Source organism: Thomasclavelia cocleata (assembly GCF_900102365.1).
In the GTDB taxonomy this organism is placed as follows: Bacteria; Bacillota_I; Bacilli_A; order Erysipelotrichales; family Coprobacillaceae; genus Thomasclavelia; species Thomasclavelia cocleata.
On record NZ_FOIN01000006.1, the window covers coordinates 1 to 57,671 of the forward strand.

General features: G+C 27.8%; 54 protein-coding genes and 1 pseudogene (1 of these 55 running past the window's edge). 39 read left to right on the plus strand and 16 right to left on the minus strand.

Going from position 1 to position 57,671, the window contains the following annotated elements; translation table 11 throughout:
• Positions 1-310 precede the first annotated feature (310 nt).
• The 4 genes from BMW96_RS04045 to BMW96_RS04060 form a co-directional block, all read right to left on the minus strand.
• A complete protein-coding gene (locus BMW96_RS04045; RefSeq protein ID WP_092352766.1) occupies positions 311-2,557 on the minus strand; it encodes a hypothetical protein in 2,247 nt (748 codons plus the stop codon).
• A gap of 1 nt (position 2,558) precedes the next feature.
• Positions 2,559-3,437 carry an ATP-binding cassette domain-containing protein gene (locus BMW96_RS04050; protein ID WP_092352768.1) on the minus strand — a complete coding sequence of 293 codons (879 nt, stop codon included), beginning with the start codon at positions 3,435-3,437 and terminating at the stop codon, positions 2,559-2,561.
• A gap of 402 nt (positions 3,438-3,839) precedes the next feature.
• On the minus strand, positions 3,840-4,118 hold the full coding sequence (gene nrdD / locus BMW96_RS14905) for an anaerobic ribonucleoside-triphosphate reductase (RefSeq protein WP_092352770.1): 279 nt from the start codon (positions 4,116-4,118) through the stop codon (positions 3,840-3,842).
• 427 nt (positions 4,119-4,545) lie between these two features.
• Entirely contained in the window at positions 4,546-5,211 is a 666-nt protein-coding gene (locus BMW96_RS04060; RefSeq protein WP_092352772.1) for a LytR/AlgR family response regulator transcription factor, read from the minus strand.
• Between the two features lie 775 nt (positions 5,212-5,986).
• On the opposite strand from BMW96_RS04060, the gene BMW96_RS04065 reads away from it, so the two are divergent.
• On the plus strand, positions 5,987-6,346 hold the full coding sequence (locus BMW96_RS04065) for a hypothetical protein (RefSeq protein WP_092352774.1): 360 nt from the start codon (positions 5,987-5,989) through the stop codon (positions 6,344-6,346).
• Between the two features lie 126 nt (positions 6,347-6,472).
• Entirely contained in the window at positions 6,473-7,951 is a 1,479-nt protein-coding gene (locus tag BMW96_RS04070; RefSeq protein ID WP_157796086.1) for a DUF3502 domain-containing protein, read from the plus strand.
• A gap of 395 nt (positions 7,952-8,346) precedes the next feature.
• On the opposite strand, the gene BMW96_RS04075 is transcribed toward BMW96_RS04070, so the two are convergent.
• Positions 8,347-8,580, minus strand: coding sequence for a hypothetical protein (locus BMW96_RS04075; protein WP_180320358.1), 234 nt, complete (start codon positions 8,578-8,580; stop codon positions 8,347-8,349).
• Between the two features lie 466 nt (positions 8,581-9,046).
• On the opposite strand from BMW96_RS04075, the gene BMW96_RS04080 reads away from it, so the two are divergent.
• Positions 9,047-10,573: a DUF3502 domain-containing protein gene (locus BMW96_RS04080; protein WP_092352780.1), complete on the plus strand. Its 1,527-nt coding sequence runs from the start codon at positions 9,047-9,049 to the stop codon at positions 10,571-10,573.
• Between the two features lies 1 nt (position 10,574).
• Positions 10,575-11,738, plus strand: coding sequence for a hypothetical protein (locus BMW96_RS04085; protein WP_092352782.1), 1,164 nt, complete (start codon positions 10,575-10,577; stop codon positions 11,736-11,738).
• 343 nt (positions 11,739-12,081) lie between these two features.
• On the opposite strand, the gene BMW96_RS04090 is transcribed toward BMW96_RS04085, so the two are convergent.
• The 4 genes from BMW96_RS04090 to BMW96_RS04105 all read right to left on the minus strand — a co-directional run bounded on the left by BMW96_RS04090 (position 12,082) and on the right by BMW96_RS04105 (position 15,033).
• Positions 12,082-12,321 (minus strand): helix-turn-helix domain-containing protein, encoded by a 240-nt coding sequence (locus BMW96_RS04090; RefSeq protein ID WP_092352784.1) that lies wholly within the window; start codon positions 12,319-12,321, stop codon positions 12,082-12,084.
• Positions 12,322-12,325: 4 nt separating this feature from the next.
• Positions 12,326-12,436 carry a hypothetical protein gene (locus BMW96_RS14910; protein WP_425597669.1) on the minus strand — a complete coding sequence of 37 codons (111 nt, stop codon included), beginning with the start codon at positions 12,434-12,436 and terminating at the stop codon, positions 12,326-12,328.
• A 652-nt stretch (positions 12,437-13,088) separates the two neighbouring features.
• Positions 13,089-13,697, minus strand: a complete 609-nt coding sequence (locus tag BMW96_RS04100; protein WP_092352786.1) for a cytidylate kinase-like family protein — start codon at positions 13,695-13,697, stop codon at positions 13,089-13,091.
• Positions 13,690-15,033: an MATE family efflux transporter gene (locus BMW96_RS04105; RefSeq protein WP_092352788.1), complete on the minus strand. Its 1,344-nt coding sequence runs from the start codon at positions 15,031-15,033 to the stop codon at positions 13,690-13,692. The genes BMW96_RS04100 and BMW96_RS04105 overlap by 8 nt, the downstream gene beginning before the upstream one ends.
• A 155-nt stretch (positions 15,034-15,188) precedes the next feature.
• Here BMW96_RS04105 and BMW96_RS04110 point away from each other — a divergent pair.
• From BMW96_RS04110 to BMW96_RS04220, 24 genes and pseudogenes are all read left to right on the plus strand, one after another.
• Positions 15,189-15,668 (plus strand): annotated as a pseudogene (locus BMW96_RS04110) (site-specific integrase); the annotation flags it as partial.
• A gap of 372 nt (positions 15,669-16,040) precedes the next feature.
• Positions 16,041-16,187, plus strand: a complete 147-nt coding sequence (locus BMW96_RS14050) for a hypothetical protein (protein ID WP_157796087.1) — start codon at positions 16,041-16,043, stop codon at positions 16,185-16,187.
• Between the two features lie 448 nt (positions 16,188-16,635).
• Positions 16,636-17,469, plus strand: coding sequence for a diaminopimelate epimerase (gene dapF / locus BMW96_RS04115; protein WP_092352792.1), 834 nt, complete (start codon positions 16,636-16,638; stop codon positions 17,467-17,469).
• Positions 17,470-17,483: 14 nt separating this feature from the next.
• Complete coding sequence (dapD, locus tag BMW96_RS04120; RefSeq protein ID WP_092352794.1) at positions 17,484-18,188, plus strand: 2,3,4,5-tetrahydropyridine-2,6-dicarboxylate N-acetyltransferase; 705 nt, start codon at positions 17,484-17,486, stop codon at positions 18,186-18,188.
• Between the two features lie 9 nt (positions 18,189-18,197).
• Positions 18,198-19,328: a M20 family metallopeptidase gene (locus BMW96_RS04125; RefSeq protein WP_092352796.1), complete on the plus strand. Its 1,131-nt coding sequence runs from the start codon at positions 18,198-18,200 to the stop codon at positions 19,326-19,328.
• A gap of 2 nt (positions 19,329-19,330) precedes the next feature.
• Positions 19,331-20,518 carry an aspartate aminotransferase family protein gene (locus tag BMW96_RS04130; RefSeq protein ID WP_092352798.1) on the plus strand — a complete coding sequence of 396 codons (1,188 nt, stop codon included), beginning with the start codon at positions 19,331-19,333 and terminating at the stop codon, positions 20,516-20,518.
• Between the two features lie 77 nt (positions 20,519-20,595).
• The gene (locus BMW96_RS04135) at positions 20,596-21,153 is read left to right on the plus strand and encodes a chromate transporter (protein WP_092352800.1); all 558 of its coding nucleotides are present in this window, start codon (positions 20,596-20,598) and stop codon (positions 21,151-21,153) included.
• Positions 21,153-21,716: a chromate transporter gene (locus BMW96_RS04140; RefSeq protein ID WP_092352802.1), complete on the plus strand. Its 564-nt coding sequence runs from the start codon at positions 21,153-21,155 to the stop codon at positions 21,714-21,716. Before BMW96_RS04135 ends, BMW96_RS04140 begins: the two co-directional genes overlap by 1 nt.
• A 1,047-nt stretch (positions 21,717-22,763) precedes the next feature.
• A complete protein-coding gene (locus tag BMW96_RS04145; RefSeq protein WP_244881254.1) occupies positions 22,764-23,960 on the plus strand; it encodes a hypothetical protein in 1,197 nt (398 codons plus the stop codon).
• 392 nt (positions 23,961-24,352) lie between these two features.
• Positions 24,353-24,715, plus strand: coding sequence for a helix-turn-helix domain-containing protein (locus BMW96_RS04150; RefSeq protein ID WP_092352806.1), 363 nt, complete (start codon positions 24,353-24,355; stop codon positions 24,713-24,715).
• Positions 24,716-25,380: 665 nt separating this feature from the next.
• Positions 25,381-27,423, plus strand: a complete 2,043-nt coding sequence (locus BMW96_RS04155; protein ID WP_092352808.1) for a cysteine peptidase family C39 domain-containing protein — start codon at positions 25,381-25,383, stop codon at positions 27,421-27,423.
• 9 nt (positions 27,424-27,432) lie between these two features.
• Positions 27,433-27,891 (plus strand): rRNA maturation RNase YbeY, encoded by a 459-nt coding sequence (ybeY, locus tag BMW96_RS04160; protein WP_092352810.1) that lies wholly within the window; start codon positions 27,433-27,435, stop codon positions 27,889-27,891.
• A 2-nt stretch (positions 27,892-27,893) separates the two neighbouring features.
• Complete coding sequence (cdd, locus tag BMW96_RS04165; protein WP_092352812.1) at positions 27,894-28,289, plus strand: cytidine deaminase; 396 nt, start codon at positions 27,894-27,896, stop codon at positions 28,287-28,289.
• The gene (era, locus tag BMW96_RS04170) at positions 28,289-29,179 is read left to right on the plus strand and encodes a GTPase Era (RefSeq protein WP_092352950.1); all 891 of its coding nucleotides are present in this window, start codon (positions 28,289-28,291) and stop codon (positions 29,177-29,179) included. The genes cdd and era overlap by 1 nt, the downstream gene beginning before the upstream one ends.
• Positions 29,169-29,915 (plus strand): DNA repair protein RecO, encoded by a 747-nt coding sequence (gene recO / locus BMW96_RS04175; RefSeq protein WP_092352814.1) that lies wholly within the window; start codon positions 29,169-29,171, stop codon positions 29,913-29,915. Before era ends, recO begins: the two co-directional genes overlap by 11 nt.
• A gap of 172 nt (positions 29,916-30,087) precedes the next feature.
• On the plus strand, positions 30,088-31,914 hold the full coding sequence (locus BMW96_RS04180) for a YgiQ family radical SAM protein (RefSeq protein WP_092352816.1): 1,827 nt from the start codon (positions 30,088-30,090) through the stop codon (positions 31,912-31,914).
• Positions 31,911-32,804: an alpha/beta fold hydrolase gene (locus BMW96_RS04185; RefSeq protein ID WP_092352818.1), complete on the plus strand. Its 894-nt coding sequence runs from the start codon at positions 31,911-31,913 to the stop codon at positions 32,802-32,804. The genes BMW96_RS04180 and BMW96_RS04185 overlap by 4 nt, the downstream gene beginning before the upstream one ends.
• A gap of 156 nt (positions 32,805-32,960) precedes the next feature.
• Positions 32,961-34,334, plus strand: a complete 1,374-nt coding sequence (locus tag BMW96_RS04190) for a glycine--tRNA ligase (protein WP_092352820.1) — start codon at positions 32,961-32,963, stop codon at positions 34,332-34,334.
• 15 nt (positions 34,335-34,349) lie between these two features.
• Positions 34,350-36,107, plus strand: a complete 1,758-nt coding sequence (dnaG, locus tag BMW96_RS04195) for a DNA primase (protein WP_092352822.1) — start codon at positions 34,350-34,352, stop codon at positions 36,105-36,107.
• A gap of 3 nt (positions 36,108-36,110) precedes the next feature.
• Positions 36,111-37,361, plus strand: coding sequence for an RNA polymerase sigma factor RpoD (rpoD, locus tag BMW96_RS04200; RefSeq protein WP_092352824.1), 1,251 nt, complete (start codon positions 36,111-36,113; stop codon positions 37,359-37,361).
• Positions 37,362-38,054 (plus strand): tRNA (adenine(22)-N(1))-methyltransferase, encoded by a 693-nt coding sequence (locus BMW96_RS04205; RefSeq protein ID WP_092352826.1) that lies wholly within the window; start codon positions 37,362-37,364, stop codon positions 38,052-38,054.
• Positions 38,041-38,790, plus strand: a complete 750-nt coding sequence (locus tag BMW96_RS04210) for a Nif3-like dinuclear metal center hexameric protein (RefSeq protein ID WP_092352828.1) — start codon at positions 38,041-38,043, stop codon at positions 38,788-38,790. Before BMW96_RS04205 ends, BMW96_RS04210 begins: the two co-directional genes overlap by 14 nt.
• Positions 38,791-39,592: 802 nt before the next feature.
• Entirely contained in the window at positions 39,593-40,912 is a 1,320-nt protein-coding gene (locus BMW96_RS04215) for an AAA family ATPase (protein ID WP_092352830.1), read from the plus strand.
• Position 40,913: 1 nt separating this feature from the next.
• The gene (locus BMW96_RS04220) at positions 40,914-41,561 is read left to right on the plus strand and encodes an RloB domain-containing protein (protein WP_092352832.1); all 648 of its coding nucleotides are present in this window, start codon (positions 40,914-40,916) and stop codon (positions 41,559-41,561) included.
• Positions 41,562-41,776: 215 nt separating this feature from the next.
• Here the strand turns inward: BMW96_RS04220 and BMW96_RS04225 are convergent, their stop codons facing one another.
• Complete coding sequence (locus tag BMW96_RS04225) at positions 41,777-42,688, minus strand: 4-hydroxy-3-methylbut-2-enyl diphosphate reductase (protein WP_092352834.1); 912 nt, start codon at positions 42,686-42,688, stop codon at positions 41,777-41,779.
• 15 nt (positions 42,689-42,703) lie between these two features.
• The gene (locus BMW96_RS04230) at positions 42,704-43,054 is read right to left on the minus strand and encodes a hypothetical protein (protein ID WP_092352836.1); all 351 of its coding nucleotides are present in this window, start codon (positions 43,052-43,054) and stop codon (positions 42,704-42,706) included.
• Between the two features lie 191 nt (positions 43,055-43,245).
• On the opposite strand from BMW96_RS04230, the gene BMW96_RS04235 reads away from it, so the two are divergent.
• On the plus strand, positions 43,246-44,616 hold the full coding sequence (locus BMW96_RS04235) for a DEAD/DEAH box helicase (RefSeq protein ID WP_092352838.1): 1,371 nt from the start codon (positions 43,246-43,248) through the stop codon (positions 44,614-44,616).
• Positions 44,616-45,476 carry a deoxyribonuclease IV gene (locus tag BMW96_RS04240; protein WP_092352840.1) on the plus strand — a complete coding sequence of 287 codons (861 nt, stop codon included), beginning with the start codon at positions 44,616-44,618 and terminating at the stop codon, positions 45,474-45,476. The genes BMW96_RS04235 and BMW96_RS04240 overlap by 1 nt, the downstream gene beginning before the upstream one ends.
• Here BMW96_RS04240 and BMW96_RS04245 read toward each other — a convergent pair.
• Positions 45,449-45,718, minus strand: coding sequence for a hypothetical protein (locus tag BMW96_RS04245; RefSeq protein WP_092352842.1), 270 nt, complete (start codon positions 45,716-45,718; stop codon positions 45,449-45,451). The genes BMW96_RS04240 and BMW96_RS04245 overlap by 28 nt on opposite strands.
• 52 nt (positions 45,719-45,770) lie before the next feature.
• Positions 45,771-46,826, minus strand: coding sequence for a flavodoxin-dependent (E)-4-hydroxy-3-methylbut-2-enyl-diphosphate synthase (gene ispG, locus BMW96_RS04250; RefSeq protein WP_092352844.1), 1,056 nt, complete (start codon positions 46,824-46,826; stop codon positions 45,771-45,773).
• A gap of 209 nt (positions 46,827-47,035) precedes the next feature.
• Here ispG and BMW96_RS04255 point away from each other — a divergent pair, with 209 nt between their 5' ends.
• Entirely contained in the window at positions 47,036-48,442 is a 1,407-nt protein-coding gene (locus BMW96_RS04255) for a uracil-xanthine permease family protein (protein ID WP_092352846.1), read from the plus strand.
• A gap of 34 nt (positions 48,443-48,476) precedes the next feature.
• Here the strand turns inward: BMW96_RS04255 and pepF are convergent, their stop codons facing one another.
• The gene (pepF, locus tag BMW96_RS04260) at positions 48,477-50,261 is read right to left on the minus strand and encodes an oligoendopeptidase F (RefSeq protein ID WP_092352848.1); all 1,785 of its coding nucleotides are present in this window, start codon (positions 50,259-50,261) and stop codon (positions 48,477-48,479) included.
• 33 nt (positions 50,262-50,294) lie between these two features.
• Positions 50,295-50,555, minus strand: a complete 261-nt coding sequence (rpsT, locus tag BMW96_RS04265; protein ID WP_092352850.1) for a 30S ribosomal protein S20 — start codon at positions 50,553-50,555, stop codon at positions 50,295-50,297.
• Positions 50,556-50,699: 144 nt separating this feature from the next.
• Between rpsT and gpr the strand changes: the two genes are divergently transcribed.
• The 8 genes from gpr to BMW96_RS04305 all read left to right on the plus strand — a co-directional run bounded on the left by gpr (position 50,700) and on the right by BMW96_RS04305 (position 57,067).
• Positions 50,700-51,659 carry a GPR endopeptidase gene (gpr, locus tag BMW96_RS04270; RefSeq protein ID WP_092352952.1) on the plus strand — a complete coding sequence of 320 codons (960 nt, stop codon included), beginning with the start codon at positions 50,700-50,702 and terminating at the stop codon, positions 51,657-51,659.
• 51 nt (positions 51,660-51,710) lie between these two features.
• Positions 51,711-52,463, plus strand: a complete 753-nt coding sequence (spoIIP, locus tag BMW96_RS04275) for a stage II sporulation protein P (protein ID WP_092352852.1) — start codon at positions 51,711-51,713, stop codon at positions 52,461-52,463.
• Positions 52,460-52,744 carry a hypothetical protein gene (locus BMW96_RS04280; protein ID WP_092352854.1) on the plus strand — a complete coding sequence of 95 codons (285 nt, stop codon included), beginning with the start codon at positions 52,460-52,462 and terminating at the stop codon, positions 52,742-52,744. Before spoIIP ends, BMW96_RS04280 begins: the two co-directional genes overlap by 4 nt.
• A gap of 15 nt (positions 52,745-52,759) precedes the next feature.
• Positions 52,760-53,713, plus strand: a complete 954-nt coding sequence (gene fmt, locus BMW96_RS04285) for a methionyl-tRNA formyltransferase (RefSeq protein WP_092352856.1) — start codon at positions 52,760-52,762, stop codon at positions 53,711-53,713.
• Between the two features lie 90 nt (positions 53,714-53,803).
• The gene (locus tag BMW96_RS04290; RefSeq protein ID WP_092352858.1) at positions 53,804-55,105 is read left to right on the plus strand and encodes a pyrimidine-nucleoside phosphorylase; all 1,302 of its coding nucleotides are present in this window, start codon (positions 53,804-53,806) and stop codon (positions 55,103-55,105) included.
• Positions 55,106-55,125: 20 nt separating this feature from the next.
• Positions 55,126-55,965 carry a Cof-type HAD-IIB family hydrolase gene (locus tag BMW96_RS04295; RefSeq protein WP_092352860.1) on the plus strand — a complete coding sequence of 280 codons (840 nt, stop codon included), beginning with the start codon at positions 55,126-55,128 and terminating at the stop codon, positions 55,963-55,965.
• An 18-nt stretch (positions 55,966-55,983) separates the two neighbouring features.
• Complete coding sequence (locus tag BMW96_RS04300) at positions 55,984-56,358, plus strand: helix-turn-helix domain-containing protein (RefSeq protein WP_092352862.1); 375 nt, start codon at positions 55,984-55,986, stop codon at positions 56,356-56,358.
• Between the two features lie 142 nt (positions 56,359-56,500).
• Entirely contained in the window at positions 56,501-57,067 is a 567-nt protein-coding gene (locus tag BMW96_RS04305) for a sugar O-acetyltransferase (protein WP_092352864.1), read from the plus strand.
• A gap of 81 nt (positions 57,068-57,148) precedes the next feature.
• Here BMW96_RS04305 and BMW96_RS04310 read toward each other — a convergent pair whose 3' ends face one another.
• Positions 57,149-57,671: the end of a D-alanyl-D-alanine carboxypeptidase family protein gene (locus tag BMW96_RS04310; protein WP_180320361.1), read on the minus strand. It continues 620 nt past the right edge of the window; only the last 523 of its 1,143 coding nucleotides appear in the window; the start codon falls outside the window, past its right edge; it ends in the stop codon at positions 57,149-57,151.

A 57,671-nucleotide genomic window follows, 5' to 3' on the forward strand; every position in this document is an offset into this window, starting at 1 on the left:
AAACCAGGGATATAACAGATTACGCCGAAGAGGAGAATCCGGTGTGAAACTGGAAATATATATGATAGCAATAGGACAAAATATCAGGAAATATCACCGCAGGAAAATAGAAAACAGGAAAAAGGCAGAAAAGTTATTGTCAGTATTAAATTAAAGAGCCAATTTTTTTGAAAAAGAGCAGGTTCTTTTTAAGTGCGTCAAAAATCCATAAAAGTTATTCACAATGAAACAACACTTATGGATTTTTTTATATGAAAGGGATTAACAAAAGAAAAAGAGCTGAACGCTCTAAATAATTAATAAAAATTACTTAGTCGTTACAGCCCCTTTTAAGTTTTGATAAAATAATAAATATGATAATAAATATAGAGAGGATAATCACATGTATAACTGAAAATTCATTAATAATAAAGTTGCCTGAAAAGAAACTATTTAAAGATATTTTATTGATAAAGGAGATATCTATGATTCCAATGCCTAAAGGAAAAGCTAGGCTGGCACAAAGTATAAAAAGAGCAGGATATGTATTTTTTACTATTTGCGAAATCATAAAGATAAGAGTTATTGTTATATATATCATAAATAAGCGAATTAAATAGAGTAAGATAATTTGGTAAATTAAAGGTACATGTAAAGCAATATTTGATAATTCCAGAATAGCCTGATTAGATACAGTTATATTAGATAGACCATATTTTTGAATAATGTAAACAAGTTGAGGGGTATATGTAATAAATGTACATAAAGTGGAAATCAAAATACATAATTTCCATTTTTGTTTAAATAACTTTTTACTTCCATTTTTTTGTACACTAATGAGTTTGATCATACCAGAAGAATATTCGCTAGCAATAAAAGGTGTAAATAAAATGATAAGTGTTAAAATTAAAAGCAGCATTAAAGTAAAATCAGTTTTATAATTATCAAAGCCTTTTCCAAATAATTCTAAATATCCAGTTTCATAAATAATGGGATAATCAGGATTTTCAAGGACGTAGTTCACTCGTTCAAGAACTCTTTGAAAAGCTCTTTCACTTAATAATTGGCTAGAGACGTAATTATCAATTGCATTTTTTTCATTTTCACTAATTTTGCCAGATTGTAGATCAAGGGATGCTTGATTGCTTTTTTGATGAAGCTCTTCAAATCTTTTTGTTTCTTTTTCAATAATCTGTTGTTTTTTTGTATCATATGGACCATTTAGAACAGACATATAATTTTTATAATAATATTCATCTTCAAAAATATCATGGTTAATATTCATTGTATACCAGGATGTAGCGATACTAAATATAATTAGGATAATTAGTCCTTTTTGAAGGAACAGTAATTTATAACATTCATGATAGAATATACTGACATTTGTTTTAAAATTATTTTTTCTTTTTGGATGCCAGGATGTTAATGTGTCTGCTGTTTTATCTTTAGAAAATACATAGATATTTAAGAAAGTAAAAAATGGGAGAATTATAGAAATAATGATCCAAAAAATTGTTATGGTATTAATTGGATAGCCAATAATATTGAGATTTAAATAAGTTTGATAGATGGGGTTTACTAGTAAATAGGGAATGATATTGATATATTTTAAAATAGTAAAGGTAGAATTATCTGGTATTGTTAGATATAGAGTAAAAGATATACCAAATAAAAGAATAGTTAAAAAGTATAATTCAATAGTTTTCTTTGACATTAGGGCAATGAATAAAAATATCATTCCTATAAGCGAATAAATACATATTTTTGAAACAAGAAATAAAAGTAAGTATTGACTTGTTGAAATAGCCAAAGTTGAAGTTGTAAAACTAGTGATAGATTGAATACTAACAGATAAAGGGAGAGAGCCATTTTTTATACAACTAACAAAGATATTACTCCCCCAAAATAATAAGACTGTCATAAGTGACATTAAAAGAATTACAGAAGTTTTAGCAGTAATCAAACCCGTTCTTCCCTTTTTGGTAGATTTTAATAAAAAGAAGAGCTGATGTTCTTTTTCATATATAAGAAGAGAACTTATGATAAAGAATATAAAAGCTAGCGCAATAAGGTCAGTAGGAGCAAAATCAATTGAATCTATAAATGCATTAACATTTGTGAATGTGAGTTTTACATTGTCTAATCCTTGATAGTCTTTAATTGTTTTATTAGCATTTCTTTTTTGAAAATCACTTTGATTTTTAAAGATTGCAACTTGTGAGTCTTGACTGCTTTGTTTTATTGAAGCAAGAAAATCGGGATAAGAAGATATTTTATTCCATTGTTTATTTAAGTTGTTGAAAAGCTCTAATTCTCCCATAAAACTATGGGTATATTTGTATTCATTGATATTATTGAATATAAGTGATTGATAATATTCTTCAATAAATGTGCCTTTTTTATCATCATTTAGAGTACTGATTTTATGATAAGCTTTTTGATAATTGGCAGCATTATAATATTCACCAGGGTTTGTAGCTGCTAATAAACCGATATTTATTACAAGGGCGATGATAAGGGCGAGTATACATGATTTATTACGTAAAATTTTATGAAATTCTTGAAAGAAGATATGCATATTATCCTCCTTTCTTTTCGTCACTGAAGTGATATAAATAAACATCTTCAAGATTTGGAATTGATTCTTGATAATGATAGCCAATAGGTGGTTGATCAGTTAAAATACGAACTAATAAGCCATTAGCTTGTTGAGTAATATTACTTATTAGATATATATCTTGTACTTTTTTTAGCTCTTTTTCTTCAATAAATATTTCAAAAACTTTTCCTTGGATAGATTTACAAAATTCTAAGGGAGATTGATGGTTTAAAATACTACCATTTTTTATAAGAATAACTTCTTTAGCAATATGTTCAATGTCAGATACAACATGGGTAGCAAAAAGAACGATTTTATCACCTGCTATTTCAGATATGATATTTCTAATTCGAATCCGTTCTTTAGGATCAAGTCCAGCAGTTGGTTCATCTAAAATAATAATATCAGGCTGGTTCATAATAGCTTGTGCGACGAGAATTCTTTGTTTCATTCCGCCAGAATATTGTCCTAATAAACGATGGGCATCTTTTTGTAGATTGACAATTTTTAAAACACGTTCAATCTCAGCTTTAGTTGTTTTTTTATCCATTCCTTTTAAAGCTGCCATGTAATTTAAAAAGCGATAAGCATTAAATTGTTCATATAAACCCTGTTGTTGAGGCATATAACCTAAAATAGCTCGATAATCTTCATTTAATTCACTGATATTTTTACCATTGTATAAAATACAGCCATTACTAGGTTTTAAATTACCAGTTAAAAGATTAATAAGTGTTGATTTTCCTGCACCATTTGAACCTAAAAGAGCATAAATACCTGGAGTTAATGTTAGATTAATATTATTTAAGGCTAATATATTTCCATATGATTTAGATAGATGTTGTATTTCTATTTTCATAACTTATTTCCTCACAATCTTTATGACTATATTTTTACTATAACATAAAAAAAGAGAAAAAATTATTTTCTCAATTAAATGGTTAAATATCTGATTAAATGGTTATTTTTTTAATAATGTACTTTTTTAGTTATATATTTATTGGAATTGTTTTTTATTTTTTGATTTTATTGATAATTGAGATCAAAAGTCTTTTTACACTAATTAGGAATCAAAATACTTATTGGCTTTGGTGTATTCAATAAAATTAAGCTCTTTATCTAATTGATAGATTATATGTATAAATTCTTAATTTATCTATTATTGCGATATCAATTTCTATTTTTTATTCATTTAAATTTAATAACAGTAAAATAAAAAGATTATTAAAAAGCTATCATCATTAATATATGACGATAGCTTTTATGCATGTTTAATTCGATCTTTTTCTTCAGCTGCTTTAGCATCATTAAAACGATCAAGTGTTCCTACTAAATATCCAGTAATTCTTCTAATTCTTTCAAAGTTTTGGGGCTGGAATACATAATCTAGATCAACATCTTCACCATCAATTGTGATTGAAAGTGATTTTAGGGTTTCATCAGGATGCTTATTTTCTAGATATTTTATATATGCTTGAATTTCTTCTTCATCCATATATCCATTTTTTACTTCTACTTTAACATTATCAAAATCTTTCATTAAAATATCACCTCAAAAACATTATAACAGTTTAATAAGCTTTTAACATCTAAAATGCACTATTATAACCAGTAACAAATAATCATAAAGATAATCATTGAAAGAATAATTGATAGAACCTGGTTGATTTTCTTAAACATATATTTCATACTAACTTTACATTCCTTTCTGTTTGTAGTTATAAGATGTACATAATTATGAATAAAATCTTGTTTTATTGAAGGGGTCTTTAAGTAAGTGTTTTTTTATTTGAATGTACTAGATTTATTTAGATTATCATCAGTATATTATATGTATATACTGATGATATTAGTCATAGCATTAGACTAGATAAAATATATAGTTAATCAGTAATACTAATTTTTATGGTAAAAAGATGAAGTTTTTAATTTCATCTTTTAGTAGCTAAGTATTTAATTAAATGATATTAATGATTTTCTTCATAAAAAGCTTTTAAAACTGAATTTTTATTACGACGACTTACATCAAATAAACAATTGACGCCATTTAAATAAATTCCTTCTTTAGTTAATTTACAAATTTTCTTTTTATTCACAATTACACTGCGATTAACTTGGATGAAATTATTTTTTAAAAGCTGCAACAGTTCTTTTAATGTTTTGTTTTTTATTATTATTTGCTCATCATCAAATATTACAGCAATATTCATATCTCCTAAGTACATACAATATATTATGCTGTTTATTTGGATATCAAGCATTTCACCATCTATTTTTAAATTAACAATATGATGTTTTTTAATCCTGTTAATCATCTTTGAAACGTTTACAACTAAGTCTTTTTTTAAATTATCCTTGCTAATAAAACCATAGATATTAGGTCCAAAGGCTTCTTTACAGCGAGAATAATTGTTAGCTATAAAAAGTATTTTTTTATCCTCATTAATTTTTGCATACTTTATACCATCATAATCAGGCATATCAATATTTAAAATAACAAAATCAAAATCTTTATTAAGCTGATAAATAGAATTATATGTATAAACTCTAATATCATCAAATTTTAGTAACAAGATATCTTTTATTTTATCACAAGATACTTGTTTATCATCTATTATTCCAATTGTAATCATTATTTTTCCCCCCTCAATCTCTCTGTATTATGAAGATATTGCTCCCATTTCTTGTATAATATCATTGAATTAAATAGCAGTAAAATAATAAGATAATAAATATAAATAAATAATTTTTAATATCAGAAAGTTAATGTATTTCTTATATATTTATAATACTATAAATTGATTTTTAATTGTATTATTTTAACTTTATTTTGTCAGTATTAAATTAAAAAATAAAATTATAAGTTTTTTATCTAGTTTAAATTAAAGTGGTGTATAAATATAAAAACTTATAAAAAGTAATATTGAAAAACCATGGATAAATATTGGGTTTTATCAAAAGAAACTATATTAAACATAGAAGTAAAAAATATTTTAATAAATTAAAGTAGCTAAATATAATCACTGGTAACATTAAGAACAATGTACCAGAAATGTTTATTTAGACATGATAAAAAGTTTAAAAATAGTGTATATTATATAAAATAACACCGTTTAATTAGATATTTAACCATTAAATGGGGAAATGAATAATTTCTTATTTTATTGTGTTATAGTAAAGATAAGAAAAGAGATAATAATAGAAGTTATCAATATACTAGGAAAAGTTTTCATTATATAAATAATTTATATTAGTATTAAATAATTTTGGTAGTTAATAAAATATATTTCATTAATTACTCAGATAAAAAAGGAGTGAAGATATTTGTATCAGGATTAATGAAACATAAGTGTTATTTTATTAATTTCTTATAAATATATATATAATTAAATATGAGGAGGAAAATTTATGAAACACAAAAAAATTTTATGTTGTTTTGTCTCAACATTATTATTTGGATTATTTATAGTACCAGTAATGGCAGCGGAAAGTTCTAATCAAACAACTGATGGAAAATATATTGTTTCTGTTACTTGTAATGCAAATGGTTCATCTCACACTATCAACGCTCGAAATGGTGCTACATATCCAATGGGTAAAGCTTATGTTACATATTCTGTAAGTGGTTCTGTGAAAGAAAATGTTTCAGTAAATGGAGCATCATATAGATCATATTGGACTGCTAGTCGCCCTAAAAAGTCAGATAATGAAACTTTTATAAATGCAACTACATCAGGTTATGGTATAAAGGTTTATACTTCAAATTAATAGTTTTTAATAAAATATAGTGCTAGTAATAACTAGCACTATATAAAAATTTATAGAATATTTTTTGTTTGAATGTTAAATGGAAAAAATATTTAATATTATTGATAATTGATGGGGGGAGAAAAATTGAAAAAATTTTTACTTTTAACAATAAGTTTAATATTAGTTTTACAAATAACTGGATGTACAAAAAAGAATGAAATTGATACTGGTACAGTTGTTTGGAGAGTTGCAGCAGGTGGAAATATTGAAGATATGACAAATGAAATGATAGAGGTATGGCAGAAGCCTCTTAATGAGTTATTAAAAGAAAAAAAGGCATCATATCAAGTAAAAATTATACCATTTAGTAATAAGAAGGAAAATAAGCAGATACAAGATTTAAAAGAATTGAAAAAAAATGGAGAGCAAACGGATGTTATTACTATATTGCCAGAGAGTCAGGATTATGAATTAACATCATGGAATAATACTTATAAACATGCAGTTGAAAACAAGTTACTTTTAGATTTAGATAAATGGAAAGAAAAGAATCAGAAGATCTTAGAAGAAGTATTGACTCCATATGATTTTGAACTTTCAAAAATAGATAATAGATTATATGGTATTTCAAGTAATGTACCAATGACTTCAGGAATTATGTATCAAAAAGAACTTTTAGATAAGACTGGAATAGATATCAAAGACATAAAAAGTAACGTATTTGAAAATAGTAATTTATTAACTCAAGTAAAAGATAAAATTAATAGAATTCCTCTTAATAATGTATATTTAGATCCTGGATTATGGATTGTATCTCCTGTTGATAATTTAGTGTGGACAAAAGATAAAGGATTTATTTCTTTAAGTAAATCAAGAGAGTATAAAGATTTACTATATCAATGTGTTACTTTAAGACAACAAGGATTACTTGAACTTGAGTCGGTTGAGGAAAGTGCTGTGTCGTTTGCTGCTTCATTTGGAAGAGGTATAAGTACACGGGCTATATTTAAAAGTTTGTCTGTATCACAGAAAGAATTTATAGTAGTTCCTGATGAATCAAAGCCAGACATGAATTTATATTGGGGTGATAATAAAACAGGAATTGCTTCATGGTCTGAAAATAATAAAAATGCAGAAGATTTTCTTTTAAAACTTTTTACAGATAAAGATATCGCTAATTTGATTCAGTATGGAATTGAGGGGAAGGATTATCAGCTTGATGAAAATAATCATGTTAAAGTAATTACTGATAAATTAGGATTAAAGATTTTTGGTTATCAATACACAAATCCCAAAATTACATATTCTTCAATTTATGAAGAAGATGACAAAATTGAATATTCAAATTGGTTTTATTCAAAATATGGAGAAGATTTTCCTAAAGGTTTTAGATTTGAAGCAATGCCAGTAATAAAAGATATTAATACAGTTAATAAAGTATGGAATACATATTTTGATGAACAAACTGCTACTGGATTAACCAATAAGTTGTATATGTTAGATGTTAAAGACATAGATGTTTTTTTAGAAGATTTAAATAAAACATTAGACGATGCTGGAATGCAAAAAATAGTAGATGAAGCCAATCGTCAATATCAAGAATGGTTGAAAGAAGCAAAATAAGATATAATATAGATTAAAAAATTATAATTTTTATTGTTTTAAATACTGTTTTTGTAAGTGGTTGCTATAAGAATACAGAAAGTCCAAGTGATATTGATGTGGAAGTATATAAACAGTTTTGAACATTAGAATCTTTAATGAATCAATAGTTATTTGTTCATTTATTCTAAGAAAGATAATTTGATTTATGTATTGAATTAGTTGTATATATTTTAAGATTATCAAGAATTAAAAGTACTATATCTCAATAGATTTTATTTATTTTCTATTAATGTAACTGTAATTGATGTGATTTCTTTTGTTTTGCCATAACAGTGAAATAAAAAGATTATAAATAGTAGGATTGTAGAAAAATGGTTATTAAAAAGCTATCATCATTAAAATGATAATAGCTTTTATACATATTTAACACGATCACTTTCTTCTGCTGCTTTAGCATTATTAAAACGATTAAGAGTTCCAACTAAATAATCAGTTATTTTTCTAATTTTTTCAAAATTTTGTGTCTGGAATATATAATCTAAATTTACATCTTTACCATCAATTATGATTGAAAGTGATTTTAATGTTTCATCAGGAAACTTATTTTCTAAATATTTAATATAAGCTTGAATTTCTTTATCTTCCATATAACCATTTTTAACTTCAACTAGTATATTGTTAAAATCTTTTATTGATATTACTTGAATTATTATAACAGTTATAAAAATATTTAATATCTAATATGCACTATTACAGCCAATAACGAATAATCATAAATATGATTATTGATAAGATGATTGAAAGAACCTGGGTAACTTTTTTAAACATATATTTCATGTTATCACCATTATATGTATATAGTAATGAGATTAGTTATAACATTAAAGTATGTTTATTAAAAAATATTGTAAATATATTTATGATTTATTCTTGATAAAGTACTTAAAAATAGTGTGTGTATAAAATACAACCATTTAATTAGATATTTAGCCATTAAATAGGGAAACGAATAATTTTTTATTATATTGTGTTATAGTAAATATAATAAATGTCTTTCGATAATTAATAAAATATATTTTACTCATTAATTCTAAACGAAATGGGGATGAAACAATGAAAAAAGTATTACTGTTTATTTTAACTTTAGCACTGTGTTTACAAATAACAGCCTGCACACAAAATAATAATACAAAAAAAGGTGATGTAGATAAGAAAACTGTTGTATGGAGAATTGCAGATCCTGGTGGTATGGCATCTTTAGGTGATGAATTAATTGAAGCATGGGAAGAACCGCTTAATGAATTGTTGAAGGAAAAGGGTGCTTCTTATCAAGTTAAGATTATGACTTTTAATACTCAAGAAACAGATAAGAAACTAGATGAGTTAAAAGAACTAAAAGAAAATGGGGAACAAACTGATATAGTATCAATGTTCTTTACATCTTATAATGATACTGAAGTTGATGATTGGAAAAATACGTATAGATATGTTGTTAATAATAAATTACTTAGAAATTTAGATGAGTGGAAAGAAAAAAATAAAGAGATATTAGAAAAGGTGCTGGTTCCTTATGATTTTGAGTTATCAAAAATGGATAATGAATTGTATGGTATTTCAAGTCATGTACCTATTATTAATGGTTTGATGTATAATAAAAAAATGTTAGATGAGTATGGAATTAATATTAATGATATTAAGGATAATATATTTGACAATACTGAATTGTTGATTCAGGCAAAGAAAAATAGCAAGGAAATTCCAATACAATTTATAGGACTTGATTCTAGTACGCTAGGTTTGTGGATTGTACCACCGACAAATAATCTAGCCTGGAAAAAAGGTGAAGGTTTTATTTCTTTAAGCCAGTCAAAAGAGTATAAAAATTCATTGGCTAACTATTTATCACTAAAACAGCAAGGTTTGCTTGACCAGGCTCTTCCTAAAAATAACGTTATTCCTTTTGCTACAGTGGCTACAATGAGTAGGCGAGATGCATTTGAAATCAATACAGCTTATCGTTCTATGTCCCAAACAGTACAAAGTGATGATTTTGTTATTGTCCCTAATTATTCTACACCAAATATGGAATTATATTGGGGAGATAATAAAACATCAATTGCATCTTGGTCTGAAAATATTGAAAATGCAGAAGATTTTCTTTTAAAATTATTTACAGATAAAGATATTGCAAATCTTATTCAATATGGCGTTAAAGATCAAGATTATACACTCGATAAAGACAATCATATTACTGTAACTACTAAAAATAATGGATTATCTATATTTGGATATCAGTTTACAAATCCTAAGATTACTTATTCATCTGTTTATGAGGAAGATGACAAAGTTGAATATTCAAATTGGTTTTATACAGAATATGGTGATAACTTTCCTAAAGGTTTCAGATTTGATCCAATTCCAGTTTTAGATGAAATTAGTGCTACGAATAAAATAATGACAGGGGATTTCATTAATGAATATCAAGAAAGTGAATGGATGAATAAAATAGCTAAATTAGAAATAGAAGATTTAGATACTTTCTTAAAAGATATGAATAAAGAATTAGATAAAGCAGGTATGCAAAAAATAGTAGATGAAGCTAATCGTCAATATCAGGAGTGGTTAAAAGGAGTAAAATAAGATGCAACATAGATTAAAAAAAATTATAATTCTTATTGTTTTAAATATTGTTTTTATAAGTGGCTGCAGTACGAATACAGATACTCCAGGTGAAAATAATGTGCAAGTGTATGAACAATTTGGAGCATTAGAATTTTCAACAGATGATGGATTCTATCATACTAATAATAGTGGTTATTTATATTTTTTTGATTATGAAACTAAAAAAGATGTTCTAACTTGTAGTAAGGCTAATTGTAGAATGGAAGCACAGCTAAAAGAAGATTCTGAAGCTTATATTGGTAATAATGGAGCTGGATTTGTAAGTGGTGATAAGTTGTATGTTATTAGTAAAAATGATGATATAGAAAAAAAATATTCATTAATTGAATCTAATTTAGATCGGAGTAATCAAAAAGAGATCGTTAAAATAAATAGTACTATGATTTTGTCATTTGCGGTAATCAAGGAAACAGCCTATTTTGCAATTGATGAAGTTATTTTTACAGAATCGGAAAGTGGGGCTATTGTTGAAGAACCTAAGCATAATTGTTATCTTCTTGGGGTTGATTTAAAAAGTGGTAAACAAGAAAGATTAACAGAACCTAAAAATAATTTTAATAATTCTTTAAAAATTGTTGCAGCTGATGAAAATATGATTTATATGACTTATAATTATTTTGAAAATTATTTTGATGGAACAAATTTTAAAGATGCTAATGAAAAAATAGAGAATTACGAATATGATATTAAAACTAAAAAACTTACCTCTGTATTAGAAGATAGAAATATTGTAAAAGGACAACTTATTGGAGATACATTATTAACAGTTGAATCAAAGTACATAAATGAAAAAGAAGTAAATAGTGAAAAACTTTTCACGGTTATGAAATATACTTTACCTGATTATAAACCAATAGAAATAGTGTCAACCAGGCAATATCCAATTTTTAACAATGACGAGTGGATATATCAGGATGATAAAACAAAAGAGTTTTATTCATTAAATTTTGAGACAGTAGAATCAAAAAAAATAACAATGAATGGAGCTAAGGGAATAATAATATTTAATGATGCTAAAGATTATTACTATATAAGTTATATGAAAGATGGGAAAATGGAACGTGGTTTTATTTTAAAATCTGATTATAAAAAGGGTAAGAAAGAAATTATTGAAGTTCATTAGATATTTGTGATAGATGAATAATAAAAGAATTATAATTCTTTTAATCACATCGACATAATGAAAAGATTAAGATATGTAGCTTACACACTACAATAATTTTAATCTTTTTTGTTTTTTATAAAAAAATTGAGTATACAAAAAAGTGTTATTTTTTCTAAATTTTATATTTAATTTTCGATTATCCGCATAAATACTATACTTTCAAGCATTTTTAAGTATGGAAAATCATTCATTTTACCACGAATTTACCACGATTGAATGAGCCTTGATATGACATTAAATCAACAATGGGAGATAGCACAAAACCTCTGTGTATCTCCCGTTTTTCATTCTCGTAATATGATTACTTCACTCTGATTTCAAATTTCAAGATTGCTTTCATCATTTCTGTATGAATTTGATCTTTTAATTTTTCATCAAGCTGCATAGTGATTTTACCACTTTCAGAGTGGTAAAACGGACGCAAGCATAATTTACTGATATAAGCGTCATAAAACTTCAAAATTTCTCTTATGGCAGTTTCATTTTTAGCGGACGCTTGACATATTACTTCTAATGTAGGGTAGCCATATTCCTTTCTCATTGGTTTAATTTCTTTCTTTCAATAGTGTTTTTAGTTTCTTCAATCCGTTACTTCTTCTGTGATAAACAACAGAACGTGATACATGATATAATTCTGTAATTTCTTGGTCGCTCATGCTTTGAAAATAGCGTAATAAAATAACATCACGCTCTTTATTCGATAACTGCAATAAAGCAATAGCAAGTTTCTCATTTGATATTTTGATTGTAAAATTCAAGACTTCAAAAGAAATATAATCACAAGAATATTTATCCTCTGTCCTAGACTCAAGTTTTTTGTATTTGATAATTCACAGAATAAGATTTCACGCTTGGAACGTCTTGTAAACTGTCTGTTTCTGTTTTTTACTGTACATTTAATAACAGTCATCATCAAAGCATTAAACTGTATTTTAACGATATGCTCGAAAGAAGATGTGTGCATAATCCCCCCTTTCCGCATATGCTGAAACTATATAAACGGGGACACCGTTTATACCTTTGGAAAGTGCAGAAATACAGGTAAGAAAAAAGCCCAGTAAAACGTATTTGTTTTATTGGACTTCGTCTTTTTGGGGCATGGGAAACTATTGTTGATTTTACATCAGAAATATGAAAATCATTTTTTCTCGTTAGTGAGGGGTTTTCTCATAGCCTTTCGTTCCTTTGTCTTTGAAAAGAGGATAGTGCCTGTAATCAAGCAACTACCCTCATAAGTTATTACTGATATAGTCTTATTAGAAACAATTACTCTTCAAGGGAGTTTTATATATAATCGCCTTGTCTTAACTATTTAGTGTTTTTATATAGAGCAGAAACAACTTCTATGATAGTATGTTGTTCAAATTTGGAAGCATTGAAACAAATATCATAATTTTCTTTTTCGCCCCATTTTTGCCCAGTATAAAATTTGTAATAACTTGCCCTGTCCTTTGTGATTTGAACGATATGTTTTCTTATATCTGTCAATGATATATTACTTGCTGTATTCTCTTTATACAAACAGCGTTTTATTTTGTATTCAATATCAGCATAGATAAAAACTTTCAAAGGGTTCATATCGTTTAAGATATAGTCTGAACAGCGTCCAACGATAATACATGAAGATTTCTCTGCTAATTGACGGATAATTTTATGTTGTACTGTATATATGGTGTTTTGCTGTTCCAATGTATGGTTAGGAATACTAAAGGAATGTGCCGATAATATAGGGAATGGAAAATACATTGGTGTTTCCATGATTTTCTCAACATAATTTTCGGCAAGTTTTGTATGTTCAGCTATTTGTTTTAAGATTTCTTTATCGTAATAAGGTATGTTGAGTGTCTTTGCAAGTTCTTGTGCTATCTCTCGACCGCCACTTCCGAACTCTCTGCTGATAGTAATAATTTTATTCATATATATGTTCTTCCTCAGCTGGTAATCTTTTTGTGTATCGAATCATAGTAGCAATAGCAAAAACCGCAACTATCAATTCTGTAAAAGGCATTGTAAGCCAAATACTGTTGGCATTTATTAACGGTAGTATAAAAATCAAAATGCCACTTATCACTAATCCTCGAAACACTGAAATAATAAATGACGCTTTTGGCTTTAATAATGCTTGAAAGTAATAAGTAGAAAAAATATTTAGTGGCAACAAAAGGAATGAAAGCCCATAGCAATGTATAATTGCTGGTGCTATTTTCAAAATTTCTTCCGTTGGTGTCATAAAAATTCGTACAAACATATTCGGAATAAGCAGTGATAATAATGTCCATAAAAGACTAAAAAATATTACTGAATATATCGCATATTTTAATGTTTGTTTTATTCTATTGCCAAATTTCGCACCATAATTGACAGATATAATAGGTTGTGAAGCCTGTCCTACGCTATAAGCACAACATTGAACAAAAGTGCTAACATTTACAATAATTCCATAAATAGATAGTGCATTTGTTCCTAAATATTTCATAATCTGTCTATTAAATAAGATAGTTAGAATTCCCATAGCAACATCAATAAAGAATGTTGAAAAACCTGTAACGGATATATCTTTTAATTTACACAATATTTGAGTAGACTTTACAAAAGCTAATGAATTTCTTTTTGATACAAAATGAGTTAGCATAGCAATACATGATATGACTGAACCAATAGCGGTTGCTAACCCAGCACCAAAGATCCCCATATCAAAAACAAACACAAAAATATAATCACCCAATATATTAAATATCCCTCCAGATAAAACACCAACAGTTGCAAGCATTGGGTTTTTATCGTTTCTTAAAAAGGCGGATAACATTTGAACAAATAAAAAGCATGGAACTACAAATTTTATCGGAATAATATAAGCTTCAGCCAGAGCCAATAATGTTTCGTCGGCACCGAAAAATCTCAATAATTCTCTGTCAAAAAATACAATGACTATCCATGTAATGATAGATAAAATAATTGCACCTATTACAGCAACCGTAAAATACTCATTTTCGTTTTCAGATTTTTTATCTGCCTTTCCCTTTAATGTACTAAAAATTACGGAACCGCCAATCCCCATAAGTAACCCCAAGCTATATATGATGTTCCAAATAGGTGCTACAACAGCAAGTGCCGCTGTTCCGTCTGGACCTTGATATTGTCCTACCATAGCCATATCTGCAATGGAATAAACAGAAGTGATTAATGCACTTCCAAATGCAGCAGCTAAGTACTTAAAATAAAGTGGTCGGATTTTTCCATGTAAGAAATCCATATCGTTTTCCTCCTTTTCCAAAAAAAGAGCTGAACAAGAAACAGATATTTCAATCTGTCGCCTTGTCCAGCTCATCATTTCTTATATGTATGAATGACTTGCCCTCCGAGCAATCCTTATTATAACAAAGTAGTATTGAATGTCAAGGGCTAAAAATACCTTTTTACAATGTTGTGATTATCGACCACCAGTTACTAAAGAGCAAGGAACAGGGCTATTACATTGAAACGCCTAAGACAAAGAGCGGAACAAGGCAAGTGCCACTCAGCAAAGAAACGATACAGGCATTTCAACGGGTTATCAAGAGCCGACCAAAAACAACCATAGAGATAGACGGTCGCACAGATTTCTTGTTTGTCAATCCGAAAGGCAAGCCTAAAGTTGTGATTGATTACAACGCTTTATTTATCCGTATGGTAAAGAAATACAACAAGCACCACAAGGACAATCCCCTGCCACATATCACACCGCATACGCTACGCCATACATTCTGCACAAGGCTGGCAAGTAAAAACATGAGCCCGAAAGATTTACAGTATATCATGGGACATTCCAACATCAGTATCACAATGAACTGGTATGCTCATGCGTCCATAGATACCGCAAAATCAGAGGTTCAGCGTCTAATTGCATAGAAGTATTTACCACGATTTTAACCACGATTGACATGAAAAATATAAGAAGATGTGAGGTTTACCACAAAAGTAAAATGCCCGTAGAGCCGATAAAATAAGGCTTTGCGGACATTTAAGAAGATATAAAAAGATAGTCAAAAAGACATATATAATTTAATCTTACATACTATAAAACTTTTAAAAATACTAGCTCAATTATACAACAAGAAACTGTAGTACATGAATTTGGATGTGCTTTAGGTTTAGGGTATACTTTAACTTCAAAGGAGTTAAAATCTGTTATGAAAGTTTTAGGATTTAATAATATATCCATTATCAGATGATATCAGTGGTATTAAAGTAAAATATAATTTTTAAAAAGGAAAGATTTGGATGAATAAAAATAAATATTTATTAATTGGTCTATCTTTAATAATGTTTCTAGCCTTTGTTGGATGTAATAATAAGGATAATAATATTTTTTCAAAACATAAAGATGTATTTATCAATGCTAAAAAAATTTTTATTCATATGCATTAGCTAGCAGTATTGTCTATATTATGTATCAAAATATGTCAACGTTATTTTGTTGTGCAAATAGGAAACAGATTAAAAAAATCTAGACCTGAAGCTAAGTTGTAGAACAATAGCAAACTGGATCATACTGAGTACTAATGAATGGTTAAAACTTGATGCATACTAGGAATATGAGAATTTATATGCTGGTGGAGTCTAAAGTTTATAAAAATTATATAGAATCATACTATATAAAACAAAAAAGAAGTAGAAATGTCATTTTACTTCTGGTTAATTTTACTCATTATATATTTTATTTTGGTTAGTAAAAACCAGTAATTATAAATAAATGTTTTAGTATATGGGTATGAATTTCTCATATTTTTATTTAATTAATAAAAGTTTATTTTTGGATTGAAAAAAAGTCATCAATTTGATAAAATTTTGTAAATACATGAAAAGGAGGGGAATTATGCGATTACATTTTACTAAAATGGAAGGTCTTGGTAATGATTATATATATTTTGATGGAATAAATCAGAAAATTCCCATGGATAAAGAATTTATCACGAAAATAAGTGATCGACATTTTGGAATTGGAAGTGATGGAATGATTGTTATTCTAGCATCAGATAAATATGATTTTAAAATGCGAATGTTTAATCTTGATGGCAGTGAAGCAATGATGTGTGGTAATGGAATTCGTTGTTTTGCGAAATTTATTTATGATCATAAATTAAGTGATAAACATGTATTGAAAATTGAAACCAAATCTGGATTAAGAATTGTTGAATTATTGTTTGAAGATGGTAGATGTATTGGGGCTAAAGTAAATATGGGTAAACCGATTTTAAGATGTAAAGAGATTCCCTGTATTTATGATAAAGAGAAAATGATTAATGAAGCTATGATAGTTGATGATCATGAATATCATTTGACAACGATTTCAATGGGGAATCCTCACACAGTAATCTTTGTTGATGATTTAGAAATTTTGGATTTAGCAGTGCTTGGTCCTAAATTTGAGCATCATGAGTTATTTCCTGAAAGTGTTAACACTGAATTTGTTCAGGTAGTTAATGAACAGTATATAAAGATGAGAGTTTGGGAAAGAGGTTCAGGTGAAACTATGGCTTGTGGTACTGGAGCTTGTGCTTCAATGTATGCAAGTTATCTAAATGGTTATACTAAAGATAAAGTTATTGTACAATTATTAGGTGGTTGTTTAGAAATTGAGTATCTTGATGGCATAATTATGATGTCTGGACCAGCTGTTAATGTTTTTGAAGGAATAATTGAAATATAGAATAGGAGCGAATTATGTTAAATAGTGCAGAAGAAATTATTAAATTTATTGGTGATGCTGAAAAACAAACAATAGTAAAGGTTTATTTAAAAGGTGAAAATTTACCTGAGGCAACTGATTTTAAGATGTTTGGTGGAGATGAAAGTAAAGTTTGTATAGGTAATCTAGATGTAATAAAAGCATATATGGAAGCTAATGAAAATATTATTACTGATTTTTATTTAGAACAGGATCGACGTAACAGTGCAATTCCATTATTAGATGTGACAAATATTAATGCTCGTATTGAACCAGGAGCTTTAATTAGAGATCATGTAAAAATTGGTAATAATGCTGTTATTATGATGGGTGCAATAATTAATATTGGAGCTGTAATTGGCGAGGAAACAATGATTGATATGGGAGCTGTTTTAGGTGGCCGTGTTGAAGTTGGAAAACGTTGTCATGTTGGAGCGGGAGCTGTTCTAGCAGGGGTAATTGAACCACCTAGTGCAACACCAGTAATTTTAGAAGATGATGTTTTAATTGGGGCTAATGCAGTAGTTATTGAAGGAGTAAGAATTGGTAAAGGAGCTGTTGTTGGAGCGGGAGCTATTGTTAGACAAGATGTTCCAGCTGGTGCAGTAGTGGTTGGGAATCCAGCTAGAATCATTAAACAGCAAAAAGATGAAAAGACTGATAGTAAAACCCAGTTAATGGATGATTTAAGAAAATTATAGGAGAAAGATATGGATGCTTTAGAGCAAATAAAAAAATGGCGTCAAGAATTACATCAAATTCCTGAGCCTGGTTTGCATGAGTATAAAACTTCAAAATATCTAAAAACGGAACTTCTTAAAATGGGATATCAGCCAATTGCTGTATTAAAGACAGGTGTCCTTGTATATATTGATAATGGTTATGATAAAACACTTGCTTTTCGCAGTGATATTGATGCTTTAAAGATAAAAGAAGAAACTAAGTGTAGTTTTATTTCTCAACATGATGGATATATGCATGCTTGTGGTCATGATGGACATATGGCTGCTTTGTTAGGGTTTGCTAAAAAATTAAAAGATAAACCTTTATCATCAAATGTTAATATCTTACTTATTTTTCAACCTGCTGAGGAATCACCAGGTGGTGCTAAATTATTAGTTGAAGCTGGGATATTGAATAAATATAATGTAAAAGCAATTTTTGGAATGCATCTAATGCCAACAATAGATGAAGGTAAGATTGCTTGCCGAGCTGGTCCTTTAATGGCCCAAAATGGTGAACTGGATGTGACTGTAATTGGTAAAAGTGCTCATGCAGGATTATATCATTTTGGTGTTGATTCAATCGTAATTGCTAGTTCGATAATTGGTCAATACCAAAATATTATTTCTCGAGTTGTTTCTCCTGTTGAAAGTTGTGTAATTAATATTGGGGAAATCAGTGGTGGAACAGCTAGAAATATTGTTGCAGATAAAACAGTATTTAGAGGAACAGTAAGAACTTATAGTGAAGCAGTATTTAAAAAAATCACTGATACAATGCAGGCAATTAATTGTGGGATGGAAAGAAGTTATGGATGTAAAATTGAATTTAGTTGTCCACCGATGTATCCACCTGTGTTAAATGATTATGGTTTATATCAACAGTTTGTTAGGATAGTTAATGAAAATTATCTTGAACTTAAAGAACCATTAATGTTAGCTGAGGATTTTGCTTTTTATCAAAAAGAAATTCCAGGAATTTTCTTTTATCTAGGAACTAAGACTTCTCAGTATTCAAGTGGTTTACATACAGAAATATTTAATTTTAATGAAAATGTATTAATTAAAGCAGTTGATGTTTATTATCAGCTTGCTGCTAAAATAAAATTGGGGGAATGAAAATGAGTTATTATGATAGAGCTAATAATGCGTTTATGAAAGCATATGGTAGATTTGATGTTACTTTTGATTATGGTAAAGGAGTTTATCTTTATGATAAAGATGGTAAAAGGTATTTAGACTTTTATTCTGGAATAGGTGTTAATTCATTTGGTTATGATTATAAACCATATGTTGATGCAATGACTGATCAGTTGCATCGCTTAATGCATATATCAAATTATTTTAATAGTGTTGAAGCGATAGAAGCAGCTGAAGCAGTTATTAAAGCAACAAAATTAAATCAAGTATTTTTTACAAATAGTGGTACAGAAGCGACAGAAGGAGCTTTGAAATTAGCTCGTAAATATTATTATGAAAAGCATGGTAAGGCAGATAGTGAAATCATAAGCTTAAAACATTCATTTCATGGTCGTTCTACTGGTTCAGTTACACTAACAGGAACTCCTGCCTATCAAACAGCATTTGGACCATTGATTGAAGGAGTTAAATACGCTGATATTAATGACTTAGAATCAGTTAAGAAATTAATTACACCTCGCACAGCAGCGATTATTCTAGAACCTGTTCAAGGTGAAGGTGGCGTTCATGTTTGTAGCCAAGCATTTATGAATGGAATAAGACAAATATGTGATGAATATGATATTGTGATGATTTTAGATGAAGTTCAATGTGGAATGGGTAGAACAGGAACAATCATGACATATTTTCAATATGGAATCTTGCCAGATGTTGTTTGTTTAGCTAAAGGAATTGGAGCTGGTTTTCCAATAGGTGCCTTTGTTGCTAACAAAAAGGTAGGAGATGCGTTAAAACCAGGGGATCATGGTTCAACTTATGGTGGTAATCCAATGGCTGGCTGTGCTTGTAAAACAGTATTTAAAATTATTGATGAGCAGAAAATGTTAAAACATGTTCAAGATATTAGTGAATATTTAATTGATAAATTAGATGAGATAGTAGAAAAATATGATTGGATAAAAGAGCGTCGAGGATTAGGATTGATGATTGGTTTAGAGTTTACTCATCCAGTTAAGCCATATATTCAAAAAGCATTAGATAAAGGTTTAGTTTTAATTACAGCAGGAACTAATGTAATTAGGATGTTACCACCATTTATTATTGAGGAAAAAGATGTTGATGAAATGATTAAAATCTTGACAGAAGTAATTGAGGAAGTTAATAATTAGATTAGATAAGGGATTTAGTTTGATTAAATCCCTTTAATTTTATTTGAAATAACTAATTAACTAAGAAAGGTGATATAATGGATAAGAAACTACTATTAAAATTATTTATAACAAATTTATATTTAAGTGCTTTTACTTTTGGTGGGGGTTATGTAATTATAACTCTAATGAAAAAGAAGTATGTGGACGAATTGGATTGGATTAAAGAAAAAGAGATGTTAGATTTAATTGCAATTGCTCAATCAGCACCAGGTGCAATTGCTATAAATGGAGCAATTGTTATTGGATTTAAATTAGCTGGTATTTTTGGGGCACTTATATCGATTTTGGCAACTATCATTCCACCTTTTGTTATTTTGTCATTTGTTTCATTTTTTTATGAAATTTTTAAAAATAATGAGTTATTTGCCTTAATGCTTTCAGGAATGCAGGCAGGAGTTGGTGCAATAATTGCTTCTGTAACTTATGATATGGCTGTTGGTATAATTAAGGAAAATGAAATTTTACCAATAATTGTAATGGTTTTAGCATTTGTTGTTACATATATATATGATATTAGTGTAATATATGTAATTTTAAGTTGTGGAATAATAGGAATTATTCAAAATAAATTACAATTCTGGAGGAAAAGATAATGATTCTATTAAAGTTATTTATTAGTTTTCTTCAAATTGGAGCTTTTAGTTTTGGTGGTGGTTACGCAGCTATGCCATTGATCCAGCATCAGGTTGTGGAACTATATCAATGGTTATCAATGGTTGAATTTAGTGATTTAATTACTATTTCTCAAATTACTCCAGGTCCTATTGCAATCAATTCGGCAACATTTGTTGGTTTAAAAATAAATGGTTTTATTGGGGCATTAGCAGCTACAATGGGTTGTATTATTCCTTCATGTATTATTGTCTCTATAATTGCTTATATTTATTTAAAATATCAACAGATGTCGATTATTCAAAATATTTTGAAATATATTCGCCCTGCAGTTGTAGCAATGATTGGTGGATCTGGGTTATTAATTATAGTAAATAGTTTTTTTAATGGTAATGTTGATTTAAAACATTTTCAGTTAATGTCAGTAATTATTTTTGCAGGTGCATTATTTTTGTTAAGAGTAAAAAAATTAAATCCTATTTACATAATGTTTATTTCAGGAATAATACAAGTACTGATATATTACTTATTTGTTTCTTTGTGATTTTTTAAGTATAATAAAAATCAAGATAAGATATATGGATGATGATCAAAATATCTAAATAAGTATACAATATCGAAAAGTTATACTATTGATGAAATATTATATGTAGTGTGTCTGATATTTTGGTTTTAGATATAGATAATGGTTATATCATGATGTTTTTTAAAGAATAATATAGATAAAATTTATATCTTCAAAGGTGAAAGAAAATATAATTATGGTTTAATAACTGGTAGGGAAATATCTTATTTTGGATACAGAAGAAATAATAAAAATGAACAGAGATTATGCTTTAATAATAGTATAAATGCTAAGAATTAATTATATTGCTATGCAATTAATTTGTGAAATAATAGAAAAAAGATGAATATAGGAGTATACTTTAATAAAAAAGGAAGATTAATCTTGATATATTTATTAATAATAATGTTTAAGTAATTATGGATTTAACTTTTGCTAGTAATTAGTATAAAATTGGCAATAAAAGTATATTTTTACAAACTAAATTGTAATGATGTTAGTATTTATCAAGGAATTAATATTATTGGTGAAGAAAACAATGATTAGAAGATTGAGTTTTGGATAGTTATTTTTATTTGCTTTGTTATATTATTACATGTAATAATTGTATTAATAGGATATATTTATCAAAAATAATATATTATCTTATCAAATTTTGTCTAAAAATTATTGGATAAATTTCAAGATGAAGTTGGTAATTATATTGAGTGCTTTAAAAATATTATTGAAATATTGACATTGGTGATATTAGTTTTTAATATAGTTTTTTCTTATTTATTAAATTAATGAATAAAAGATATAGTTATTTAAGTTTAAAGTGTTATAGTATTGAAGAAAAATATTTTGAATAAATTGAATATTTAAAGGAAAATTATGGTAATGATAACTTACAGTTTAGAATATAGCTCTTTAAAAAGGAGAAGCATTTTCTTTATCATTTTTTAGTACATATAATTGGGATATTTTTATACAAACACAGTAATTTGAAATATAGTATACTTTTATAAAGAAATAATATAAAGGGAAGTGATTTATTTGAAAAAAAGAGTTAAATTAAAAGTTAAGTTATTAGGTGGATTAAAAATATTTAATGGAAAAGTTGAATTTCCATATGAAAAGAAAAGGAGTTCTCAAGTAGATTTGCTGATTGCTTTTTTGATAATTAATCGTAATAAGAGTGTTACTAATTTACAGTTAATAGATTATCTTTGGCCAAGTGGAAATTCTAATAAACCTGAAGGGGCATTAAGGAATTTAGTATATCGTGCAAGAAAGGAAATGAAACATTTTTTTGAAGATGTTGATTGTATAAAATCAAAAGGACACCGCTATTTTTGGAATCTAGAAGTTGATTGTAATGTTGATTATGAGGATATATTAAAGCTTTGTAATAAAGTTGAAAAAAAAAATGATCCATATCAAAAATATGAGATTTGTTTAGATTTGATAACTAAATATAATAGTGAGATATTACCAGAATTAAATTATAATGAATGGATAGTGGAGATGAATAACTCATTATCAAGAAATTGTTTAGAAGCAATTTTAAATACTCTTTTAGTTTTAGCTAATCATAATAAATATGAGGAAATATTAAAGATTTGCAATCATCAAAATTGTTTAAAATTAAAAGATCTGCGTATATATCAAATACAATTATATGCATATTATAAAACTAATAAAATTGATTTAGGATTATCGTTTTATCATAAAGTAGTAGACTATTATTATAGTAAATATGGTATTGAAGTATCACATAAACTAAAGAAGATTTATAAGATGCTTATAGATACTACTTCATCTATTCAAATAGATGTAGAGGAATTAGAAAAAAGTTTAGTTAGTGATAATAATGATGATGATGAAAATACTTTTTATTGTGATTTTGATGTATTTAAAAATATATATCAAATAAATGCTCGTTCAGCCAAATGTTCGATGAAAGCACGAATATTAGCTTTATTGACTGTTGTTGATACAAGTAATAGTTTAGATGAAAAGAGCATAAATAATGAGGTTGATATTTTAAAAGATGTTATTTCTAATAGTTTGAGAAAAAATGATGTTTTTTCAAAATTTAACATGACTCAATATTCATTAATATTAGCTTCATCTGATTTAGAAGGGGCACAAATAGCCATAGATAAAACTATTTCTCGTTATAATGAAAGGAAAAAGCATGATGAAGTCATTCTAATAAGTGATTTAAAGAAAATTAGATAAAAATGTTTTAGTTTGGAAAATATTGATATATAGTGGTAACTATAATTTTGTTAATTGTTTATGGATAATTGATTGTATAACATTAAACAGATGATTTAGTGAATGATAAATTGCTTAGTGACATTTAGTTTTCTTGTTTGTGCTTAATAATATTAAATAAATATTTATGATTTGTTTTTTCATTTCATAGATTGTAATATAAAAAATTAGTAAATAATAAATATAATTTGAGGAACGTATAATTACGTTCTTTTTTATTATTTATGACTAATCCGAATAGGATGTGAAAAAAATAGCGAAAATATACTGTATGCAATAATCATTTATGTAGATAGTTATAATACTTTTATTCAATGGTTAAAATATAAAATATGGAAAGGAGAGTAGGAATAGTGGAGATAGACTATAAAGCAATCGGTCAAAGGATTAAAATCGCAAGGATTAAAAAAGGTATGACTCAAGAAGTTGTTTCATATATAGTTGATGTAACACCAGCACATATGAGTAATATTGAAACTGGAAAAACTAAAGTTAGTTTGTCAACTTTAATTGCGATTGCAAATGCACTTTCTGTTTCTGTTGATGCTCTTCTATGTGACAATGTATTGAATGTAAAAGTGATATTTGAGATAGAGGCAAAAGAATTGTTTAGTGATTGTGATGAATACGAGATAAGGTTACTAGTTGATATTCTAAAGTCTGCAAAAAAAGCAATTCGTAAAGATCGAAAAGTAAGAAATATGTTTGAAATGTAAAAAACTATGATAATAAATCACAGTAATAAGATTAGTGTCATAGTTTTTTTATTTAAAACTTAAGTAGTTATTAATATAAGAATATATGTAGTAGCTTTAAAAATAAAAACTTTGGGGTTAATTAAAGTTAATCATAAAAGATTATATCTACATAAATATAATATAGATAAGATGGGCGAAGTCTAAATGACTTTGTTTTATATCCATTCACTTTAGTTTAACAGTTGGCTGTTGCTTGATTCCATATCTTTTTGATTAAGGTGTTTTAACCTGGTTTCGCCTTTTCAGAGTAACGATTCTTACAATGATTTATATTATATTTTCCATAGCACTCTTATCTTAGCCGTTGATTTCATTTAGATTATGAAATATTACCACATTGTCTTGTAAGCTTTCTAACCCAGACTTCACATAAAGAAATCAGACGTGATATACAGATTTATATATTATAGGAGATTTACCATACTTTTACTGTGATTCAGTGAGAAGTTATACTGATATATACTAAGTATCAACCAATAATAAAACTAGCGTGAGTACTGATAAATAGAGGTTTTTTATACTTATGAAAATTTATGATAAGATATAGAAAATCTTAACATTCTTTTATCTTAAAAAAGAAAACTTCTTATTAAGAGAGTAAATAATAATAGGAGGTTTTTTATATGTATAAATATCCAATATATAAACAAGATAATAATTATAGTTGTGGTGCATATTGTATTAAAATGATTTTAAAATATCATCATCTTGATATAAAAATTAAAGAAATTAAAGAAAGGTGCCGCTTAACGAGTGAAGGTATAAGTGTTTATGGTTTAGTTCGCTGTTTACAATCGTATCATTTTGATGTTAAAGCTTATCAATGTGATTTTAATATTTTATTAGATGAAGCAAGATTACCATGTATAATTCATGTTGTTAGAGATAATATGACACATTTTGTAGTGTTGTATCAAATAACTAAAAAATATTTAATTATCGGTGATCCTGCAAAGGGCTTAACTAAACTTAGTTATGAAGAAGTGGAAAGTGTTTTTAGCGGTGTTTGTGTTTGTATTAATCATGTGGGAAGATATATGGTTAAAAAAGAACAAAAAGAGATAAGTTTTAGAGAATTTATAATTCAACATTTAAAGTCTAATTACCGATATATTGTAAAACTTTTATCTAAAGCTTTGTTTATATCCATGTGTAGTATTATTAGTTCTTTTTATTTTCAAATCCTAATTAATACGATTGATGAAGTAAATTATTATTTTATAATATGTTTTAATGCAGTTTTTATTTTTATTGCAGGAATTAGGGTGCTGCTAAATTATCAACGTAAAAATTTAGAGATTGAGATTCAAAAAAAATTGAACTATGAATATGTAAATAAAACAGTTCTTCATATGTTGTATTTACCATTTAAATATTTTAATTGTAATCAAGAAGGAGTGTTATTAACCAAAGTACAAAATTTGTATTCTTTGAGTGATTTTTTTATTCATTTTTATCTTGTTATATTTATGGATGTGATTTTAATGTTAGGAATAATTATGGCTTTATTAATATTTTCATTTCAGATAGGGTTAAGTGTAATTGTTATTTTAGGTATAATTGCTTTAGTAGTATTAAATGGGATGAAGAAATTAAATGAGTTAAATAAAAAAATTATTGGTAGTCAAGAAGAAATGAATCAGGGATATTTAGAGTATTTAAAGAATTTTTATAATAGTCATCAGTTTTTTTTAAAACAGTTTACAAAGGAAAAAATGAACTTTTTATTTGATGAGTATAATTTAAATGTTTATTGGCGTGATAAAAACTTAAATAGTTTAAATGTTGTTAGTGAAATGTTAATTCAAGGGTTATCCTTTTTGGTGGTTTTAGTTGCTTGTTATTTTTATAAACAAGGAAAAATTAATGTTGGCGATATTGTATTTTTTTATATGTTAACAACATATTTAATTGAACCTTTATTTAATTTTATTGCTTTGGTTTTTGAAAAAGATGAGGTGAAAATTTTATATGAACGTTATAAAGAGGTTATTCCAGATAAAAGTGAACGAAAGTTAAAAATAAAAGGACGTATTAGAGAGATTAAGTTTGATCATATAACATATAGTTATGGTTATAAAGAACCAATCATTGAACATTTAGATTTAGTAATTAATAGTTCTTTGTGGTTAAAGGGAGATACTGGAGCAGGAAAGTCAACTTTATTAAAATTATTGATGAAACATGATGATTTGATTAAAGGAAATATTTTAATAAATGGAGTTTCTTTAACTAGAATTGACTCTAGTTCATTGTATCGAAAGATTATTTATATAGATAAAGAACCAATATTTTATCAAGAATCATTAAAGTTTAATTTATTATTAAAAAATAATAATCAAAGATTATTAGAAAAATTATTAAGAGAATTTGAATTAGAGAACTTTATTGATAAATTAGAAATGATGATTGAGATAGATGGTAAACCATTATCTTCTGGACAGAGACAAATAATGATGATTATAAGGGCTTTATTATTAAAACCTGAGGTATTGATTTTAGATGAGGCACTTAGTAATGTTGATGATCATAAAATGTATAAGATTTTAAATTATATTAATAATTATAGAAAGGAAATTATTGTTGTTATTGTAGCTCATCAAACAAAACTAGTGAATCAATTTTATGACTGTGCTATAATTAAAGATGGAAAAATTTATAAATGAGGTAATATTATGGAGATAGATTTTGCATTAATCAATGAAGTTGAAAGTTTTAAAGAAGATTATCAACAAGATTATTTAGCAATTATTGAAGAAGCTACTAAACAATTAAATATTGATGAAAGTCTTGAATTATCATGTATTTTAGTTGATGATCAAAAAATTCATGATATTAATAATGAATATCGTAAAATTGATCGTTCAACTGATGTAATTAGTTTTGCGTTAGAAGATAGTGAGCAATATTATGTAAAAGGAATGCCAAGAAGTCTTGGTGATATTTTTATTTCTGTTGATCATGCTAAAATGCAGGCAGAAGAATATGGACATAGTTTAAAAAGGGAAATGTGTTTTTTATTTACTCATGGTCTATTACATTTGTTAGGATATGATCATATAGAAAAAGATGATGAAGAAAAGATGTTGAGAATACAAAAATCAATTTTAGAAGCATTAGGGATAGGGAGGTAACAATGGATTATCAAGAGATAATAAAAAAAGCTTTTGATGCAGCTAAAAACTCATATTCACCATATTCTAATTTTAAAGTTGGAGCATGTGTTGAAATGAATGATGGTGTATATTTTTTAGGAACTAATATTGAAAACGCTGCATATGGTTCAACGATGTGTGCAGAAAGAAATGCAGTGTATGGGGCATATTGTAATGGGTATACAAAGTCTGATATCAAACAATTAGCAATTGCTGCTGATTGTAATATAGTTGTTTCACCATGTGGGGCATGTCGACAGGTTTTAAGTGAATTAATTCCTGAAAAATGTCCAATCATTTTAGCGAATCATCAGAAATATATAATAACTTCAATGAAAGAATTATTGCCAATGGCATTTACAGAGGAAAATTTATGATATTTAAATCAGGGTTTGTAAGTATAGTTGGACGTCCTAATGTAGGTAAATCAACACTATTAAATTGTATCTTAGATACAAAATTAGCAATTATGTCAGATGTTGCTCAAACAACAAGAAATACAATTCAGGGAATTTATACAGATGATGAAGCACAAATTATTTTTATGGATACACCAGGTATCCATAAACCTCAAGATCGTTTAGGAACTTTTATGAATACTACTGCTTTAAATAGTATTTATGGAGTTGATTTAGTTTTGTTTTTAGCACCAGCAAATGAAACTATTGGGCGAGGTGATAAATATATTATAGAACGATTAAAAGAAGCAGATGGGCCAGTATTTTTAGTTTTAAATAAAATAGATATGGTTAGTAAAGAGGAATTGATTATAAAATTACAAGAGTGGCAGTCACTATTTGAATTTAAAGAGATTATTCCAATTAGTGCTAAGAATGATGATAATGTCGATTTATTATTAAAAAATATTAAAAATTACTTACCAGAGGGGAATATGTATTATCCTGAGGACCATTTAACAGATCATCCAGAACGATTTGTAATGGCTGAATTTATTAGAGAAAAGATCTTATATTTTACAAGAGATGAGATACCACATAGTGTGGCAATTGTTGTTGAAAGAATGCTTGAAGATGATCAGGGAGTAGAAATAATTGCTACAATTGTTTGTGACCGTAAAAGTCAAAAAGGAATCATTGTTGGTAAACAAGGTTCGATGATTAAAAAAATTAGGTTAAATGCTCAAAGAGAAATGAAACGTTTTTTACAGGTACCAGTTCATTTAGAACTGTATGTGAAAGTTGAAAATAATTGGCGTAATAAACAAAAATATTTAAAAGAATTTGGTTATAACGAAGATGACTATTAGTGGTGAAGTAAGTGTTGAAGGAATTGTTTTAAAAAATAAGGCTTATAAAGAAAATGATATGTTAGTCTGGATATATACTAAAGATTATGGCAAGATTGCTTTAATTGCTAGAGGGGCTAAAAAATTGAAAAGTAAAAATGCTCCTGCTTGTCAAACAATTACTTTAGGGGATTATACATTTATACCAAGGATAGGATTATCGACTTTAATTAAGGCTTCTTCATGTGATTATTTTAGGCATATTAAAGAGGATATTGAGTTAGAATCTTATGCAAGTTATTTTATTGAGTTTATTTATAAGTTTACTAAGGATAACGATCCAGATGAACTGAGTTATAAAAATTTATTTTTAGTATTGAAATATTTAGATGCTGGTTATGACCCTAAATTGGTTTATCTATTGTTTAATGCTTATATTATGGAAATTACAGGTTCAGCATTAGAGGTAGAACAATGTACAGTCTGTGGACGTCATGATCACATTGCTGGTATTTCTATTCATGGTGGTGGTTTTGTTTGCCAAGAGTGTATAGGAATATATGATCTTAAATTAGAGGTAGATGTTTTAAAAGGATTTCGTTATATTAATTTGTGTAAACTAGAAAATATTGATAGGCTTCATCTTGATGAAGCAGTAATTATAAAACTAATAGAGATTATGGAAGCTTATATTGATGAGTTTACAGGGATGACTTTTCAAAGCAGAAAATTTATTCGTCAATTTAATGGTTTATAGTTGTTTTATGTTATTGATTTAAGAAAAAATAAATTTAAAAGATTGACAGTGCATTTTAAATATATTAATTAAATGTGAAATTATAGACAAAAGTTATAATAACTTTTGTCTATTTTATTTATTTTTTGTGTTTTTATGTATATAATAAGTTAATAAAGAAAGAGGGATAACTGTGAGTGATTTTTTACCTGTAAATCGTCAAGAAATGGAAGAAAGAGGTTGGCAGCAACCAGATTTTGTATATATTTGTGGAGATGGATATGTAGATCATCCATCATTTGGTGCGGCTATAATATGTCGTACATTAGAAAGTCATGGTTTTAAAGTGTGTTTTTTAGCACAACCTGATTGGCATAATGTTGAGGAATTTAGACAATTTGGTAAACCGAGACTTGGATTTTTGATTTCATCAGGAAATATTGATTCAATGGTTAATCATTATACGGTTGCTAAAAAAAGACGTCATAAAGATTTATATACACCAGGGAGTGAGGGATTTAAGCGTCCTGATCGAGCAGTAATTGTGTATAGTCAAATGGCACGTCAAGCGTATCGAGATGCTAATATTATAATTGGTGGGATTGAAGCTAGTTTGAGGCGATTAGGTCATTATGATTATTGGGATGATAAAGTTCGTAAATCGATTATTATTGATGCTAATGCTGATTTATTATTATATGGTATGGGGGAAAACAGTATTATTGAAGTAGCTGAAGCATTGGATAGTGGCTTAGATATTAAATATTTGACTTATTTAGATGGAACAGTTTTTAAAACTAAGAATCTTGATGATGCTCATGAACCAATCATGTTACCAAGTTATGAAGATATTTGTAAAGACAAAGAAGCTTATGCAAAATCTTTTCAAATTCAGTATTTGAATACTGATCATTATAATGCTAAAACATTAGTTGAGCCTTATCAGGGTTGGTATGTGGTACAAAATCGACCTAATCGACCTTTGACTCAACGTGAATTTGATCGAGCATATTCATTAGATTATATGCGAACTTATCATCCTAGTCATAAACATATTCCTGCTATTGATGAAGTAAAGTTTTCATTGATTAGTAATAGGGGATGTTTTGGTTCATGTAATTTTTGTGCTTTAGCGTTTCATCAAGGTAGAATAGTTCAAACTCGTTCTCATGAATCAATAATTGCTGAAGCATCAAAAATGGTTTGGGATCCAGAGTTCAAGGGTTATATTCATGATGTTGGTGGACCAACTGCAAATTTTAGGCATTCAGCATGTAAAAAGCAAGATACTCATGGTGCTTGTCCAACAAAGCAATGTTTATGGCCTAAGCCTTGTAAAAATTTAGAAGTTAGTCATCAAGATTATAAAGAATTATTAAATGAATTGAAAATGCTGCCTAATGTTAAAAAGGTTTTTGTTCGTTCAGGAATTAGATATGATTATCTAATGTATGATAAAGATGATAGTTTTTTTAGAGAATTAGTTCAAAATCATATTAGCGGACAATTAAAAGTTGCACCTGAACATATAAGTAATCAGGTTCTAGACAAAATGGGTAAACCACGAAGAGGTTTATATGAAAAATTTGTTGATAAATATTATCGATTAAATAATGAATATAATAAAAAACAGTTTTTAGTGCCATATTTAATGTCATCTCATCCAGGATGTACATTGGAAGATGCTATTGAATTAGCAGAGTATTTGCGAGATATTCATCATCAGCCTGAACAAGTTCAGGATTTTTATCCAACTCCAGGAACACTTTCAACAACGATGTATTATACAGAATTAGATCCTCGGGATATGTCAAAAGTATATGTCCCTAAATCACCCAAAGAAAAAGCAATGCAAAGAGCATTGATCCAGTATCGTAATCCTAAAAATTATGATTTGGTTTATGAAGCGTTAATTAAAGCGAATCGTAAAGATTTAATAGGTTTTGGCAAAAAATGTTTAATAAAACCAAGAAAGACTAGCAATCAATATAATAATCAAAAGTGGAGAAAAAAACGATGAAATTTAGTGAAACTTTTACGTCTGTTACTAAAACATATGTGAATTTTGATGTTTATCTTCCTACTGTAATGATTCGTTATAAAGCAATTATTCAGATTCATCATGCTATGGGTGAACACTTAGGGCGTTACCAGCGTTTTGCTGAATATTTAGCTCATGATGGCTTTGTTGTTGTTGTTAGCGATTTTCCTGGTCATGGAATGTCTTTATATAATTATGAACAAGGTTATTTTGGGGATGGAGATGCTACAAAAAATTTAGTTGAAGATATGCAGAGACTTCGAAATATGATGGCTGCTAGATATCCTGATTTACCATATTTTATGATTGGTAATGAGCTTGGTTCAATTGTTTTACGTAAATATGTAGCAAATTACGGAGACTATGTTCAAGGATGTGTGTTTATGGGGACATGTGGAAAGCTAAGACATATAAATCTTGGTAAAGCATTTGTAAAAGGTGAAGTTATTTTAAGAGGAAATATGTATCGTTCCAAATTAATTAAAAAAACAATTGTCAAATGTGAAACATACATAACATCTGATTTAAATGAATTGGAATTATATCATCAAGATCCTTTCACAGACTTTATTTATACTAATCAGGCATATAATGATATTTTAAAGCTTATTAAAGAAGTAACTTTATCTGAAACAATTAAGAAAATTCCTGATTATTTATCAGTATTTATAGTTTCAGGTTTAAAAGATTCTTTTGGTAGATTTGGAAAAGGACCAAAATGGTTATATGATAATCTTTTAGATAAAGGGGTTAAGGATCTTTCATTAAAATTATATGAGAATAGTCATCAGGATATTTTACATGATTGCCAACGTCTAGAAGTATATAAAGATATTTTAGAATGGTTAAATGAGCGAACTTTTATTTAGTACCCTTATGATTGGTTGACAGACAACCACTATAAGGGTATTTTATATAGTGTATAAAAATAAATTAAGTATAGAGTATATAAATAAACTAGGCTTGACTATGTTCAAGTCTTTCGTTGTTTATGCATCTAAAACTGGCATATGAAGGAGTAAGTTATGGCAAATAAAGATATGGATAAATTAGTAAATCATGCTAAGACATCAGGATTTGTTTATCAAGGATCAGAAATTTATGATGGTTTAGCAAATACTTGGGATTATGGACCTTTAGGGGTTGAAATGAAAAACAACATTAAACAGTTATGGTGGAAACGTTTTATTCAAGAATCACCATATAATGTTGGTTTAGATTCTGCGATATTTATGAATCCAAAAGTTTGGGAAGCTAGTGGACATGTTGGAGGATTTTCTGATCCACTGATTGATTGTAAAGAATGTAAAACTAGACATCGTGCTGATAAATTGATTGAAGATCATGATCCAAATGTTCATAGTGAAGGATGGACTAGTGAGGAAACAGTAAAATATATTGAAGATCATCAAATTGTTTGTCCAAAATGTGGCAAAAGTAATTTTACTGATGTTAGACAATTTAAATTGATGTTTGAAACTAAAATGGGAGTTGTTGAAGATGCTAAATCTACAGTATATTTACGTCCTGAAACAGCACAAGGTATTTTTGTGAATTTTAAAAATATTCAAAGAACAACACGTAAAAAAGTTCCTTTTGGTATTGGACAGATTGGTAAAGCTTTTAGGAATGAAATTACACCAGGTAACTTTATTTTTAGAATGCGTGAGTTTGAACAAATGGAATTAGAATTTTTCTGTAAACCAGATACTGATTTAGAGTGGTTTGAATATTGGAAAGAATATTGTAAACAATTTTTAAAAGATTTAGGTTTAAAAGAAGAAAACTTACGTTTTAGAGATCATGAAAAAGAAGAATTATCATTCTATTCAAAGGGAACTTGTGATGTTGAGTACAATTTTCCATTTGGTTGGGGTGAATTATGGGGGATTGCAGATCGTACAGACTATGATTTGACACAACATCAAAATCATTCAAGAAAATCATTAGAATATTTAGATCCAACAACTAATGAGAAATATATCCCTTATGTAATTGAGCCATCTGTTGGGGCAGATCGTTTATTCCTATCTGTATTATGTGACAGTTATGAAGAAGAATTATTAGAAGATGGGGAAACTAGAATTGTAATGAAATTACATCCAGCTTTAGCACCATATAAAGTTGCTGTTTTACCATTAACTAAAAAACAAAGTGAAAAAGCTACTGAAATCTATAGTATGTTAGCTAAACATTTTAGTTGTGAATATGATGTTGCTGGACAAATAGGTAAACGGTATCGTCGACAAGATGCTATTGGAACACCATATTGTATAACTGTAGATTTTGATACAATAGAGGATAATGCAGTTACAGTACGTGATCGTGATACAATGGAACAAGTTCGTTTACCAATTGATGAATTAGTGAATTATCTTAATAAAAAGGTTACATTCTAATAGGGAGGAGTATTAATGCCAAGGTTATCAGCAGAAAAAATTAATGAGATTAGGCAGAGTGTTGATATTGTTGATGTCATTGGCAATTATCTTTCTTTACAAAAAAAAGGTCGTAATTATGTTTCTCTTTGTCCATTTCATGATGATAGTCATCCTTCGATGTCTATTTCACCTGAAAGACAAATTTATATGTGTTTTGTTTGTCATAATGGGGGAAATGTTTTTACATTTTTAAAAAATTATTTAAAGATTCCTTATATTGAAGCTGTTAAAATGGTTGCTTCAATGGGAAATATAGATATTAGTGAATACAATCTTGAAAAAAGAGTTCAACCTGTTGAACAAAAATTTGAACCATTATATAAAATGCATGATGAAGCTAATAAAATATATAATCATTATTTGAATACTAAATTAGCAATTGATGCAAAAGAATATTTAACTAAACGAAAAATAACTGATGAAATTATTGATATGTTTGAGATTGGTTATGCACCAAGTAATAATATTTTATTAAAAGCATTTGAAAAAATGAATTTTAATAAAGTGTCAATGTATGAATCAGGATTGGTAATTGAATCAAATGCTGGTTATGATCGTTTTAGTAATCGAATCATGTTTCCTTTACATGATGCTAATGGACGTGTTGTTGGTTTTAGTGGAAGAATATATCAGCCAAGTCAAAATGAATCTAAATATATGAACTCTCCAGAATCTGATATATTTATAAAAGGAGAGACATTATATAATTATCATCGTGTAATTGAAGAAACAAGACAGGCTGGTTTTGTAATTATTACAGAAGGATTCATGGATGTTATTGCTTTATATAAAGCAGGGATAAAAAATGCGGTTGCAATTATGGGAACTGCTTTAACAAAAGGACATGTATCACTATTAAAACGTCTCAGTAAAACAGTTTATCTATGTCTTGATGGTGATAAAGCAGGTAAAAATGCAACAATTAAAAGTATTGATATCTTATTACATGAAGGTTTTACGATAAAAGTTGTTGATTTACCAGAAAATTTAGATCCAGATGAATTTTTAGATAAAAAAGGTGGAGATGAGTTAGAATCATTAATTAAAAGTCCGCTTTCATCTTTAGATTTTAAAATGAATTATTATTATGAAATGACTAACATGGATAATTATGATGATCGTAAAAAGTACTTAGAAACGATTGCTAAAGAAATAAGTAATCTTAGTGATATAATTGATCAGGATTATTATATCCAGCAATTAGAAAAAAAATCAGGTTTTTCAAAAGAAACAATTACAAGATTAGTTAGTGATAAAAATGTTTCTAAAATAGAACAAGTTAATCCAAGTAATTATATTCCATATCAAAAAAGTATTCGCTTAATTGATAAATATGTAAGAGCGGAACGTGATCTATTATATTATATGATGAATGATAAAAATGTCGCAATGATGTATGAAGCAAAAGCAGGTTTTATGTTTAATGATACTTATCGTATTATTGCTTCTTATATAGTTGATTATTATCGTCAGGAAGTAGTTTTAGAGGTTGCGGATTTGATTAGTAGTATTGAAGATGAAAATCTTGTTAAAAATATAGTAGAGATTTCGCAATTAGAGTTACCAGAGTTACAAGATAGTAAAGCAATAGAAGATTATATTGAGATAATTAAAGAAAAGACAGTAAGAATTAAGGTAGAAGAATTAACGAAAGCTTTAAAGGATACATTTGATCCTAAACAAAAAGCACAGATATTAAAAGAAATCATAGCATTAAAAGATAAGGAGTAAAGTATGAAGAAGAAAAATGTTGTAGGTGTGTCATTTGATGATTTAAAGAAAATAGTTTTAAATGATGCCAAAAAGGGTGATGGAATTCTAACGCAGGATCAAATTGATAATTATTTGTCTAATTATGATTTGAATGATGAGCTTGCAGAAGAATTATTAGAGTTTATAGGGAATAATGATATTATTATTTCGGATGATGGATTAGATGATTTGGATGTTGAAGATGATTTATTATTAACTGGGGTACCAGCTGACTTAGATATGGACCTTGATTTAGATGATGATCTAGGTTTAGATGATGATACTCCTGATTTAGATTTTGCTGGTGATTTCGATATGATGACTGGAGATACACTTCATATGTATCAAGTTGCAGATGCTGATGCTGAATTGGATCAAAATCAATTAGGCAGCAATGTTAAAATTAATGATCCTGTAAAGATGTATCTTAAAGAGATTGGTAGAGTTGAGTTATTATCACATGATGAGGAGATTGATTTAGCTAAAAAAATCTTAGAAGGTGATGAAATTGCTAAAAAGGAACTTGCTGCTGCTAATTTACGTTTAGTTGTATCAATTGCAAAAAGATATGTTGGTCGGGGAATGTTATTTTTAGATTTGATTCAAGAAGGAAATATGGGGCTGATCAAAGCGGTTGAAAAATTTGATTACACTAAAGGATTTAAGTTTTCAACATATGCTACCTGGTGGATTCGTCAGGCAATTACTAGAGCTATTGCTGATCAGGCTAGAACAATACGTATTCCAGTACATATGGTAGAAACAATTAATAAATTAACTAGAATACAACGTCAGTTAATACAAGAATTAGGTCGTGAACCAAGTGCTGAAGAGATTGCTGAAAAAATGGATGGGATGACACCTGAAAAGGTTCGTGAAATTCAAAAGATTTCTTTAGAACCAGTTTCTTTAGAAACACCAATTGGTGAAGAAGATGATTCTCATTTAGGGGATTTTATTGAAGATGAAGGAGCAATGTCTCCAGATGATTATGCTGCAAATGAACTACTTAAAGATGAGTTAAATGAAGTTTTATTAGAACTTACAGATCGTGAAGAAAAAGTATTACGTTTAAGATTTGGATTAGATGATGGACGAACTAGAACATTAGAAGAAGTAGGTAAAGAATTTAGTGTAACTAGGGAAAGAATTCGTCAAATTGAAGCTAAAGCATTACGTAAATTAAAACATCCTTCACGTTCAAAGAGGTTAAAGGATTTCTTGGATCGTTAGATGAAACTATCAAAAAGATTACAGTTAATTGCAGATGTAATCATAAAATATAAACAAGGAAGTATTTTAGCAGATATTGGAACAGATCATGGCTATTTACCTTGTTATTTAGTTGAAAATAAAGTTATAACAAAGGCATATGCTTGTGATGTAGCTAAAGGACCACTAGATTCTTCTAAAGAAACGATAAAACAATATAAGTTAGATAATCAGGTTTTTCCATTATTAGGGAGTGGATTAAATCCTATTCTAAAGCGTCAGGTTGATATGATTAGTATTGCAGGAATGGGAGCATATTTAATTTGTGAAATACTTGATGAGCATCGTGAATATTTAAGAAATATCGAAGTGATGTTTTTACAAGCTAATACTAATAATGATCATTTAAGAAAATATTTATTTGCTAATGACTGGATCATAATTGATGAACAGATGGTCAAAGATAGTGGGCATATATATGAAGTAATGGTTGTTACAGCTAGGAAAAATAAAGCTATTACTTATAGTCAAAGAGATGAAGAATTTGGTCCGATTTTGATTAATAATCAAACACCATTATTTAAAGAAAAATGGAAAAAACAATATTTTGTATATAAAAAAATTCAAAATACATTATCCCAGGATCATCCACGTTATCATGAAATAAATGCTAAAATGAAAATGATCAAAGAGGTACTACATGAAAGCTTATGAAATAATTAATTATTTAGAAAAATATTTTCCTTTGAATTTACAGCAGCCATGGGATAAGTGTGGTATGCAAATTGGAGATGTAAATCAAGAAATAAATCGTGTCATGGTTTCGTTAAATGCAGATTTACAAAGTTTACAATTAGCTATAGAAAAGGATTGTCAGATGTTAATAACACATCATCCTTTTTTTTTAGAAAAGATTGATAATTTAAGTTTTGATAATCATCATGGCAAGTTTGTTAAATTGTCAATAATAAATAATATAGTTGTTTATAGTTTACATACATGTTTAGACCAAGGTAAAAATGGTATTTCAATGAATGACTGGTTAATTAATGAATTAGATGTTCATGATGTAAAGTGTTATGATGATATTCAGGTTGGAAAGCAGGCTGTTTTAAATAAGCCTTGTTTAACTAGTGAACTAGTAGATAGAATTAAAAAAATATTTAATCTACCTGTTAAATATGCAGGTAAAGAAAAAATAATTAAAACTATTGCTATTTGCGGTGGTAGTGGTAGTGATGATTTAGAATATTTAGCTGGCAAAGTAGATGCTTATATTACAGGTGATACTAAGCATCGTCATGCAAAATATGCTTATGATCATAACATTGTGTTAATTGATGTACCACATCACATTGAGGTAATAATGGAAAATAAGGTGAAAGATTTATTGAAAGATAAAGATGTGGATGTTATTACTTCAAATTTAAAAGACTATTATATATATTAGACAGTTTGATAAGCTGTCTTTTATTGTTATGATAACTTATTGATTTTTATCTGGATAATTAGTTTTTATTTTGTACGTATATCTGGCTGGTGAAAATCCAATCGCAGATAATTACTGTCAAACATAGTGAATCATAAGTCGTTAACAGTGATGCTATGGTTGGGAAGTGGTGTAGTAAGTTTTTTGAGATTACGAACAGAAATTTGATATAAGGCTAAATGGTGGATAATGTAGTACATCAAACTGAAATCCAAGGTCAAAGAAGGTTGTCACAAGAAGTCGGTTTGAGGCATATATAGTAGATATATCACTAATAGTGAAGAGTTTAATGTTTATATGGTGTAGCTCACTATGTGTAATATTTAGCCAGTTTGAAATCAAGAATAATTTTATAATTAATAACTGTAATCTTGTGGGAAAGTAGAGTATAAAGCAACAACATAAAATTAATTGAAGTGATTTTAAGAGATGAAAATTTTAATGAAGCAACAGAAAAATTAAAAGTAATAAAGGTGTAGCTAGAGTCAATAATAAGATAACAGCGAACAAAATTGATAAATATTTTATAGCTAATAAAGAGAAGATAAAACAGGAAATAATAGAAAATAAATATAAACTCTACATTCATGATGAAATAAATACATTGTATATGTCTAAGATTTTGATTTGAAACTTATTTTTAATTAGTTAGTTTTTATTTTACGATATTTTTTTAAAATGGTTCTAATTATTTTGAAAAGTGTTATAATAATAATGTAATTATAATTTATTTTGAAGAAAATATGCAAAATGAGGTGAAAATATGTTGTTAGAATTTAAGACAGAGAATTTTAAGTCATTTTTAGACGAAATGGATTTTTTAATGACACCTGCTCCTAAACAAAAAGATTTAGAATACAGTATTTTAGAACATAAAATAGGAAAAAAAACTTATAAAGGATTGTGTTCAGCAATTATTTATGGATCTAATGCATCAGGTAAAACAAATATTATTTGTGCAATGGATGTATTTAAAGAAATTATATTAAAAGGAAATATTAGAAATTCTGATGAGATGAGATCACCAAATATTTCAGAGCGAAAGTTAGAACTAATTCCTAATAATTTAAATAAATTACCCAAACCCACAAAGTTTTATATTCGATTTGTAGAACAGGATTTATTAGTTGAATATGAATTAATTATTGATTTAGGGTTGTTTTTAGATAAAAGTTATCAAAGAAAGATAAAATTTGAAAAGTTAACAATTAATAATAAAACTATTTTTGAAAGAACAGAAAATATAGATTTTTTTGATCTTAAGGTTATTGAACAATATTTAATAAAAGAATTTAGAAAGAATGAAGATAGTGCAAAAGCTTTAGCTAGAAACAATTTAAATCCTACTGAACTATTTTTGACTAATGGTTTTAAAATGATGTTTAGTTCTAAATTAGTTTCTTTTATTTTAGAATGGTTTGAGGAAAAGTTTATTGTTATATATAGGGCAGATGCCACAGAAATAAAAAGTAAATTGGATAATTCAAAAGGTGGAACTGTTTTTGTAGAACATACAATTAATGAAGCTGCTAAGTTATTTGGAATTAATTCAAATGCACTAGGTTATGTTGTACCAAAAGATGGAGGGGAAGTACAATTATGCTCAATATTTAAAGATAATGGTATTGCGATTCCTGCAAAATATTTTGAATCTTATGGGACAGTTCGCTTTATAAATATGTTTCCACTTATTTTAAAAGCATTAGTAGAAGGTTTGGTTTTAGTTTTAGATGAATTTGATGCTAACATACATCCTATGGCATTAATGAATATTATTAATATTTTTCATGATGACGATATTAACAAAAAGAATGCACAATTGATATTCAATACACATAATCCAATTTTCTTAAATGCAAATATTGTAAGAAGAGATGAGATAAAGTTTGTTGAAAGGGATGATAATACGCATCTAAGTACGCATTATTCGTTGTCTGATTTTAAAACAGCTGGTCATAGAGGTGTGAGAAAAGCTGATGACTATATGAAACATTATTTTTTAGGAAGATATGGAGCTGTTAAAGATATAGATTTTTATGAGCTGTTAGAAAAATTTATAAATGATATCTCAGAGGTTGAATAATATGTTTAAAAAGGAATGTAGAATATATTATTTTTCTGTGGAAGGAGAAACTGAAAAATGGTATTTAGAATGGTTGCAAGGACAAATAAACAGTAATGAAAATGCTAGATATAATGTGAAGTTTATTCTTAAAGTAGAAAAAAATCCTAAAAAAATGATAAAAAAGATAAATGTATTAAGTGATATAGAAATATTACATGTATTTGATTTTGAAGAACTACAGAATGAAATGTCTTTTCAAAGAACGTTATCAGTTATGAAAGAAGCTTCAAAACTTAAAAAGAAAGTTAAGTATGTACTAGGATACTGTAATTATACATTTGATTTATGGATAATTTTGCATAAAAAATGTGCTATGGAGAATAGAAGTCATAGGAGGAACTATTTAAATGATATTAATCGTTGCTATAGTAAATCCTTTGAATCAATGTTAGAGTATAAAGAGGAGGCTAATTTTAAAAGAATATTAAACTCTCTTACAATAAATGATGTTTTATATGCAATTCAAAATGCAGAAAGAATTTGTGAGAAAAATGAAATAATATATCAAAAAATTAAATATAGTAGTTATGAATATTATAAAGAAAATCCATCATTAAATTTGCATGAATATATAAAAGATATATTACAAACAGTCAATATATGTTAGTAAAAAATTAATTCAAAGCAGATCGAAAGATTTGCTTTTTTGTTGTTTAGAAATTCATTAATCGTAGATTATTTTACCTTATTATAACTTATTAAAAAGCTGTCCTTGTTTTTACTTTGACAGATGTCAAAATTGAAAGATTTAATTAAATTTAGAGATTCACCAAAAATATTAGAGTTTTTATTTTTAAATTAAAATCCCCATTAATAGGGGATTTATAGAATTTTATTTAAATCTATATTTGGTTTAATATATGTTGAAGTATCATGATAGTTAAATTGTTTTAAATAGTTGATTACTTGATTTGTTAAATAGGTTGGAGTGGATGCTCCAGAACTAACTGCTGCAACTTTTTTATCTTTTAACATTTCTAAAGTAATATCATTTACACTCTCAATCATATAAGTAGTTTTATTAGCTTTATTAGAAGATATACTTGCTAACTTTTGTGTATTATTAGAATGAGGATCACCGACAATGAAGACAACATCTACATCATCATTGATTTTAGCAATAGCTTCTTGTCTGATTGTTGTTGCTTGGCATGTTTCTTTAGCAATAGTTATATTTTTAAGTACAGTTTTAGCATATTCGCATAAATCATATACATCATATAGAGACATTGTAGTTTGATTTGTTATAACATAAACTAAATTTGGATTTAAGTTATCAATATCTTTTTTTGTTTCAATTAAATGAATATGTTTAGAATCAATAGATAAAGCTCCCTCAGATTCAGGGTGACCACTTTTTCCTATATATAGAATCTCTATTTTTTTATCCAAATATCTTTTTATTAAATCATGTGTTTTAATAACATCTGGACAAGTAGCATCAATTACATTTAGATTTTTCTTTCGAGCTTTGTTAATTACTTGTTCACTTGCACCATGAGCAGTGATAATTACAGTTCCTTGATCAACTAAGTCAAGGAGTTCTTCACGTGAAGCTCCTTTTTTATCAATAGTTTTAATGCCTAAATTTTCTAAAGCATCAACAATATATTGATTATGCACAATCATTCCTAAAATATAGATATCATCTTGATATGCTTGTTTTTTAGCAATTTCGATAGCTTGGATAACACCTTTACAATAACCTCGAGGAATAACTTGATAAACTTTCATAAAATCACCTCAAAGCTATTGTATCATATTTTCAAATTCTACGTCATCATTAGTAGTATTTTTTGTTTGATTTTCATTGATTGGAGTGATATTTTGTTCTACTTCGTCAAAATTAATATCATTAATATGATTTACTGCCTGAATGACACGAAATGCGTTTTTTGTATTATTAATAATAGGACGAATTTGATAAATTAATGGTATTACTTGATTAATTGTATAAATAGTTTTTGAAGCATAGTGTATAGATTTTCTCAAATTCATTTTAGTTTTCATTTTGCGGTCAAGTGGATTTATTTGATTCATAGAATAGATTTGTGGATTAAAATTATCGTAGTAGAAATTTTCATCATAGAATGGGTTCATGTTATCCCTCCTTTAATATATATTATGTAATATTTTTTTATTTGTGCATATCAACAAATATCTGTAAATTAGGTATTTTTTTCTTTAAATATATCAAAATACATAAAGAGAGAATTATAAACAAATTTATTTGCTTTTTAGTGTTGTTGTGATAAAATTAATTGAATTTATCAAAGAAAAGGAGGAAAAAGATGAATAAATTTGAAAATTATAAATTTCAAGAATTTTGTTATCAAACAATTAACGAGCTAGGTTTCACTAAACCAACACCAATTCAGGAAAAAGTAATTCCTTTAGTATATAAAAATAATGATATAATTGGTATTTCGCAAACAGGAACTGGTAAAACACATGCATTTTTATTACCAATTATAGATCGTATAAATACTGATGATGATTCTGTTCAAGCAGTAATTACTGCTCCAACTAGAGAATTAGCAACACAAATTTATAATAATGCTAAGTTGTTTATTAAATATAATAAAGATATTAGAGTATCTTTAATTATTGGAGGTAGTGATCGTCAAAAAGCAGTTAATAAATTATCAACCCAGCCACATATCGTTATTGGTACACCTGGTAGAATTAAAGATTTATCTTTAGATGAACAAGCTTTAAAAATAACTACAGCATCTATTTTTGTTATTGATGAAGCCGATATGACATTAGAGTTTGGATATTTAGAGGATATTGATGCAGTTGCAGGTAAAATGAAAGATGATTTAAGAATGATGGTTTTTTCTGCAACAATTCCCCAGATGCTTAGACCATTTTTAAAGAAATATATGAAGACACCAGTAATAATAGAAATTGATGATGATAAAGTTACTACTGATAATGTTGAACATATTTTGTTAGCAACAAAACATCAAAATCGTTATGAAGTTTTAAAGAAGATAATGATGATTATTGATCCATATATTTGTATTATTTTTGCAAATAAACGTGATGAAGTTGCTAGAATTACTAAAAAATTGCGTGAAGAAGGATTTAAAGTTGGTGAAATTCATGGAGACTTAGAGCCTCGTGAACGTAAACAAATGATGCGTAGAATCCATAATAATGAATATCAATATATAGTTGCTACAGATATTGCAGCTAGAGGTATTGATATAGATGGGGTTTCTCATGTTATAAATATGGAACTTCCTAAAGAAGCTGATTTCTATATTCATCGTAGTGGTCGTAGTGGACGTGGAAATTATATGGGAATTTGTTATAGTATGTATGACAGTGCTGATGAAGATAATTTAAGGATTTTAGAGAGAAAAGGTATCTCTTTTAAGAATATGACAGTTAAAAATAATCAATTTGTAGATTTAGGGGAACGTCTAAAAAGAACTAAACGTCCTAAGCAGCAAACTGAATTAGAAAAAAAGGTTCAAAGTATTATTAGAAGACCAAAAAAAGTTAAACCAGGTTATAAGAAAAAAAGAAAACGTGAAGTTGAACAGGTAGTTCGAAAACAAAAGCGTCAAATGATTCAAGATGATATCAGACGCCAAAAAAAGGAACGGGCAAGAGCAGCTCAACGTGAAAAAAGAAATGGAGTAGAAGATTAATGATAATTGGAAGTCATGTATCAATGTCTGGTAAAGAGATGTTATTAGGATCAGTTAAAGAAGCCTTGTCATATCAGGCTAATACATTTATGTTTTATACTGGCGCCCCCCAAAATACAGCTCGTAAACCTATAGAACAATTAAGAGCTGACGAAGCTAAAGTGTTAATGAAAGAAAATGGTATAGATATTAATAATGTTGTTGTCCATGCACCATATATTATTAATTTAGCAAATACTACAAAACCAGAGACCTTTGAATTAGCTGTAAGCTTTTTAAAACAAGAAATTGAACGTTGTAAAGCATTAGAAATGACAAAATTAGTTTTACATCCAGGGGCACATGTTGGAGCTGGAAGTCAGATTGGTTTGGATAGAATAGTTGAAGGATTAAATGAAGCGACTAAAAACTGTGGTAATGTAAAAATAGCGCTAGAAACTATGGCTGGTAAAGGTTCAGAATGTGGACGATCATTTGATGAAATCAAATATATTATTGATCATGTTGATAATAATGATTGTTTAGGAGTATGTTTAGATACTTGTCATTTACATGATGCTGGCTATGATTTAGCTAAGTTTGATGATATTTTAGCTGAATTTGATCAAAAAATAGGTTTGGAACGTTTATTAGTTGTTCATGTTAATGATTCTAAAAATGAATGTGGGGCTAGCAAAGATCGGCATGAAAATATTGGTTATGGACACATTGGTTTCGATACATTAAATATGATTGTTCATCATGAAAAATTAAAAGATGTTCCTAAGATTTTAGAAACACCATATGTTGAAAAAATTGCTCCATATAAGGAAGAGATTGAAATGTTTAGAAATCAAATTTTTAATCCAAATTTAAAATAATTAGGAAAATTAATTAAAAAAGATTTTATTTTAAGACAAGTAGAAATACTTGTCTTTTCACTTATATAATTATAAAGTACTTCGTTGTAATGACTATCTACTAAAGCATATTGATTATTTTGAATAAGTTCATAGATAATCAATAATTGTTTTTCATCAATATCAACACCTTGTTCATATACAAGTTTTTTAAACTCTATAAAATCAAGACTAAATAAATCATCATAACTACTATTGCTCATTATTTGCCCTCCGTATTAAATAATATGCATAAATAATAAAAGTAGCACTAGGCTACTTAATCATTTTCAATATTTCTTTTTTCAATTCATCAACAATATTTTCTTGTTTAACCTTACGAATAATTTCACCCTTTTTAATCAACAATCCTTCATTGACTCCTCCAGCAATACCAATATCAGCATGTTTTGCTTCACCTGGACCATTAACAGCACATCCCATTATTGCAACTGTAATATTAGCTTTGATTGTATTTAAAAAATCTTCAATTTCTTTAGCAATAGGAATTAAATCATATTGAATTCTACCGCAAGTAGGACATGAAACTAGGGTAGGAACATTGTCAATTAATTCTAATTCTTTTAATAATATTTTACCAACCTTTATTTCTTCAATTGGATTATCGCTTAACGATACTCTAATTGTATTACCAATTCCCTGGTATAAAATAGTCCCAATTCCTAAACTAGATTTGATTGTTCCACCTAGTTTAGTACCAGCTTCAGTAACCCCAATATGTAATGGGTAAGGGAATGTTTCACTGGCAAGTTGATATGCTTCTATTGTAAGTAAGGTATTAGATGATTTTAAAGAGATACAAATATCATAGAAATCAAGACTTTCTAATATTTTAATATGTTTTTTGGCACTTTCGATCATTCCTTTAGCAGTAGGACGACCATATTTTTCTAAGATATCTTTTTCTAGTGAACCGCCATTAACACCGATTCGAATTGGAATTTGTCTTTTTTTACAAGCTTCCACTACTAATTTTACTTTATCAATAGAACCAATATTTCCAGGATTGATTCTAATTTTATCAATTCCAGATTCTATTGCTTGTAAAGCAAGACGATAATCAAAATGGATGTCAGCTACTAAAGGAATATTTACTTGTGATTTAATTTCTTTTATTGCTAGAGCATCTTCCATATTTAATACAGCTAAACGAACTAATTGACACCCAGCATCTGCCAGTTCATTAATTTGTTTAACAGTAGCTTTTATATCTTTAGTTTTAGTATTTGTCATTGATTGAATAATTACTTCGTTATTACCACCAATAGTAAGGTTACCTATTTTGATAGCTCTTGTTTCATCTCTTTTCATGAATTTCACCTCAGTATAATTATAACATATCATTATATATTTATGAAAATAAATAAACTATTATTTTATAAAGAGAAATGTAGGATAAGTAGTAGATATTTGTTTATAAGTGTGGTAAAATTTTATCGTTTTTTATAGAAATTTTAGTCTTATTTTATAAGATGATAATAAGAGATATGAATATTAAAATAAGAATGAGGGTATTGATTATGAAGGATAATAAAGAGGAAAAGGTTGCATCAATAAGTACAGAAAACATCTATGTATTAAATGGACGTGTTCCATTAAAAAAAGCGATACCTTTTGGATTACAGCATGTTCTGGCGATGTTTGTTTCTAACTTAGCGCCAGTGTTGATTGTTTGTGGTGCAGCTATCGTGAGGGGGACAGGAGAACATCTAACTTCTGCTGAAATTACTCAATTGTTACAATGTGCAATGTTTGTAGCTGGTATTGGAACTTGTATGCAACTTTATCCAATCTGGAAGATTGGTTCAAAGCTTCCGATTGTAATGGGAGTGAGTTTTACTTTTTTAGGCAGTTTACTAGTCATATGTACAAATCCACAATTAGGATATGAAGGAATGATTGGTGCAGTTATTTTAGGTGGGATTTTTGAAGGTTTAGTAGGATTAAGTGCAAAGTACTGGAAACGTTTTTTAACACCAGTAGTATCTGCTTGTGTAGTAATTGCAATTGGGCTTTCACTTTTATCTGTTGGTATGGATTCCTGGGGTGGTGGAAATGGTGTAAGTGATTTTGGGGCTTGGTATCATTTATTAGTTGGAGCATTTACTTTAATTGTTTGTTTAGTATCACGCTATTTATTAAAAGGGGTTTATAAAAATTTAAATATTTTAGTTGGGTTAATATTTGGATATTTATTATCAATAATTTTTACGGTTGCGAATATTGCACCAATGGTAGATTTTTCTGGGATATCCAAAACTATTAGTGAAGTTGGGATTTTTAGTATTCCTAAGTTAGTATTTTTTACTAGTCACACACCAGTATTTGATTTAGGTGCATTTTTTACAATTGCAATTGTATTTTTAGTGTCTGCAGCAGAAACAACTGGGGCTACAACTGCAGTATGTACAGGTGCTTTAGGGCGTGATATCAAAATGGAGGAATTACAAGGTTCTTTAGCTGTTGATGGTTTCTCTAGTGCTGTTTCAGGTTGTTTTGGATGTATTCCATTAACATCTTTTAGTCAAAATGTTGGATTAGTTACGATGACTAAAGTTATTAATCGCTTTACAATTTTAATGGGAGCTTTAATTTTAATTTTAGCTTCATTATTTCCACCATTAGGAGCATTCTTTAATTCATTGCCCCAAGCTGTATTAGGTGGATGTACAGTCATGATGTTTGGTTCAATTATGTATGAGGGGATCAAAATGCTTAAAGAAAATGAATTTGATGATCGAACAATGATTATTGTTTCTCTTGCTTTTTGTATTGGTGTTGGTTTAACACAAACATCTGGTAACTTTTTTGCAGCTTTTCCAGCGGTAGTAGGAGATATTTTTAATGGAAATGCTGTAGCTGGGGTATTTGTTATATCATTTTTATTAAGTCTGGTTCTTCCAAAAAAGAAAAAGACAAAAAAGTAATAAAAAAGATGTTTGATGAATCAATTGTGATTCTCTAAACATCTTTTTTAGTTTTTTTAATTGTTTCAAACTGATTTAATAAATTTTCAAAATAATTAAAAGCATCAGCATAAATTTGATCATCTAAAGGATCCACACCAGCTTTTTTTAGTAAATCAACTGGAGCCATACTACCACCAGATTTTAAGAAGTTTAAATAATTATCTATTTGATTTTGATCACCTTTTAAGATTCGATTAACTATTGCTAGAGCAACTGTCATTCCTAAAGTATATTTATAAACATAATAATTATAATAGAAATGTGGTACATAATAACAAGACCAGCCAACCAATTCATCCATTACAACATCATCACCATAATATTCTTGATTTAATTTTGCATATAAATCTGTAATTACTTGTGATGATAATGGTTCATTATTTTCTGCCATTGTGTGTAATTTATGTTCAAAATCTGCAAACATAGGTTGTCTAAAAATTAATCCAACGCAATTTTCAAGCTGCTCATAGATAAAATATGCTTTTTCTTGATCGTTTTTAGCATTATTGATCATATAATTAATTAGTAATGTCTCGTTTACAGTTGAAGCAACTTCAGCCACAAAAATACGATAACTTGCATTAACTGATTCTTGATTTTGGTTTGATAAATAGCTATGAACACTATGTCCTAATTCATGAATTAAAGTTGATAGAGAATTATAATCACCAATGAAATTCATTAAAATAAATGGATTTGTATCGTAGCTGCCACTAGAATAAGCACCAATTCTTTTTCCAGGTGTTGGATAATAATCAATCCAGCGTTCTTCTCTTGCTTTGTTAATGATTTTTAAATAATCTTGACCAAATGGTTTTAAACATTCGTTGATGATTTCAAAACATTTATCAATCGTGTATTCTTTTTTTATTGATGAAACAAGGGGAATATTTAAATCATAATTATAGATTATTTCCTTGTTTAAAAGTTCTTTTTTTAAGCAATTATAACGATGAAATAAATGACGGTATTTAACATTAGCACTATCTAATACTTTGAAAAATAATTCACTTGGAACATCATCATCAAAAACACTAGCTTCTAAAGCATTATCGAATTTACGAACATTTCCATAAAAAACATCTTTTTTCATTACACCAGATAAAGTTTGAGCAAAAACATTTTCAAATTTCTTATACTCTTTAAAAAAGTTAGTATATGCTTGTTTACGAACATTATCATCTTTACTTTTTAAAAATTGATTTAAAGTTGCATTATTTAAAGTTTTCATTTCGCCATTTTCTAAAACATCATCATATTCAAGTCGTAAAGCATTAAATACCTGACTTGAAGTATCAGCAATACTTTCAGCCTTAGCTAGAAGCTCTTCTTGTTCTTTTGGTAGGATATGGTCTTTAAATAACATTAATGAATTAATTTTATAAGTATATTTTTGAAGTTTGGGATCTTTAATGTATTCTAAAACCTTTTCTTTAGCTTCAATTATTTCATTATCAATAAAAGATATCTTAACTGATGAAGCTTCTAAGACACCAATTGTAGCAGCCATCATAGTTTGATATTCTTGATTATTAGGCTCTACATCACAGTTTAAATGGGCATAACAATATAATTTATTAACCAATCGTTCTATTTGGTCTTTAGTAGTTAAAAAATTATAAAAACTATCAATTGTATTACATATTTTTCCTTGATAACTAACTAGTTCATCGATTAATGTTTTAGCTTTTTCTAAATCATGATAAAAGCTTTTATGATCATTATAGATAGTACTTAAATCCCAAGTATCTTTAATATCAATATCTTTTCTTTCCATACAATTTTCTCCTTTAAAATAAAAACCCTATCTTTAGATAGAGTTCACTAATTTAGCTAATCTAGATTTTTGTCTACTAGCATAGTTTTTATGATGAATTCCTTTTGAAACAGAAGCATCTAATTTTGAAGCAACAACGTTGTAAGCTTCTACAGCTCCATCTTTATTTCCAGCTTCAACTTCAGCTAATAATTTTTTAATTGCAGTTTTTAATGCTGATTTATAAGAAGCGTTTTTTGCTCTTTTTACATTATCATTTTTATAACGTTTAATTTGTTGTTTCATATTTGCCATGATCTTTCACCTCGCTTTATTCTTGCTTTTACATTATATATAATTAATTGATTAAATGCAACTTTTTTTTGAATTGAGATGATATTATTTAGATAAAAATGTATTAAAATCAAAGAATTGGTGATATTTATGATAGGTGATAAGATGAATTTTAAAAATATACGTAGTGATTTAGCAACAGAATCATTGAGCCAACTAGAAGCTGGTAAACATTATAATAAGGAAGAGTATGTTAATAATGGAGTAAAGGTCGAAAAAGTATCTATTATAAAGCCTCATCAAAGTATTAATCAAGGAATTGGAACATATATTGAAATTAGTTTTAAGAACTATTTAGATCAACAAATAATTATTAATGAGGTAGTAAATAATTTAAAGCCTTTAATTGATAAAATCGATTATCCTAGAATACTAGTTGTCGGTCTTGGAAATCAGTATTTAACTAATGATGCTCTAGGACCTAGAACATTAAGAGATATTCGAATTACCCATTTTCTTGATGACGAAGATAAACTTTTAAATCATTATTATGATATTTTAGGGATTGCACCAGGGGTAAAAGTGCAAACTGGAATGGAATCGAGTGAGATTGTAAAAGCACTTGTTGATAAGGAAGATATAGATTTAGTAATTGTAGTAGATGCTTTATGTGCAAAAAATTATCGTAAATTGGCACATGTAATTCAGATTAATGATGTAGGAATTAATCCAGGTAGTGGAATAGGTAACTATCGTCAAGCTATTAATGAAGAAACAGTAGGTGCTAAGGTTATAGCTATAGGTATTCCTACAGTTATTTATGCTAGTAGTTTAGTTAGTGATGTTTTAAATTATACGATTGATTATTTTGGTGATAGCTTGAATCCAGTAAATAAGTTAAAAGTTGGAAAGCGTGAGAAATATCAAGGTAGTTTAAATGAGGAACAGAAAGAAATGATGTTGGGTCAAATTGGTAAATTAGATGATAGTGAATTAGAGTTGTTATTTAATGAAGTGTTAAATCCAATTGATTGTAATTTTGTTTTAAGTGATAAACAGATTGATGAACAGTGTGAGATAATGTCAAAAATAATTAGTAAAAGTATTAATGCTTTAAGGTACTAAATCCTACATTTCATGCATACAATTAGTTGTATAATATAGTGGGTGATGAAGATGAGACTAAAAAATACTTTTTTGATTTTATTGAAATTAGCCGTTATAGTTGGTTTGATTGTTTATCTTCCAAGTAAAGTATCTACTTCTTCTAATGCACAAATTATTAATGCGATTAATCCAAATCCTGATGATTCAACCCCAGTAGCAACTAATCCACAAAATACAAGTTTTCCTATTACTAAAGATAAAAAAATTCATATTTATAATACTCATCAAGGAGAAGAATATGATGGGTATAATGTAGTATTAGGTGCTAATTATTTAAAAGATTGTTTAAATAGTCAGGGTTATCAATGTGATGTAGAAGGAAATGATTTTGAGGGTTATAAGGCAGTGCATAATATTGCTTATAAAAATTCCTATTCTGTTTCAAAGATGTATTTGGAACAGAGTTTACAAAATAATGGGGGTTATGATTTAATTATTGATTTTCATCGGGATTCTATTTCTAAAGAGTTATCAACGATTAGTCATAATGGAAAATCATATGCTAAGATTATGTTTGTAGTAGGAAAAAGTAGTGGTAAATTTGATGCAGTAAATCAGTTATCGCAAAAGTTATCAGATATTGCTAATAGGACAGTTCCTAAAATCAGTAGAGGGGTATATGTAAAAAACTCTCACTATAATCAAGGAATAAGCGATAATATGGTTTTAATAGAAGTTGGAGCACAAAGTAATACTAAAGAAGAAATCCAGGCAACAGTTGAAATTATTGCTAAAGCAATTGGAGATTATTTAGGCGGATGAAAGATTTTTTAATTGATTTGTGTCTGGTAGGATTACTTTTGTTTATGATTAATGGTTTACTTGGTAATTTTGGAGTTCAAAAAGCAATGTTTGAGCAAAACCTTGAACAATTTGAAGAAGATATAAAACAACAACAGCCAATTACAACTGATTATGGAACTACTAATGATAATGATGAAAATGCATTATCATTAGTAGTGAAAAAGATTAGTGATGGATGTATTAAAGTAATTGAAACTTTAGTATTGATTATTTCTAATATTATTAGTACACTTTTATAAGAAAGTGGTGATTAAATGAAAGAAGTAAAAATAGTATTTATGGGTACTGCTAGTTTTTCTAGACATGTACTAGAAAAATTATTGGAAAACAATTTTAAGATTATTGGGATAGTTACCCAACCTGATCGTTATGTCGGCCGTAAAAAAGTATTAACTATGCCTGAAGTTAAAGAACTAGCTTTAGAAAATGATATTCCAGTATTTCAGCCACAAAGGATTAAACAGGATTATCAAGAAATTATTGATTTAAATCCTGATTTGATTGTTACTGCTGCTTATGGTCAAATTATTCCTGAGGCATTACTAAATGTACCTAAACTTGGTTGTATTAATGTACATGCATCATTATTACCTAAGTATCGTGGTGGGGCACCTGTACATTATGCTATCATTAATGGAGAAAAAGTTACTGGTGTAACAATTATGTATATGGTCAAAAAGATGGATGCTGGAAATATTATTAGCCAATTAGAAGTTGAAATTAGTGATCAAGAAACAACGGGTGAATTATATGAAAGATTAAGTATTGCTGGTGGAGAATTATTGATTAAAACATTACCAGGTATTATTGAAGGAAGCAATGATTCTATTGAACAAGATGAACAATTAGTTACATATGCACCAACAATTAGTCATGAACAAGAAAAGTTAAACTTTAATAAAAGTGCTTTTCAAGTTTATAATCAAGTTCGAGGAATGAATCCTTGGCCTGGGGCTTATACTGTTTATCAAGGAAAAGTAATAAAAATTTGGGCTGGTAAGATTCATGAATGTGAAAATGCTAAAAAGCATCATAGTCATCAGGAAAATGGAACAATTGTTAAAATTTTTAAAGATGCAATTGGTGTAAAAACAGGTGATGGAATCTATTTAATTACTGAATTACAAGTTGCAGGTAAAAAAAGAATGTTAGTGCGTGATTATCTAAATGGTAATAATATATTTATGGTAGATACTAAATTTGAATAAACTGGAAGCTGTAATGAAATAAACTTTTAAAACGGGTTTACTTCGTTCGGCTTTTTTAGTAAGTTTATATTAATATTGGAGGATTCTATGATGAGAATGGTGGATTTAATTGAATTAAAAAAGAATAAACAAGTATTAACTAAAGAACAGATACACTTTATTATTGAAGGATATTGTAATCAAAGAATTCCTGATTATCAAATGAGTGCCTTGTTAATGTCAATATGCTTTAATGGGTTAACTAAACAAGAAACAGCATTTTTGACAGATGAGATGCTTCATAGCGGGGATATTATTGATTTAAGTGCAATTGAAGGAATAAAAGTAGATAAACATTCAACTGGTGGGGTTGGTGATAAAACATCATTAGTTTTAGGACCAATGATTGCAGCATGTGGTGTTAAGGTTGCAAAAATGTCAGGACGGGGACTAGGACATACTGGTGGTACACTAGATAAGTTAGAGTCAATTCCAGGTTTAAATATTAATGTTAATAGAGAGGATTTTATAAAACAGGTTAACGAGATTGGTATTGCAATAATTGGACAAAGTACAAATCTTGTTCCAGCTGATCAAAAAATGTATGCATTGCGTGATGTTACAGCAACAGTTGATTGTATTCCATTGATTGCTTCATCAATCATGTCAAAAAAATTAGCTTCTGGCAGTGATACTATTTTATTAGATGTAAAATATGGTAAGGGAGCTTTTATGAAAACTAAAGAAGAAGCAAGGAAATTAGCTTATACTATGATTGAAATCGGACAACATTTAGGAAAAGATACTAGAGCTGTTATATCAAATATGAATCAGCCTTTAGGGAATGCAATTGGTAATTCTTTGGAAGTAATTGAAGCAATTAATATTTTAAAAGGTGAAGGGCCTAAAGATTTATTAAATTTGTGTTTAGAAGCTGGAAGTCATATGTTAGTTCAGGCTAAAAGATGTCAAAACGAAGCTGAAGCATTACAATTATTAAAGCAGGTAATTGTTGATGGTTCAGCACTAAATAAATTAAAAGAAATGGTTTACTACCAGCATGGTAATATTGATGTTATTGATAATCCAAATTTATTTAAACAAGCTAAAATTATATTACCTGTAAAAGCAAAAAAAGAGGGATTTGTTAAAGAATTAGAAGCTAAGACTTTAGGGATAATTTCAATGAAACTTGGTGGAGGACGTTTAACTAAAGATGATACAATTGATCATAGTGCAGGAATTATTTTAAATAAAAAGATTGGAGATTATTGTAATAGTGAAGATATTTTAGCTTATTTTTATACAGACAAAGAAATTGATCAGGAATTAATAGATGAGTTTTATAGTGCATATCAAATAGTCGATTTTTTTGTTGAAAAACCAACACTTATTGATGAAATCCTTGTATAATGGATACATGGAGGTTGAAAATGAGCAAATATTTATTTTTTGATATTGATGGTACTTTAACTGGGCCTAGTAGGAAGGTTACTTTAAAAACAGTTGAAGGAATTAGACAGGCTCGTAAAAATGGCCATAAAACATTTTTATGTACTGGTAGGGCGCCAATATCTATAATGAAGTCAATTAGGGATATTGGATTTGATGGAATTATTTCATCAGCAGGGGGATTTATTAGTATTGGAGATAAATATATTTTTGAAAATTCTATTGATCAATATTTATTATCTGAAGTAATTCTATTGTTTACTAATGCTAGAATATTATTTAGTTTGGAAACAAAAGATGCATTATATCAGACTCCAGGTGTACAAGAATTTTTTGATCAGAAAAATAGTAGTATATTAAAAGAAAACTTAGAATTAGCACGTTTTTTAGAGGAACGTAAAAATGAGGAAGTAAGATTGCCAGTTAGTAAGTTTGATATTTTAAATACTAAGGTTACTAAAGTAGGTTTTATTTCTGAAAATAAGTTAGCATTTTATGATTGTGTAAAATATTTAAGTGAATTTTTTAATATAGTTATTTTTTCAAAAGAAACAGATGATTTTATTAATGGCGAGATTATTCTAAAGAACTGTACCAAAGGTGATGCAATTAAGCGTGTAACAGAATATTTTAAAGCAAAAATAGAAGACACAGTTGCTTTTGGTGATAGTATGAACGATTATCAGATGATTGAAGCAGCTGGATATGGAATTGTTTCATATTTGGCTCCTGAAAAATTAAAAGCAATTGCTGATGATACATTTGAAGATCCAGATAATGATGGTATTTATAAATGTATGAAACAGCTTAAATTAATTTGATAAAAGGGGACATATTTTTTGTCAATAGGACTAGTCTTAAAACAACTTAGAAGATCTAAAAACATTTCCCAAAGAAAAATAGCGAAAATGTTAGATTTAAGTCTAAGTTCTATCTATCGTTTTGAAAACGGTGGACAGATTAGTTTTGATAATTATCTTAAATATTGTAAATATTTAGAGATATCTCCATATATTCCTCTAATTATTTGCAGTGATGACAAAATACTGCTTTTATATAATAAAATCTGTCAATCTATTTTAGATAAGAATATGCGTGATGTGATTTTATCTGTATTTATTCAGGAGCTTAATCAGGGAATAGACGAACAATTTGGAAAGATATTCCTAAAACTAAATAAGAGAATTAATGACGATTTTATTAAGATAATATAACTACAGTAGTAGATTTGAGATATTTAAGGAAGATAGACAAAGTTATAAGGAAGAAATAATTTAACGATTATTTCTTTTTTATAAAATATTTTTAAATAAAAGAATTAATTTTATAAATGAATTATTGAATAGGAGGAAAAAGATGACAGAATTGGAAAAAATGAAATTATGTATGTGGTATGATGCAAATAATGATGAAGAGTTATTTAATCAAAGAATTACTGCTAAAGATTTATGTTTTGATTTAAATAATTTAAGACCTAGTGATAAAGAAAAAAGATTAGAAGTAATAGAAAAACTATTAGGATATCAACCAAGGAATTTAGAATTAGTTAGTCCTTTTATGTGTGATTATGGTAGTAGGATCAACTTAGGTAAAAATGTATTTATAAATAGTAATTGTTATTTAATGGATGGTGGTGAAATTACTATTGGAGATAATGTTTTTATTGGTCCATCATGTGGATTATATACTGCAGTTCATCCATTGGATTTTAAATCAAGAAATAAAGGACTAGAAAAAGCTTTACCAATTACAATTGGTAATAATGTTTGGCTTGGAGGAAATGTTGTGATTTTACCAGGAGTTACAATTGGTGCAGGGTGTGTCATTGGTGCTGGGAGTGTTGTAACTAAAGATATTGAAGCTAATAGTGTTGCTTGTGGTAATCCTTGTAAAATAGTTAAAAAGGTAAAACTAGATTTTTAATGGATCTGGTTTTATTGTGTTGGTGATAAAAAGAACTACATTTTTTAAAAAGTAAAAATCCACTTCTTTGGTGGATTTTTACTAAAATAGAGATTTGAATGTCTTAAATAATTTTGAAAAGTAGGTAGCTTTGTTAGCATCGTTATCACTGTATAGTTCATAACTACCTGCTTCTTTACCATCAATCGTGACTATTAAGGTTCCAACAACGTCACCTTTTTTTATAGGTAGTAAGTCATCTTTATAGATTATTTCTGTTGTATATTTATCATTACTATTTTTAGCTGTTGTAAAAGCTATATCTTGTTTACACTTTACATCAATAGTTAGGTTTTCCATTTTATCAATTACATGTTTTTCAATAACTGTATCTTTTTTAAAGATAATTTCTTGTTTATAGTTATTAAAGCCATAGTCAAGCATACTACACATTTCTTCATTTCTTGTTTTAGGTGCACTTTCTTTCATTAGGACACCTATTATTCTTTGGTTATTACGTTTAACTGTTGTAACAAGACAGTAACCTGCTTCTTTGGTATAGCCGGTTTTTAAGCCATCAACACCATCATATAATTTTAAAAGTTTATTTGTATTAACTAGCCAA

What these genes read in the sequence shown, in the direction of transcription:
- BMW96_RS04045 (WP_092352766.1), bottom strand. Translation starts at nt 2,557, where the DNA reads ATGCATATCTTCTTTCAAGAATTTCATAAAATTTTACGTAATAAATCA.
- BMW96_RS04050 (WP_092352768.1), bottom strand. Translation starts at nt 3,437, where the DNA reads ATGAAAATAGAAATACAACATCTATCTAAATCATATGGAAATATATTA.
- nrdD (WP_092352770.1), bottom strand. Translation starts at nt 4,118, where the DNA reads ATGAAAGATTTTGATAATGTTAAAGTAGAAGTAAAAAATGGATATATG.
- BMW96_RS04060 (WP_092352772.1), bottom strand. Translation starts at nt 5,211, where the DNA reads ATGATTACAATTGGAATAATAGATGATAAACAAGTATCTTGTGATAAA.
- BMW96_RS04065 (WP_092352774.1), top strand. Translation starts at nt 5,987, where the DNA reads ATGAAACACAAAAAAATTTTATGTTGTTTTGTCTCAACATTATTATTT.
- BMW96_RS04075 (WP_180320358.1), bottom strand. Translation starts at nt 8,580, where the DNA reads ATGGAAGATAAAGAAATTCAAGCTTATATTAAATATTTAGAAAATAAG.
- BMW96_RS04080 (WP_092352780.1), top strand. Translation starts at nt 9,047, where the DNA reads ATGAAAAAAGTATTACTGTTTATTTTAACTTTAGCACTGTGTTTACAA.
- BMW96_RS04085 (WP_092352782.1), top strand. Translation starts at nt 10,575, where the DNA reads ATGCAACATAGATTAAAAAAAATTATAATTCTTATTGTTTTAAATATT.
- BMW96_RS04090 (WP_092352784.1), bottom strand. Translation starts at nt 12,321, where the DNA reads ATGAGAAAGGAATATGGCTACCCTACATTAGAAGTAATATGTCAAGCG.
- BMW96_RS14910 (WP_425597669.1), bottom strand. Translation starts at nt 12,436, where the DNA reads ATGAGCGACCAAGAAATTACAGAATTATATCATGTATCACGTTCTGTT.
- BMW96_RS04100 (WP_092352786.1), bottom strand. Translation starts at nt 13,697, where the DNA reads ATGAATAAAATTATTACTATCAGCAGAGAGTTCGGAAGTGGCGGTCGA.
- BMW96_RS04105 (WP_092352788.1), bottom strand. Translation starts at nt 15,033, where the DNA reads ATGGATTTCTTACATGGAAAAATCCGACCACTTTATTTTAAGTACTTA.
- BMW96_RS14050 (WP_157796087.1), top strand. Translation starts at nt 16,041, where the DNA reads ATGAATAAAAATAAATATTTATTAATTGGTCTATCTTTAATAATGTTT.
- dapF (WP_092352792.1), top strand. Translation starts at nt 16,636, where the DNA reads ATGCGATTACATTTTACTAAAATGGAAGGTCTTGGTAATGATTATATA.
- dapD (WP_092352794.1), top strand. Translation starts at nt 17,484, where the DNA reads ATGTTAAATAGTGCAGAAGAAATTATTAAATTTATTGGTGATGCTGAA.
- BMW96_RS04125 (WP_092352796.1), top strand. Translation starts at nt 18,198, where the DNA reads ATGGATGCTTTAGAGCAAATAAAAAAATGGCGTCAAGAATTACATCAA.
- BMW96_RS04130 (WP_092352798.1), top strand. Translation starts at nt 19,331, where the DNA reads ATGAGTTATTATGATAGAGCTAATAATGCGTTTATGAAAGCATATGGT.
- BMW96_RS04135 (WP_092352800.1), top strand. Translation starts at nt 20,596, where the DNA reads ATGGATAAGAAACTACTATTAAAATTATTTATAACAAATTTATATTTA.
- BMW96_RS04140 (WP_092352802.1), top strand. Translation starts at nt 21,153, where the DNA reads ATGATTCTATTAAAGTTATTTATTAGTTTTCTTCAAATTGGAGCTTTT.
- BMW96_RS04155 (WP_092352808.1), top strand. Translation starts at nt 25,381, where the DNA reads ATGTATAAATATCCAATATATAAACAAGATAATAATTATAGTTGTGGT.
- ybeY (WP_092352810.1), top strand. Translation starts at nt 27,433, where the DNA reads ATGGAGATAGATTTTGCATTAATCAATGAAGTTGAAAGTTTTAAAGAA.
- cdd (WP_092352812.1), top strand. Translation starts at nt 27,894, where the DNA reads ATGGATTATCAAGAGATAATAAAAAAAGCTTTTGATGCAGCTAAAAAC.
- recO (WP_092352814.1), top strand. Translation starts at nt 29,169, where the DNA reads ATGACTATTAGTGGTGAAGTAAGTGTTGAAGGAATTGTTTTAAAAAAT.
- BMW96_RS04185 (WP_092352818.1), top strand. Translation starts at nt 31,911, where the DNA reads ATGAAATTTAGTGAAACTTTTACGTCTGTTACTAAAACATATGTGAAT.
- BMW96_RS04190 (WP_092352820.1), top strand. Translation starts at nt 32,961, where the DNA reads ATGGCAAATAAAGATATGGATAAATTAGTAAATCATGCTAAGACATCA.
- dnaG (WP_092352822.1), top strand. Translation starts at nt 34,350, where the DNA reads ATGCCAAGGTTATCAGCAGAAAAAATTAATGAGATTAGGCAGAGTGTT.
- rpoD (WP_092352824.1), top strand. Translation starts at nt 36,111, where the DNA reads ATGAAGAAGAAAAATGTTGTAGGTGTGTCATTTGATGATTTAAAGAAA.
- BMW96_RS04205 (WP_092352826.1), top strand. Translation starts at nt 37,362, where the DNA reads ATGAAACTATCAAAAAGATTACAGTTAATTGCAGATGTAATCATAAAA.
- BMW96_RS04210 (WP_092352828.1), top strand. Translation starts at nt 38,041, where the DNA reads ATGAAAGCTTATGAAATAATTAATTATTTAGAAAAATATTTTCCTTTG.
- BMW96_RS04215 (WP_092352830.1), top strand. Translation starts at nt 39,593, where the DNA reads ATGTTGTTAGAATTTAAGACAGAGAATTTTAAGTCATTTTTAGACGAA.
- BMW96_RS04220 (WP_092352832.1), top strand. Translation starts at nt 40,914, where the DNA reads ATGTTTAAAAAGGAATGTAGAATATATTATTTTTCTGTGGAAGGAGAA.
- BMW96_RS04225 (WP_092352834.1), bottom strand. Translation starts at nt 42,688, where the DNA reads ATGAAAGTTTATCAAGTTATTCCTCGAGGTTATTGTAAAGGTGTTATC.
- BMW96_RS04230 (WP_092352836.1), bottom strand. Translation starts at nt 43,054, where the DNA reads ATGAACCCATTCTATGATGAAAATTTCTACTACGATAATTTTAATCCA.
- BMW96_RS04235 (WP_092352838.1), top strand. Translation starts at nt 43,246, where the DNA reads ATGAATAAATTTGAAAATTATAAATTTCAAGAATTTTGTTATCAAACA.
- BMW96_RS04240 (WP_092352840.1), top strand. Translation starts at nt 44,616, where the DNA reads ATGATAATTGGAAGTCATGTATCAATGTCTGGTAAAGAGATGTTATTA.
- BMW96_RS04245 (WP_092352842.1), bottom strand. Translation starts at nt 45,718, where the DNA reads ATGAGCAATAGTAGTTATGATGATTTATTTAGTCTTGATTTTATAGAG.
- ispG (WP_092352844.1), bottom strand. Translation starts at nt 46,826, where the DNA reads ATGAAAAGAGATGAAACAAGAGCTATCAAAATAGGTAACCTTACTATT.
- BMW96_RS04255 (WP_092352846.1), top strand. Translation starts at nt 47,036, where the DNA reads ATGAAGGATAATAAAGAGGAAAAGGTTGCATCAATAAGTACAGAAAAC.
- pepF (WP_092352848.1), bottom strand. Translation starts at nt 50,261, where the DNA reads ATGGAAAGAAAAGATATTGATATTAAAGATACTTGGGATTTAAGTACT.
- rpsT (WP_092352850.1), bottom strand. Translation starts at nt 50,555, where the DNA reads ATGGCAAATATGAAACAACAAATTAAACGTTATAAAAATGATAATGTA.
- gpr (WP_092352952.1), top strand. Translation starts at nt 50,700, where the DNA reads ATGAATTTTAAAAATATACGTAGTGATTTAGCAACAGAATCATTGAGC.
- spoIIP (WP_092352852.1), top strand. Translation starts at nt 51,711, where the DNA reads ATGAGACTAAAAAATACTTTTTTGATTTTATTGAAATTAGCCGTTATA.
- BMW96_RS04280 (WP_092352854.1), top strand. Translation starts at nt 52,460, where the DNA reads ATGAAAGATTTTTTAATTGATTTGTGTCTGGTAGGATTACTTTTGTTT.
- fmt (WP_092352856.1), top strand. Translation starts at nt 52,760, where the DNA reads ATGAAAGAAGTAAAAATAGTATTTATGGGTACTGCTAGTTTTTCTAGA.
- BMW96_RS04290 (WP_092352858.1), top strand. Translation starts at nt 53,804, where the DNA reads ATGAGAATGGTGGATTTAATTGAATTAAAAAAGAATAAACAAGTATTA.
- BMW96_RS04295 (WP_092352860.1), top strand. Translation starts at nt 55,126, where the DNA reads ATGAGCAAATATTTATTTTTTGATATTGATGGTACTTTAACTGGGCCT.
- BMW96_RS04305 (WP_092352864.1), top strand. Translation starts at nt 56,501, where the DNA reads ATGACAGAATTGGAAAAAATGAAATTATGTATGTGGTATGATGCAAAT.